This window comes from Neobacillus notoginsengisoli (assembly GCF_003515685.1).
GTDB lineage: Bacteria > Bacillota > Bacilli > Bacillales > Cytobacillaceae > Bacillus_D > Bacillus_D notoginsengisoli.
Genome location: NZ_QWEG01000003.1, coordinates 340,993 through 396,631 on the forward strand (window position 1 = coordinate 340,993; position 55,639 = coordinate 396,631).

Sequence of the window (55,639 nt, forward strand, 5' to 3'; positions counted from 1 at the left end):
CCAATCAAGCTGTTGATCAAGACGAACAAACAGGCAGAAAAGAGAAAGATCAGGCTCGAATTTAAGTATGCTTTGGCCGCCTCAAAATAGAAGTCTGATATTTTCATGATTGCTCCTTAATGCTTTTTTTACTATTGTATTCCTGCTTGTCCAATTCATGATTGTTGTTTCACCAAGCCTATTTCGGGACAGCTTCAACCAGTATGAACAAATAATATAAAGAGGGGTCGAGATGGAAACTATTTTATTGAAAAATGCCAGAGTCGTTCCTGTTACATCCAATCCAATTGACCATTGCGATATTCTCATAAAAAAAGGGAAAATCAGCAGAATAGGCCGGATTATACATGAAGAAGAATGCGCGGTAATCGAATGTGCCAACCTGCACCTTCTCCCTGGTTTCATTGATGTCCACACTCATTTAGGCCTTTATGATGAGGGAACCGGGTGGGCAGGTAATGACGCCAATGAGACTGTCGAGCCGATGACTCCGCATATTAGGGCGATAGATGGCGTCTATCCTTTGGATTCCTCCTTTACTGATGCGATCAGGTATGGGATTACAACAGTCCATGTCATGCCAGGGAGTTCAAATGTGATTGGCGGAACGACTGCCGTCATAAAAACTGCCGGCAAAAACATCACCGATATGATTATCAACCCTCTTGCAGGCTTGAAAATTGCCCTTGGAGAGAATCCGAAAAGAATTCATAGCAGCGGGAGCAATCAGTCTCTTACGAGGATGGGAATTATGGGGATGCTGAGGGAAGAATTTTATAAGGCGGGGGAACGGAATGATTCGTCTAATTTACGGATAGCGCCGATTCTTAAAGCTTTAAAAAAAGAAATTCCTGTGCGTATTCACGCACATCGGGCGGATGACATTTTGACTGCAGTAAGATTTGCTGAAGAATTCAATCTTGATTTGCGTATCGAGCATTGTACAGAAGGCCACCTGATTGCCTCAGAACTTGCCGGCAAAGTGATGAAAGTATCCGTCGGCCCTACATTGACACGCAGGTCCAAGGTTGAACTGAAAAATAAAAGCTGGGCAACCTATCACGAACTGACAACCAAAGGCATTGAAGTCTCCATCACGACCGATCATCCCTATACGCCTATCCATTATTTAAATATTTGTGCCGCGATTGCGATGAGAGAAGGACTCGATGGTCAAAAGGCTCTTGAAGGCATTACAATTTTGCCTGCCAGAAATTTAGGCGTTGATAGTCGCGTAGGCAGTATTGAAGCAGGGAAGGATGCAGACCTTGTCCTTTGGAGCCACCATCCCTTTCATTTTTTGGCAAAACCACTCTGGACGATGGTCGATGGGAAGGTTTATTGGCCAAAATGAGGAAAATGTAGAAATATATCGGAAAATCAATATTATTTTCTCAAAAAAACCTATTTATTTTTTGGCAAATTTCTTGTATGATACTTTAAGTAAATATACTTATTCCTATGTTTATGTGATTTGCCATCAAGTTTAAAACAACAAACTAATATTGTGCAATGGGAAGGCAAATGGTGCGCCACCAGTCAAACTGGTCCTAGTGGGTTCGATTCCCACCCCGAAATTTTTTTCGCAACTCAAAAAAATTTCGAGGGTGGATTGTTCCTTGCTACGGGACCGGACTGCCCTGACTGGAGGCTTTTCTTATGCTTAAAAAGCGTGAGCTTGGCGATTGCCATGCATTATACGATCTTATTACTCATCCTGATGTGTTCCCTTTTGTCCGCCATAAAGCCAACTCGTATGAGGAATTTCTTTTCCTTACAAAGCAAGTGATTGAGGCTGAGGAACGGGGAGAAGTCATCTCCCGGACGATTCTCGATGAATGGGGAACGCCAATCGGCACAATTTCTTTATTTGATATAGAATCCAATGCCGGATTCCTTGGAACCTGGCTTGGTAAACCATTCCACGGCCGCGGCTACAATAACGCTGCCAAAGAAGCTTTTTTCCAAGAAGCCTTTTATGAGCTTGGAATTGAAACGGTATTTATGCGCATTCGAAAGGCCAACATCCGTTCAATAAAGGCTGCTGAAAAGCTTCTATATACGGCAAAAGCCAATGAAACACGTCCTTCACTGTACAGCCAGCTGAACGCAAAAGGTGAAATATTTGATTTGTATGAAATTTCAAAAGACAGATATACATTCCATCTTGTACGGAATACACCTGCACAGGAAGAAAGCGAGCTTATGGAAGCTTAAAAAACGAAACCGCAGCGGCGGTTTCGCTTTTTTGCTTATGTTTACATAATATTATTATGGATCACTTATTTTAGTGGTAAGTTTCTCCAAGTATAGGTTTCTTACTACCCACGTCTTGTATAACTCCAATTTTTTAAGGCCGACAGGATGCTTTTTTATTCCCATTTCCTTTAACCGCATTATATACCAGCCCTTCGAACCGATATGCGCCATACCTCCAACCCCCTTTTCTTGTCCATACAATGTATGCGAAAAGTTTGGCTGGCATGCTGAACGCTTTATTACCTATATAGGTTGAACTAGAGGTTTTCTTTTCTAGGTGAATCTTGGTTGATTTGCGCTTCACAAAGGAAAGCTCCTGTGAATAATCATCGCAGAGACAGGCGGTTTTTGCCTGTCTCGAGGCACTTCGCTTTCCGCGGGGCGTCAGTGGAGCCTCCTCGGCGCTTTGGCGCCTGCGGGGTCTCCACCTTGCCGCCGCATCCCGCAGGACATACAGCTTCCCCGAATAGGCTTTGCACGAAGAAAATGCGATAGCACAAGGAGAGCTTCCGTGAATCTTCTTCGCACGAAATTATGCGTTAGCATAATGAGGATTTTCGAGGAGTCTTCGTGCCTTCCGCTTCAATCAACCTGCTTCCTTGGCTAATTTGTGTAAAAATTAAGTTCAACCTATATAGAAGAAAAAAACACCCTCAAGGTGTTTTTTACAGTCTATGGAATTTCCCTAAAACATCCAACCCTCCAGTTACAGGTATGACGCTCCCCGTAATAAAACCGGACTGCTCCTCGGCTAAAAAGCCTATTACACGTGCAATGTCTTCGCCTGTTCCATGCCTGCCAACTGGAGCATTCCCATCTTCTATTAAGATGGCATCCGCAATCTCTTTTTCCTTCCACTCCGGCACAATATCCCCCGGTGCAACCATATTCGCCGTAATCCCATTTTCTGCTTCCTCCATGGCAATCGTCCTTGTAAGTGAAACAAGTCCGGTTTTTGCTGCTGCAAAGGCGGAGCGATAAATCCACCCAGGTGCTGTTTCTGCCCTGTCATAACCAATGGTGATGATCCTGCCCCACCCATTTTTCCTCATTCCTGGCAACAGTAATTTGGACAGGTAAAAAACAGATGTAAGATTTCCTGAAAAAATATCATTCCATTCTTCATATGTGTAATCCGTCATTCGTTTCCGTTCGTGAATATATGGACCAGCATTATGAATGAGGATATCGATTGAAGGAAATCTTTGCACAGCTAAAGAAGCAATTTTCTCACAATCCTCTTTTTTGCAGATGTCACCTTGTACGAGAAGACAGTTGATTTCATAAGATTCAATCAACTTGTCTGCTAAAGATTCAGCAGCTTCTTTGCTGGAACGGTAGTTAATCACTAAATCGCATCCATTTTCTGCAAAATGGATGGCCGTCATTTTCCCGATCCCTGTTGCTCCCCCTGTAATGAATACTGTTTTTTTCCTCACCGGCAACCCTCTCTTCCTTTGGATTCTGCTATTGCTTTTTCCTATATTATCCTGCGTACGAATGGCCTTTCAGCACATTTAACATATGATAGTATTACATCAAGTATGCTACAAAAAAGTTTTGAAACGAAAGGATGATTGTATGTTTCCATGGGGATCATTTCCGTTTAATAAAAACATGCCTTCCGACCTTCAGAATATGAAGCCGGAAACAATCGAAAAATATGTAAAGGATGCCATGGAAGCTTATTTTCCGGGAAACTCCTTTCAACCCTTTCAAACTGAGGGGAATGATGACAGGGCAACTTCAGTCGAGGAAGAACCATACCAGGCGGCAATTTTTAATACACATGACTTTGTTTTTGTCAGACTTGAAGTTGCAGAGGAACATCTTGAAAATATTAGGCTTTTTCATACATCCAGTCAATTAATTCTAGAAAACCTGCCTGAAACAGGCAAAAAACAAGTCTACAATCTTCCTTCCGTTGTTAGAAAAAAGGGAGCATCAGCCAGTGTGAGGGATGGAATTCTAGAGGTCAGGCTGCAAAGAGCCATTGATGTCCAACTGTCGGAAATCGTGCTTCCATAGCCAAAGGGAATTTGCCAAGATCGCTCGGAAACAATTGAATGTCAGATGAGCTGTTCCATCTTCTCTGTGTGCAGATTGATTAACTGCACTTTAGCTTCGGAGCTTATTTCTGATTCGGCAATTCTCTTAACAGCCTGATAAAATTTCGTAAACACGTCTTTTCTCGTCCGGGGATGGGAATTTTCGTCGAGAAGTTCCCTCCTGATTGCTTCTTTTAAAGCGAACTCGCTTGATTTCCCTTTAGGAACGGCCAATAGCCGGTGGTTCCATATTTTACGGTACTCATCAAGCAAGTTTCTGTAATATTTATCCTGCAAATCGTTCATCTCCCAGGTAAGCTTAATTCACATGCATTTTACATATTAACGGATTACATTGCAAAAAATAGGACTATAGAAGAGATAGCAGGAGGATAACATGTCACAGCCTTATCGTTGCCCAAATTGCAAAACAAATCGAAGCCGCTTTAATATAATTGAACAGGTGCCCCATTCCGTTAAAATGGATTCTGAAACCGGTGAAGTGATGAAGGAATACTCACCAGAGATGCTTGAACCATTCCATATGCCATATAAGGGCCCAGCCCAGCGTGTACAATGTGGAGTGTGCGGCCTGATTGAAGATGAACGTACGTTTATAAAGTTTGGCGAGCTTTCCTAACGAACAGCCCGTTGGTGTTTGAAAATGAAAGGGAAAAATTCCGCTTAAGTTGGGAAATACCGATATTTCCCTAAAAATAAGGGGAGTTTTTCCCTTTATCTTATCCAAATCATTCAATTTTGGCTTACTTAGAGACGTTAAGGGGATAAACTACCCTTATATCCGCCTTTTGAGCCCCCATTTTTGCAATAGAGGGAAATTCTTCCCTTAATAAAGCTCGCCAAATTCCTTTACAGATTACCTAAGTTTCCGATTAGCCGACTGGCTGTTCTTTCGGTGGTAAGGATGAAAAAACGCCTCGCAAACCCCTAACTCAGCCGGCGGCCTTTCCAATTTGCCGAATCCAGCCGTATCTGCATTACTGCACCAATTCATTTTTCTCAATAAAGTCCAGTGAATCAACTTTCCAGGAGGAAAAAGGGGCTGCCCTGAAAAGGTTGATCTCTGATTCCGTTATTCTTTTGCCTTCTCCCTTCAAGTGCCATTCGATATCGATTGGAATTGACACCATTAGCTCGTCATCCATATCTTCGGCAGGCAGAAGCGGCAATCTCGCTATTTTGACTGCTTCTACTTTCGAGAAAATATTCTTCCAATCCGCTTTTCTTAACGATAACCGCTGGACAATCCCCTTGTCATGCTCCTTGATTCCTGTGACAAAATAGGTCACGGTTTCATAAGGGTCGGCTTTTCCAATTAATTCATCTAACTTTCCAGCGGATTTAAAAACCATCAGCATATGGGCTAAATCCATTTCCCGCTTCCGATGTGTGGAACTCTTATAAAAATGAATGCAAAAATGACCTCGAAAATTATTTTTCAGCGCGCCTGCTCCATGCGGCATTCCATTCATCGACGCCGCAATCTTATTTTTGCCTTTCTGCACATAAATGGCTCGCCTCTTCCAGCTCCACTTCTGATTGTATATTTTCTTCATGATTGCTGTGTCTTTAGGAGTCAATGGCTGAACATCCGCATGTCTGCTGCCTGCCCTCCGCTGAACGTGGAATTTCATCCCTGTTTCCATGTCAACCACGGTAAACTTGGAGAAATTCGGAAACAGCTTGTCTACTTCTTCCCAAGTTGCCATTTTCACTGGAACCGTGGCAGCCTCGACTGGATAGGAAGAAGCAAAAATGATCATGATGATAATAAAAACCGGAATTTTAGTCTTCGCTGCCAATTGGCCCACCCCTGTTTTGCTTCAATAAAACAAGTTTTCCACTGCACCTATCCAATCATACAATCAAAAAAGAAAATACCCCCATCTTTATTAAGACGGGGGTATTTTCTATTCTTCTCCATGTTTAGCAACATATTCCCTTGCCTTATCAATTCCGATTGCAATTGCTTTTCCTTCATCATTTTCTTCCTCAAGAATGGCATTGGCAATTTCAATTGCCTTTTCCCTAACATCTGGATCAAGGTTTTTCATTGAGGCAGGATAATTATTTTTTGACCAAGGCATTTCCACCAACTCCTTAAAAGAGGTAATAATCGTAAATTACCCCCTCACACCGGAGTAAAACCAACTACTTAATCGCCTTCAAGCTTTTCCAATTCGGATTTTATTTCGTTCCAGTTCATATTTTCCCCAATAAACACCATGTTTAATGGAATATTCATCTCCTCTTTTAGGAAAGAGGGCATACCGTACGAGTATTGAAACAGCTCGGGATAAGCCGTTCCTTGAAATTTAATATAACCTTTAATCCGGTAAATGGCATCGGGAAGGTGGTTACGAAGAAACTGGTCAAACTTCTCTCTGCTCACTGAAGTATGAAAAGTGTGTACATAAGTTCCCAGGCCAAGCGCCTTTGTATTTACATTTCCGCTTTTACCTTTTCCACTTGATAAGGAGAGGTTCCTTAGTTCATTTAATGGAACCTTTGAATAATCCGTAAGCACGCACTTCGCCTTAGGATTCATTGCCTGGAGGCTGATGACGATATCTGCCTTTTCCTTTTCGGTTAAATCGCTCGACTTGTTAACAATAAGGTAATCGGCATGACGGACCTGTTCAAGGAGTAATTGTTGAAGCTGCGGGCCCATCAGATTTCTGTCCAGCCAACGTTGGCCATCAACGGTGGACACAATCCCTTTCAGTTGAATTTTATCGGCAAACAACGGCGATAGCAAAGCATCCAAGACCTCGACTGGATGGGCCGCCCCTGTTGTCTCGACATAGATGGCATCAGGATTTTCGAGCATTAGCAGCCCCTGTAGTTGGGCTTCAACCTGACCGCTCATCGTACAGCATATACATCCCCCAAGCAGTTCCTTCAAGGCGACGTCTTCCCCAACCTCACCCGAGTCGATTGAAACGTTGCCCAGTTCGTTCATCATGACAGCAACTTTTCTACCATTTGTCCGTTCTTCCTCTAGCAGCCGTTTTAATAAGGTTGTTTTCCCGCTCCCAAGAAAGCCAGATAAAATATATACTTCTGCCTGCTTCATTTCCCTATTCCCCTTCTAATTGGGCACTCTCCTGATCCTCCAGGATTTCTATTACCATCGCCTCAATCATTCTGCCAATTTCAATCAGATTTTTATCCGTTAAATAGCCTGTTTTCTGAAACCATTCTTCCTTGCATTTCCACAAAGGGATATACCCATTTGGATAATAGTCATCTTCTTGCTCCACACCTATTTCAATAACTGATTCATAATCATCCTCGAAACACGCACCGGGTGGAAGTCTTTTTCCTTTTTTCGATCGAATAAGTTCAAGTATTAATTTTATCCCGTGTAAATCGAAATTCGGCTGGAATTTTTCCTGGAGTGTTTTGCATAAATTTTCACAAGCAAATTCCATTTCCAAAACCCTCTCCTTGAGCTGATCATCAAAATGGATTATTTGTTCCAATCATTTTCACCCCATTTATCCTCTGTCGATTCATCCAGCCCCATCACTATGCGCTAGTGGTAGCCATCTAAGGACACATTTTATAGTATTTACTCTGTTCTGACAAACCTTATGGTTTACACTTCCTATTTTTGCAAAACAAATCCCCCGGTATAAAAATACCGAGGGGAATAAAGAAAATTATATTTATTTCATTTCTTTTTTCAAAACTTCGACCGCCTTTTCAAGCTGGGGGTCGTCCTTGATGATTTTTTCCTGAAGTTTTTCGATTATTTTCTGAGTTGTATCCCCTGTAATGGCGCCCGTTTCCGGCAATTTATTAGCAGCCTGGAATTCCTTCACTTTTTTAACCGTCTGCTCATCATAGAACCCATCTGTCCTGCCTGGGTTAAACCCTAGGGCGGCAAGCATTTGCTGCGCCGTTTTTACCTCATTGGATGAACTGCCAAGTTTTAATTCAAGCTTGGGGTCCAGATATGGAAGATTGACATAATCAGGGAGATCAACCTTATAGTCCGGCTGAATTCCTTTTTTATGAATCCAATTACCTTTTGGGGTCAGCCATTTCGCCGTTGTAAATTTTACGTTCGATCCATCAGGGAAATCCTGCGCGGTTTGGACTGTGCCTTTACCGAAAGATTTTTGCCCGACAAGAGGGACGTTAGCCGATTCTTTAACGGCCCCGGCCAATATCTCTGATGCACTCGCACTGCCGCTGTCAATAAGAACAACGAGCGGGAATTCCGGATTGCCTTCATTTTCCGATTTATATTCTTTCACATTTCCATTTCGGTCCTCAACCTTGAATAGGATTTTTCCTTCAGGCACGAACATGCTTGAGATGGCCACAGCCTGTTCAAGCAGACCGCCCGGATTTTGGCGCAAATCGAGAACAAGCCCCTTCATCCCTTTTTTCTGTAAGCCATTTAAAGTCTCGACCAGCTCTTTGGATGTATTGGTCGAAAAAGTGGTGATCTGAACTTTCGCGATACCGTCCTCTAACATTTCCCCATGAACGGTTTCAATTGGAATTTCATCCCTAATGATCGGAACCTTAATTGTTCCCTCCACGCCAGGCCTTTGGATTGTCAGTTCAACCTTGGTCCCTTTTTCTCCTCTGATCAGCATGACTGCCTCAGTGGATGACATCCCCTGAATGCTTTTCCCATCGACCATAAGTACAAGGTCCTTTGGTTTCAGGCCTGCCTTTTCAGCGGGCGAACCTTTAAGAGGTGAAACAATGACGATATGTCCATCCTTTTCCTGTATTTCGGCCCCGATTCCTTCAAAGGAGGAGGAGACACTGTGATGGAATTGCTTTGCCGCTTCTTCATCCATATAAGCGGAATAAGGGTCATCCAGTGATTGGATCATGCCGTTGATGGCCCCATTAATCACTTTTCCTTCATCGAGGTCCTCAAAGTATCCTTCTTTCAAAATATCGTAAGCTTTGTAAAGCTTGTTGAATTCTTCCCGTTCGGATTTTCCTCCTATCACGACCGGATGGGGCTCCTTGCCGAAAGATAGAGCAAAAGCTGTAATTCCAACTGATAAAAAAACGAGGACGACAAGAAGAATAATAAAATTAAATCTTTTCATCCTAATTTGCGGAGGCTGTTTTACTTGCTCTTCGTTCTGTTCTTGTTCCTGTACTTGATTCTGTTCATCCACAGCTTTCACCACTTCCACGTTCTGTCTATTCATGCTATTTTTACCCTTATAATCTAGGATACCATCTTTTTAATTGGATGGAAAAAGAAATATTCGTGACCCTCTCTAAAAAATAAAAGGAACCTATGCCGGTTCCTTTTTTAGATTTTCTCTACTTCATTGAAGAATTCTTCAAGTGTCCAGTCATTTTCGTAGATGGTTTTTGCGGCTTCCCGCCCCACGTACCGAAAATGCCATGGTTCATACTGGTAACCTGTTATGCTTTCTTTTCCTTTCGGATAACGGAGTATGAATCCGAATTTATGAGCATTTTCCGCAAGCCACTTTCCTTCGACAGTTTCGCCAAATTCTTCTGTCAAATTCAAATTTGTGGACCTGCTGGTAATATCCATTGTCAGCCCTGTCTGATGTTCGCTTTGTCCGGGAAGAGCTACAAGCTGAGTGGCTTTTGCAGAGCCGGATTTTTTGACCTCGGCATCAAACAGTGCTTTCTGCCTTGTGTAAGAACGGTAGCCGGAAACTGCAAATATCTCGATATTCTGTTCGGCAGCCTTCATGAACATTTCTTCCAAGGCAAGGCCTGCTTCCTCCCTGATGAGGCTTTTTTCAACATCCTGGTCGCCAAAGGAAAAGGGAATATCAGGCTTCATTAAATCCTTTGGTTTGTAATCGCTCGAAAGGAAAAACTCTTTATTTACGAGCGAAAGCATATTTTCAGGATTGAGAATGACTTTTTTTCCATTTGCCTCTGCCACCTGATTGAAATAGACCGCTTCGAGAACAGGCTTGTTTCCATCCGGATTCCGCGGAGAAGACCCTTCATTCGATTGTCCATTTTCTCCATAACGATTTTCTGACTCACTTTGAGAATTAAATTTATCTTTTAAAAAGGATACTTTTTTCATAAGGGAATCCATCTCGCTGCAGCCTGCAAGCAGAAAACTGAAGCTAATGATCATAATTGTTTTTTTCACGTAAACCACCCATGTCGATTTTTAAGATATTTTGGTATCTGATAGTAGTATAAAGCTCCTTTTTGGTAAGGGCAAGGATGGACTCCGATTTTTAAAGCGGAAAACAAGAGATGATATCTGGTAAAGTGATGAATCGTTGGAATGAGAAAGGCTCCTCCTAATGGAGAGAGCCTGATTTACCAAGTTGTGTGTTATTCCTTTATTGCCGCTTCCAAAGCCACTTCTATCATATCATTAAATGTCATCTGGCGCTCTTCTGAAGTTGTGACTTCGCCAGTAATGATATGGTCACTTACAGTCAATACGGAAAGTGCTTTTCTTCCGTATTTTGCTGCGAGTGTGTAAAGGGCAGTCGTTTCCATTTCAAGAGCAAGGATTTGATATTGGGCAAGCTTTTCGTGATCCGCATTGTCATTGTAGAACAAATCGGCAGTAAATACGTTCCCCACCTTTAAATTCAAGCCCTTTTCAAGACCCGCATCATAGGCGTTTTTCAATAATTCGAAGTTAGCTGTCGGTGCGTAATCAATTCCGCCGAAATTCAAGCGATTGACTTGGGAATCGGTGGATGCAGTCATAGCAAGAATGACATCGCGTACTTTAACATCTTTTTGGATCGCGCCGCATGTTCCTACTCTAATAAGTGTTTTCACATCGTAGCTCTCGATGAGCTCATTCACATAAATAGAAATAGACGGGATGCCCATTCCAGTTCCCTGAACAGAAATCCTTTTTCCTTTATAGGTTCCCGTATAGCCGAACATGTTCCGGACTTCGTTATAGCATTTTGCATCTTCCAGGAAAGTTTCTGCAATATATTTTGCGCGGAGTGGATCTCCAGGCAATAGGACGATGTCAGCAATTTCATTTTCTTTTGCACCAATATGTATACTCATATTTTTGCCTCCTAATTCAATTGTAAGATGTCTAACCACTTAACAATCATATCATAAACGCGAATAATATTAAAACGTTTCCTAGAGAAGACTATGAAAGAAGTGGGATAAAATCATTCTGCTTTTCTTGCAAAAATTTCTATCAGTTAAGGAGGAATGAAAATGGGGAAAAAGGACCGGAACCGCATTAACGCACCGAAGAAAAACAATCACATTCCGCCAGAGCAAATTGTTGCCGAGCATGAAGCCCACGCGAAAGAGTTTTCAGCGAAAAAACGAAAAAACACCTAAAAAAGGAGCAGGAATGCTCCTTTTTTAGATTATGAGTAACGCTCGATCACGGTCTGCAGTTGCTGCCTCACAGTGGCTGCGTCCGTTGAAGTCACAACGACCCTTACATTCGATTCATCCGTCGCCAGTGCCTCTGATAACAGTCCGCCAATCCCCCTGGCACGCCTGTCAACCTGCATAAGCACTTCGATTTCCCCGTTTCCAACAGGAAACATCACCACTTCCAGCTCATCAAGACGCCCTTTGAAGCTTCCGGAAACAGGGATGTATTCGAACTCTTGCACAAATGGCAGTCTACGGCGCATCCTGTAAGGCGCATGTTCACAATCCGCTTCTCTAAGGCGGAAGCCCATCTCTTCAACAGCTGAAAGGATGGATGCCATTCCGGAAGTTGGTACAACCCTTATATAATCCGTATCAGTCGGATCCATGGCATTTTTTATATCCAGCCCCGTTGACACCCATATCCTTGTCCTACCTATTGAAACAGGCGTATCCAAGGGAAGTCTGAACGAAAAGGAAATTTGTTTCCGCTCACCCGCCCCAATATGAAAAGGTTCGGAGATTTTAAACCGGTCAATTGCTGCATTTACATAATGTTTTTTGTCATCAGACTCTTTAAGGTAGGCTGTATTGAGGATAAGATAAATTGAATCCACACTTTGCGCAATGCTGCCACCCGTTACTTCCACGATCCCTTTAACAGGATCTCCTGGGGCAAAAGTGTCCCTTTCAAGTTTCGTATCCACTTTTGTACTGCCAATTCCTACACTTGCCAATACTTTGTTAAAAAACGACATTCTCTTTCCTCCTCCTTTATTTTGAACATTATGTACTGTGAAATATCCCTGGCGTTGTAATTGGTATGTATACGTTTGGGCCAGGTAAATGTTTCAGAGGCGATTCATTTTTTCAAAAAAATACGGCCCATGCCAGCAGGCCGCTTGTTTCTCTTTATCCATTTTCCTCATCAATTATGCATTTATCCAGGAGGTAATCAAAAGTAATATCAGCTAGTTCCTCAAGCTCCGTTTCTGTTGGGACGTATCCTCTTTTTGTAAGCTCATGAAAGAAAAATTCTGCAATTTCCTCAGTGTCTATAATGACTTCAATTTCTCTCATTCGCGTCGCCTCCTTTTTACAGAATGTATGAACCTCAATTGTTTTTCATGCGTGATGCCAAAATAAAACGTTTTTCATATGGGTGAGACTAAAAGAATGGTGGTGGTGGAAAAACGGGGAAATGGTGAATAATCCATTCAGACGTGTTTTTTTTCATCGTTTTTGTGGATTTCCTGAAGCTTTTTTACGATTACCTCCATGACCTGGGCGTATTCCCGGTCCCCAAAAAGCTGATGTAAAATCCTGTAATCATTATAGATGTCCAATAGACTGTCAACTAGCTCCCTTTTTTGCCTTCTTTTTTCTAGCTCCTGGGCTTCTTCCGATTTCGTATTTTTACTCTCTGTCCTGGACTGGGCCGTTTTTTCTTGCTTGCCGATGATGGATAAAAACCCCAGCTTCTTAATAAAGGTGTCAGCATGCTCAGCATCCGCAAGTAAAGTGAGTTCCTCTTCCCCGGCTTCGAGCCATTCTCCGTCTTTTACCCTGGCAAGCTCGTAAATAATATCCTCCCATGCATCTTCTTTATAGCGCCAAATCTCTGTCCTGACCCCCACAACCCTAAAAAGGTCATTCCCATATCCCTTTACCTGGACGAGATCGCCAAAGAAAAATTTGTACTCTATATCAAGATGTTCCTGCTCCAACGGGGTGCCATCGTACTCCGAAAGCAATTGGAGCGAGGATTCAACGTAAAGCCCTTCACTATTGTTAATTTCATATGCATACTTGCTGCCCATCCACTTGATATCCGTCACCTTTCCGACTGTGCCGTACATCAGGATGACAACCGTATCACCCTTTGCGTACTTCGGTTTCTTCCTCTTCTCCATCTGATTCACCCCCTGACTCCTGATTGAAATGATTACAATAGTATATGCTTGTGGTGTTTAAGCGCACACGAGGCAAAAAAGAAAAACCTTTCCAAGTTTAGGAAAGGGTTTTAGCGTTGCTCAGTTTGTACATATTCCTGCCAGGCTTCATCGAAAACCGCCATTGATTTTAAATAATCCGCGTTCAATTCGAGGTAAAGGGTGATTTCTTCATAATCCTCCGAGTTTTTTGGGAATCCATGGTCCCGAAAAGCCGCATTCGCAAACTCGCTAATGTCATCCGGCGGCTTCGGATGCCTGTATTTCATTAAAAAGTGATAGAATGATTTCCTCATATGAATCCTCTCCTAGGTTTACGTCTACTTTTATTGCGATAATGGATTTTTGTGGAGCCTTGTTTGGTCGATTTCGATTTTAACTTCGCCATCAACAGCCTTCATACTAGCATAAGCACCAACTGGAATCGTCGCCAGTGGCTGAGTGTGGCCGAAGTTTACATTCGCGATCACCGGGATGCCCTTCAACTCCGCCTTTGAATGGATGATTGATTTCAATGCATCCTCCGTGACTTGGGAATCCTTCTGGAATCTTCCAATTAACACGCCTTTTATCCCGTCTGCACCGGGTTGATGAAGCAAGGATTGCAAGTTCCGTTCAAAAGTCAATGAATGGGATTCCAGATCATCTTCGATAAAAAGAATCGAATTTTTAAGTGAAGGCATGAATTCTGTTCCGTGCAGCAAGTTCATCGTACATAAGTTTCCACCAATTAATGTCCCTTCAGCCTGTCCTTCCTGGATAACAGTAAAGCCATTTTGCCTGATAAAATTCCTGTCTTCCTGGTCAAGATACCAAGCATCATCGCTCCAAACGCCAGATGGCTCGATTTCATATGGCGCGTCATTCGTCACCGCTTCCAGAAAGGAGCTGAGTGTATAGTCAAGTCCGTGCTTGATCCCGAAAGTGGAAAAATGCGGACCAGAATATGTAATTAGTCCGGTTTTCCGATAAATAGCCAGCGATAAGGCTGTGATGTCACTGTATCCGCAAAAGACTTTCGGGTTTCTTCTTATAAGATCCCAGTCAATATACTTCAGGAGCTGATTAGAATTATACCCGCCAATGACAGTCAGCATGCCTTTAACATTCGAGTCGGAAAACGCCTCATGTAAATCGTCAATCCTGTTGCCTATAGAAGAGCTGAAAAACTCATCATGGCCATGGACATTCTTCCCGAATGTCACGTTGAATCCAAGGCCCTCAAGCCTGCTAATAGCAAGTTTCACTTGGTCGCTTTTGATTAAATCCATGCTTCTTGATGGGGCGATCACCCTGATTTCGTCACCCGGCGAAAGTCCGTTTGGCAGCATATCCAATCCCTCCGCAGTCATTGTTAAAACAACATTATCATACCAAACCATCCCGAAGCGTGAATACCCAAAAAAATAGGTATTTCAACTGATTTTATTTCAAAAAGATTACGTTAAAATAACAATATGATGACATTGTTAGGAGTTTGAAAATGAAGAGTCGTTTATTTAAAGTGTTTGTGCCGGCTGTCCTTGGGTTTATCTGCTTATTTTTAGCGATAAGCGAGTTTACATCCGCCAAAGGAACAGAGGCGTCTGAACAAGGATTTTTTCACAAAATCAAAGCGGGAAAAGACTACAATTATCTTATCATTGGGGACAGCATTGGCAGAGGATCTGGTGCGGAATCAAAAAATGCCACCTGGTTCGCCCGGTTTGAAAAAGGAATAAAGGATGCCTATGATTTACGGGGCAGGCGCTTTTCACTTGTTCAGAGCGGCGCAACGGCTTTCGAAGGAATCATAAAGTATGCCACTGAAAAACCGGAACTGGGCGTAGATCTTGTCTTTCTCGTTTTCGGGGAAAATGACAGAAAGTATATGGATGCTGCGCAATTTTCTTTCTATTATGAAAAACTGATCCGACAGGTCAAGCTCGATTATCCGGCTGCAGACATTTTTACGTTTACAGAAAGCTGCCTGACGAATGCAGAATTTGCTAAAGTGATTGAAGACATTTCAGACCGGTACGGCGCGGCCCATATCGATATGAGAATTCCTTTTGCAAAATCCGGCCTTGATTCGGAAAAGCTGACGAAAGATGGGGTTCATCCGAATGGACAAGGCTACGCCCTATATGCTGAGGAAATATTGAAAAAAGTGGAGGAATTGGCTTCTGGGGATGAACCTGGAACGTTTCCTTTGCCTGCTCCAATGCATAAAACGCTTGGCCGGGAGTACGTCCCGATAGCAAAACCTTCGGCCATGGAAGGATTTACGAAAGACGGAAATGGCTACTTTGCGAATGAAAAAGAAAGTTTTCTTGAGTATGAATTCACCGGCACTATGGTTGGCTATACGCTCGACCGGATGCCGAACGGTGGAATGGTCGATGTGTTCATTGATGGAAAACACGCAGCAATTCTTACAACCTGGTGGCCTTTTAAAAGGGAGCGGTCGATTTATATCGCTTCAACATTGAGTGTAGGTTCGCATAAAATCCGTTTCGTTCATACCGGGGAATCGTCTCATCCTGACGGAAGCGGAACTTCGCCTTCTGTTTTCATAAAAGGGATCATCGTCGAAAAGCCTGATTAATCGTTTCAAAAACAAGCTCCTAAGGCTATAATAGAGAAAAATGTTTTTGGAGATGAAGAATGAAGTCACTGCTGAGAAATTTCATTAACGGGATTATCACGATTGTCCCAATCATTATCGTCATTTATGTTATTTATAAAACGTTTGTCTTTTTGGACAGTCTCCTTGGCAATGTCCTAAAACCTTTTATGAAGAATGATTATATTCCAGGGATCGGCCTGCTGCTGACAATTGTCCTGATTACGTTCCTCGGTTTTCTATCAACAAAATACCTTACAGGGAAACTGATTACATTGATTGACCGGCTTCTCGAGCGGATCCCGGTTGTCAAAACCGTCTATTCGGTCATAAAGGATACTGTCCAGTCGTTCCTGGGCGAGAAAAAGTCGTTTTCAAAAGTGGCCCTCGTTACAATCCCGGGGACAGAGATGAAAAGCCTCGGATTTATCACTTCGGATGACATTGAAAGTTTTTACAGCCCTTTAAAGGATAGTGTCGCCGTTTATGTTCCGCAAACCTTCCAGGTTGCTGGCTTCACCTTTCTCATTCCGAAAGACCAGGTAGAAATCATTGACGTAAAGCCGGAAGAAGCGATGAAATTCATCCTGTCCGGCGGAATGGCGAATAAAGGGAAGCAGAGTTTACATTCAAAATAAAAACCGCCAAAATGGCGGCTTTTATTTTGCAGTTACTTTCAAAAATGGCGTTGTGCCTCTTTCGACATTGCCGGAAGCAAGCGGTTCAACGTCCATTGCGTCACTGTTCGTGATAATGAGCGGTGTAACCGTGCTTTTCGCTTTTTCAGTGACCAACGCCATATCAAATGTTACAAGTTTATCCCCTTTCCTGACCTTGTCCCCTTCCATCACATGCGTAGTAAAACCTTCGCCCTTCATCCCGACTGTTTCAATGCCAATATGAATAAGGATTTCCGCTCCGTTTTCCGCTTTGATTCCGATTGCATGTTTCGTCGGGAAGACTTGAATGATATCGCCATCCACCGGAGAAACAACGACTCCTTCAGAAGGCTCAATCGCAAGGCCGTCCCCCATCATTTTCTGGGCAAAAACTGGATCATCTACATTTTCTAGCTGTGTCGCAAAACCTGTCATTGGAGCAACGAGCTCAACCTCTTTTACTTCCTCTTTCTTACCGCCGAAGAGATTTTTAAAAATACCCAATTCGATCATCCTTTCCGCTAATACTGAACATGTGCCTACTAATCATGTTCCTCATTCCTATTCCCTATAACCCATCGGTTATAACTAATGAAATTATACTGAACTCTCATTGGTTTTCAAAACAAGTTGTCTTATCCTTGCCAGAATAGGAAGAAATATTGAATTTTTGCAACTAGGCTCTCCAGCAGCCAGAATAACCTGTTAATGCAAAAAAGAGCCTGAAAACAGGCTCCTTTCATCACTTTTTAACATTTCTCATCTGTTTGTGGATTGCTTTCCAATGCTTTTTCTCTTCCAATTGGGCGCGCTTATCGGCTTTTCGTTCAATATAGGCAAGCTCCCGCTGAAGCTTGTTATAGCTTGCCAGCCTGTCTTCAGGCAAATCTCCACGCAAAATCGCTGCCTGGACCGCACAGCCCGGCTCATCTGTGTGCCTGCAATCCCTGAACTTGCACAGTTCCGCCAGTTCTTCAATATCTCCGAACGCACCGGACAGCCCATCCTGGCTATCCCAAAGCTGCAGCTCACGCATTCCTGGAGTGTCAATTAACACTGCCCCGTTTGGCAAAAGAATCAGTTCGCGGTGTGTTGTTGTATGGCGACCCTTGTCATCATCTTCCCTTATTTCCTTCACTGCCTGCCTCTTCTCACCGAGAAGCGAATTCGTCAGCGTCGACTTCCCTACGCCGGACGAACCTAGAAGGGCAACGGTTTTCCCTGGTTTCAAAAATGGTGCCAGACGGTCAAGGCCTTCATTCATTTCCGCACTGACTGGTATAATTGGCACGCCAATTGCAACTGCCTCAACTTCGGCCACTTTGGCGCCAACATCTTCACAAAGATCCGCTTTACTTAAAATAACAACCGGATTCGCGCCGCTTTCCCACGCAAGCAATAAATAGCGCTCAATCCGGCGCAAATTCAAGTCATCATTCAGGCTGTTCACGAGGAAAACAGTGTCAATATTGGCGGCGACAATTTGTTCTTCCGCGGTCTGCCCCGCAGCCTTCCTAGAGAACTTACTGAACCTCGGTAAAATCCCATGAATCGTGCCTTTTCCTTCTTCAATTCTCGAAGAAAGAATGACCCAATCACCGACAGCAGGGAAGTCTTCCCTGCCGCCTGCGGAAAATGCAAGCTTCCCCGATACTTCACAAAGCAGCTCCCCTTCTTCCGTCCACACCCGGTACAAATGTTTATGCTCAAGCGCCACTCTTCCGAGGACAACATCCTTCCCCGGAAACGCCGCCAGTTCCGCTCTCATTTCTTCTTTCAGACCAATCATGTTTAAATTCAAGTCGTTTCCTCCCCAAAAATAAAATAAACCACGGGCGTGCACACCCGCGGTTCATCCTTTTGGAAATGGACAGACTGGTTCCTGTTTCCTAAATGGCCGAACGGGTGGTGCAAGAGACAGCAACATTACCGACAATGATCATTTTTCTCATTACACTTCACCCGCCTTTTCTTATCGTTAGCTTTAGTATATTCATTCCAGATGAAAAAGTAAACGGAATTTTTCTATTATTTTTGCATAACAGAAAGAGTAAGTCATACATATACAACAAAACAGCCAGAAGGAGGGCTTGTATGGCAACGCAACCGACAGCTATGAATTTATTTTACGACGAAGGTCCGTTACCTAGGGGAACTGGCCGAGTGTTTCACTGCAACCCCAATCTTGGCAAAATTGATGTCTTTATAAATGGGCTGTTAATCATTAAAGATCTTTCCTTTAAACAAGTCAGCAGCCTGGCAGCCTTTCCGCCCGGAAGATGCCAAATTGACGTTTACGTGAACAGAAAGCTACTCGTGTCAAACGTTTTCACGATTCAGGAAGAGGAGAAAATCTTTGCAGTGATCACCGGGGATGAAACTGGAGTTGATATCGCTAAATTCAGTGCCGACCATCTTGTACCACCAGGTGAGTCCGCGGCTTGTTTTTTGCATTTGGCATCACGCCTTGGCAAGGTTGATTGGTCTGTCCATAAGGGGGATGTTGTTTTTCCGTCCGCAGCCTATCTATCAGCTACTCCCTGGCTTCCCCTTTCACCCGTCAGCTTTCACCTCGAGGCAAGGAAAGCCGGAACGAAAATGATCCTCCTTCCGATGCCAAACTGCTCTTTTGAAGCGAACGAGGCCTATTTAATTTGCATCATTCACAATGGAAACCAATTGGAAAAACTCCCAATCAAACTAAAATGAGTGCCCTCTGACAGGGGCACTCATTTTATTTCACCGGTACGAGCAAAGTAAACGAAATATCATCCTTTTCCAAATCAAAGGCATTGGCTTTTAGTTTCGCATCACTTTTCAGTTTTAATTTTTGCATATGAATATAGATTTGCCGTTCGTTTGGGAGAATTTCTACTCCCCTGGGAATCTCATAGCTCTTCCGGATGAAATCCAGCACATACGGTACCGGAAGATGCAGTTGGCCGACTGAAATAGACTTTTGCCTCAACAATAGGTCGCCGTTTTTCTGCGCTTCTGGAACGAACGTCAATTTCATGTTTAGTTGCTGGCTGAAGAACGGGACAGTCCCATAAAGCTCTACCTCATCCTTGACTTCGACCCGGTAGTTGACCGGTGTTTCGGACACTTCCTTCTCCAAATAATAATTGACCAGTTTATTGACATCCTCTTTATTCGTTCGGATGTTAAACTCAACCCGGTCGCCTTCCTTTATGCCGACCCGCTCCTGCTTAGAGCCCTCAGGAGGGATGGCCACAAGAATCATGAGTGTCACAATGGCTGCCACCACGATCCCCAATAAAATAAAAAATGCTGTTTTCCAACGATTATTCATTCACGACTCTCCTCATCACCCGCCGCACCAGAATTCCCGGCAATTGCCGGCAAGGCCTCTTCTTCAAGCGTTTCAAAAACTCGTTCTGCAATTAACTGATACCCTTTATCATTCGGATGAAACTGGTCGTCAAAGAGCAGATTCACCTGCAAATCAGTAAAAATATCATCGATTCCCACGAAAAAAGCATTCGGGTATGAGGCGATGACATTTTTCCCTGCTTCATTCCAATCGGAAACAATTTGGTCAAGCTCCTCAACTTCGGGGAACCACTGTAAAAATGGATTATAAGTGCCAATTAGGACTAAGGCGGCCCCCGGATTTTCTTTCCTAATTAAATCCATAATTTTTTCAAGTCTGGCAATATAGGAATCTTTTTCTTTGGCAAAACTATCATACTGCATATTAAGAATATTCCTTCTTGCGACCTTCATGATGTCATTACCGCCGATTGTGATGATGACCATATCTGAATCCTTTATTGCCGAAGCTACTTCCTGCTTCCGCAGCCGTTTCAGTAACTGGTCGCTTCTCGTGCCTTTTACCCCATAGTTTTGGACGACAGCATTTTCAATGCCTTTTTCCTGTTCGAGTTTCGCTTCTAAGTATGGCAAATAGCCCCCGGAATCCGTACTGTCACCAATTCCTTCTGTCAGGGAGTCGCCCACTGCCGTCACAGTGAGATCACGCGGAATGAAGTCTTCGGGGATAACCTTCTCAACTTCCACCTTCGTCTCTCTGACCGGCTGACTCACAGGTTTCTTTGGCTGACAAGAAGCAAGCAGCATAGTGGCCATGATGACCCAGGTTATCTTTTTCCACATCCGTTTCACTCCCTTTCTATACAATTATAATATAGTTTAATAGCATCCGTCGTGAATGATACCATATAAAAAAGCCCTTTAAAAGGGCTTACTGAAGTGTTTTTATATCTTTAATAATGTCATCGTACGGAACATTGCTTACCCCTGAATAGAATGTCTTGATTTTCCCATCTTTGCCTACAAGGAAGAAGCTCGTCCCGTGAATCACCTGGTCGCCTTCTTTTGGCATGACGACAGGCGTTTTAAAATACTTTACCGCGAATTCTTCGATTTCTTCCTGTTCAAAGCCGGTCAGGAAATTCCAGTTTTTCAAGTCAGCATCGAATTTCTCGGCATATTCCTTGAGGGCTTCAGGCGTATCAGTCTCTGGGTCGACACTGAAGGAAACGAATTCGATGTTTTTAATCCCTTCTTCAGCCGCCATTTCCTGAATTTCAGCCATATTTGCTGTCATCGGAGGGCAAACTGTATCACAATTTGTAAAGATGAAATCAGCCATCCAGACTTTGCCTTCCAAATCCTTTAAGCCAAAAGCTTTTTTGTCCTGGTTCGTATAGTTAAAATCCTCGACAGGCCAGTTTTTCGCACCCTTTATATCCTTGTCGCCACAGGCCGACAGAACCAGTACTGCTGTAGCCATGGCCAAAAATAACGTTCTAATTTTCAATGAATTCACCGTCTCTTTATAACATATAATCGTGAATAGTTTAACAAACAAGCGGTCAAGAAGAAAGAGTTTTGCTTGCTTCTAAAAAGCAAGTTGATCTCTAGTCAAAATAATACATAAGAGCAATCGCACCTGGCCCTGTATGTGTGCTGATAATTGAGGTTGTATAATCCGTTTCAATTCCTTCATAGCCTGTCAGATCATAAATGCTCTCTTTCACTTTTTCGGCGAGTTCAATCGCTCCGGCGTGGGCAATGCCAACACCCTTGACGGTTTTTCCTTTCACGTCCTCGGCGAATTGTTTTGCAAGGAATTTAACGACCTGGGTATGGCTCCGCACCTTCGTGACAGGATTATACTCGGCTCCTTCAAGGGAAGCGATTGGCTTGATGTTCAATAAAGAACCAAGGAACGCCCTGCCTTTCCCAATCCGTCCTCCTTTTACCAAGTTCTCGAGCGTATCAACCATAATATACAATTTTGTATTTTCACTTATTTCCTCAAGCCGGGCAAGGATCTCATCCATCGATTTTCCTTCCCTTGCCATGTTGGCGGCTTCTTTCACCTGAAAGCCAAGTGCCTTCGAAATGAATTTCGAGTCCACGACCGTTACCTTCGTTTTTGTCATTTGAGCAGCGCTCTCGGCTGAACGGACGGTGCCGCTCATTTTACCGGTCATATGGATGGAAAGGACTTCGTACCCTTCTTCCCCAAGCCTGTCATACACCTCAAGAAAAGCACCCGCGGATGGCTGGGAGCTTTTCGGCAGCTCTGCCGCATGCTTCATTTTTTCCAAAAACTGCACCGGACTGATATCGACCCCATCGGTATAATTTTGCCCGCCGACAGTGATCGTCAAAGGGACGATTTCAATCCCATATTGGTCAATCATTTCTTTCGGCATGTCCAAAGTTGAATCAGTCACAATTTTAATTTTCCCCAAAATAATCACTTCCCTGCTAATCACTTGCTTTCTATTATACAGATTCGCCGCGGTGGATGATATAAAAAGAGTACCGGTTTCCCGGTACCCACATCATTAAGCATTGTTTTTTAGTTCTGTCGTATGAAAAATCTGTTCATAGTCAGGCCATCTCAAGGCTCTCTTCAAATAATCCCGAAAGGAATAGCAGTTTTTCGGCTGCTTTTCCCCATAAATTGATGTAACGAATGCTTGCAAACGGAATCGAATCAGGAAACTATAAGGGTTTCCTTCCTCCAATACAGGAATCTCAACAACTTTAACCTTCTGTCCAACAGCATTTTTGAACTCCAGGCTTTTCACTAACAAAATATCAATCCTCTTTTTCACCCGTTTGACTATATTATACCTTATGTACCGCCCGAAATGTCTCTGATTATGATCAGATTTCTAAAATATTTCCATTTCATTCAAAATGGCATGCATACTCTTGCCGGTGGTCTATTTCAATTGGCTGCTCACCAAATTTGACAGCCATCAACTCCACATGCTTTGGCCTTGATTCAGGAGCCTGCAATTTCACACTGGAAATATCCTCCCCGCACACAGAGCAAAGCCATGTGCCTGTGTCACAGCTGCTGAATGACGGTTTTCGGCACTCAGTACACACTTTCATAAACATTCCAAAAAATCCCCCTTTTATCACTTTATCTAATCAAATTAACTATATGTATAATTAAATAAAAACAGACCCCGATATTCTATTACCACATCAGGGCCTGGTTAAACTCTTTTTATAAAACTTCTTTTTTTAATCACCATTCTTAATCCAATCCCAGCAATAACCAAGATTCCTCCAATCGCGATTAAGTTAAACATCTCTGTGGCTGTATTGGATAGAGGTGATAAACCAGGATTTTCAGGCTTTATCGGATTTCCAGGTCCTCCAGGTACTTCACCAGGTGGTATTTCATCTGTTTCAGCACTTTCGGCATAAAACGTAAATTCAACCTCACATTCTAATCCCTAAACTCATTTCCCAACTCCTCGGGAAGTTTTACCGTGAAGAAGAGTTCTTCTGATTTTCCTTTTTTCAAAAATCGTTCTTCGAGATTATTAAAATCTTTTAATTTACCTTCAAATAGCACTTCTTTATGATCCGATACTTTTAACCAAAGCTTGTGATAAAACTTTTTTGACCCCTTTTTCAACTTACTTGAGGTAATATAAGTATAGTCCTCTTCACCGTTATTCTTAATTAAAAGAGTCCTATTAGCCCAGTCTCCAGGTACCAAATTTGTTAATTGAAACAAAAAGGCATCAGGAGATGTGGTTAAATCAACTTTTAACTTTTCGGCGGCTATTCCGGTTTTTGGAAAGATTACAAAAATGGTTAACCCCCTTACGTTGATCAAAAGCCTCTCTGCTTTTCCATTTCCTAACCAAGACCTTCAGCTGGCTACAATTCCGTATTCCCAACTCCTCGCCAATACTTTATAACTTTTTGAACCGTTCACATATTTCATCACGGCATTGAGCTTGAATTCTTCTGAGTAGCTCTTAAATGTCTGTCCTTTTTTGGCCATAGAAAATCCCCTCCAAGTCACATTCTTTCCTCCATGGTATACGGAGTTTTATTTGAATGTCTACTTATAGGGGACAATATCAGTGCAACGTGGTAAATTTATTTAACAGATTTTCGGAAACATTTGTCCCGTTCAACCGGTTCAGAATCCGTTTAAAGCCAAAAGGCGTTTCCAGAAGCAGGTGCCCCCGTTCCCAGCCCGATGAATGATATCCTATAACCGTCGCATCCCCGACCATTCAGGAGACAACCACGATGTCATAAAACAAAAAGCCGCTCCCAAAACAGCCGCGGTTAACGACTTTTCAGGAACAGCTTTAAACATCATTCAGCGGCAATTTCCGTTTCATCATCAGCAAGTTTTTTCATCCGTTTTTTATAGACAAATTTTGATAAATTCACTGAAATTTCATACAGGAGCAGCAGCGGAATGCTGACCAGGAAATCAGAAACAGGATCTGGAGGCGTGATGATAACTGCAATGATAATTAATATAAAGTAAGCATATTTGCGTATTTTCGTCAGAACGTAAGGATTTAATATGCCAAGCGAAGTAAGGAACATAACCACCGGCGGAAGTTCGAACAGGACACCGAAAGGAAGCGTCATATTTAGAATGAACCGGAAATACTTTTCAGCCGTAAAATTGGTGACAAGCATGTCTCCGCCCAGATTGACAAGGAACTTCATGACATTCGGAAAAATAACAAAATAGCCAAAGGCCATTCCCAAAATAAACAAAATGAATAAGGCCGGGATATACGAAAGCGAAATCCTTCTTTCAATCGGCTTCAGCGCTGGTTTTACGAAGAGCCAGATCTGGATAGCCAATATAGGAATCGTTCCTGCTATGGCAATCAGGGATGCCAGTGTAAAATAAACCCAGACGATATCACTTGGCCCAAGGACAATTAATTTCACATCGAGATCACGTACAAACCAGTGGTAGATGTCCTCAACATAATAAAAACCTGCGATAAAAAAGGCGACAAATGCCACTGCAGAGATGATGATTCTTTTGCGAAGTTCATCAAGATGGTCAACTACATTTAATTCTTTATCTTCCATAATGTTCTCCCTGCCAATGCGTTGTAGATTGCTGCAGCCCGGATTTTTTTTACGCGGGCAGCATACGGATATGTGTATAAGAAAAGGGGCCCTACCCAAGCTTCGCTTTCAAGCTGCAAGGCCGTGAACCCCCGGTTAAAACGAATTAAACTTTAAGAAAAAAGGTGCAAGACCGGAATCTTACACCTTATTTTGTTGCTTTTTTCTTTTCTTCTTCAAAATCTTCCATAACATCGCTTGTCAATTCACGAGTCGATTTCTTGAATTCACGAAGTGTCTGGCCGAAAGCGCGGCCGATTTCTGGAAGCTTTTTAGGTCCAAAAATGATGAGGGCAAGAACTAGTATCAAAATTAAGCCGGGAACGCCAATATTATTTAGCATACGTTAACATCCCTTTCTATAAGTGAATCTACTATGATTATAGTACTTTATAAACACCTTGGGTCAAAAACAAGCGAAAATACATATAACTTTCACAAATAAGCCTAGGAATGGAAACCTCTTCCCTGCATGTCCAATTTAACAATTACAGGGGTGTTAGTCAATGTTTAAAAGGTTTTTACCAACGTTCACAATATTTTGAAATTTCTATACTTTTTTTGTTGATTTCATTTGTCAGAATAACATATACTAAGAAAAAGCACCCTGAGCAAGCAAAAAAATCAATTATAGAAGGGAGTGGACAGCTTGGAATTTTCACTCGATAACTTTGAGTGTGTCCTGCCGGTGGAAATCACAATCGATGACGATAACGGCCGTTATATGGTCCGGAAAAGCGATACAAGCGGAGTCTTTTTTAACAGCCCTTCTGAACTAATTTCCTGGATCAAGGCCCATCTGAAGGAAGAAGAGTTTCTCAAGCCGGATGCTTTCCGGCAAATGCTTGGCAAGCTAGACGAGTATGAACAAAGCAATCAATGAATAACCGCAAAAACATCAGCCCTTTGCTGATGTTTTTGCATGTTAATGGCTATTTACGCTCATAGATCCGAAATTCGTACCCATAAGGATTTTTCTCATTCCGTATCCCTTTTTCTGAACAAAGCAATTCCCACTCACTCAGATCAAATTCAGGAAAAAACGTATCCCCCTCAAATTCTTCGTTAATATAGGTTATGTAGAGCTTGTCCGCAAACGGGAACATCTCACGGAAAATTTCCGCCCCGCCAATCACGAAAACTTCCTCGTCTTTCTTTTTGCAAAAATCAACGAAATCCTCAGTTGAATAAAACACTGTACAGCCTTCACATGTATAATCCTTGTTCCGGGTAATGATAATATTCTCCCTGCCCGGCAGGATGCGGCCAATCGAGTCGTGGGTTTTCCTGCCCATTGCGATCGGATGTCCCATTGTCGATGTTTTGAAAAATTTAAGGTCTTCGGGAAGATGCCACGGCAGCTGGTTTTCCTTGCCGATGACCCTGTTTTTATCCATCGCCCAAATGAACGAAATCATACACTCACACCTCCTTTCATATACTGATGCCTCTTTGTTAAGTTCCTATGCTGTTTCTTATACCGCCACTGGCGCCTTGATAGCCGGATGAGGATTATATCCTTCCAACTTGATATCCTCCACATCAAAATCGAAAACGGAAGGCTTGTCAGGATTCAAATGCAAGGTTGGAAACGGTCTAGGTTCCCTTCCCATTTGGGTATTTACCTGCTCCACATGGTTGGAATAAATATGTGCATCTCCGATAGTATGAACGAACTCCCCGACATCAAGTCCGCATTCTTGTGCGATAATATGGGTTAATAGAGCATACGATGCCACATTGAACGGGACTCCTAAAAAGTGGTCACCGCTCCGTTGGTAAAGCTGACAGCTTAGTTTGCCTTCCGCCACATAAAATTGGAAGAGGGTGTGGCATGGCGGCAAGGCCATCGATGGGATATCTTCCGGGTTCCAGGCCGACACGATCAATCTCCTAGAGTCTGGATTCGTTTTAATCATTTGAATGACATCCTTGATTTGGTCGATGGTCTCCCCAGTGGAAGTCTTCCATGCCCGCCATTGTTTCCCGTACACGTCGCCAAGTTCCCCGTACTTGGCGGCAAACTCATCATCCTCGAGGATGCGTTTCTTGAATTTGTCCATTTCTTCCACGTACAACTTGTTAAAGTCCTCGTCTTGCTGTGAACGGATTCCGAAATCTGTCATATCGGGACCTTTGTATTCTGGGTTCTCCACCCACCGTTTGAACGCCCACTCGTTCCAAATATTGTTGTTGTGCCGGAGAAGGTACCGGATGTTGGTGTCTCCCTTTAAAAACCATAGCAATTCAGACACAATGAGCCTGAAAGGAATTCGTTTTGTGGTGAGCAACGGAAAACCCTTCTGAAGATCAAAACGCATCTGCTGCCCGAAGATGGAATATGTACCCGTACCTGTGCGGTCCTCTTTTTTGGCTCCAGTTTCTAATATTTTTTTGCATAAATCCAGATATTGATTCTCCTCATGCTGCAAATCCATCTCTCCCTTTTCCTTAATAAAAACTACTCAACCTTGATAGTATATGAACCCATGTATGGAAGCATCATTTTTGCATTGTTCTTAGCATCAGCGAGTTACACCATTTATGATCCCTGTAACCTAATCTAACATTATTGGCGAAATTTTGCATATGGACTATTTAAGAGTGGGCATTTCTTAGATGAGGAAATGAATATCGTATCAAATAAAGGACGCTGGAAGAATAAATTAGTCCAGGTCCTTAATCATTTCGTATGTTAAAGGTGCTTTTTCTTTAAGAAGCGCGTTCGTTTCACCGTCTAAATAATAAAGTGCAAATGCTTCTGCAAAATATTCCTCGGGATAGAGAAGAAAATAATCCCTGCCTGGAAAAAGGCTGTCACGTTCCTGTTCCCATACCTTTTTAAATGATTCCTTTTGTGTGAGATGCCCGTAAACTTTATTGTCAATTGAGTGGGCCAGCTCGTGAAGTTCGAGATTGACTGATCCATGGCCTTTTCCTATTTCACTAGCGCCGATTTTCACAAGGACAACGTTCGAGCCGCCTATACCGGGAACATCGTCCCAAGTTGCTCCACCCTTATAGCCGCGCGGAGTAACGCCCTTTAGGTGCTTTACACTTGGGTTGTCTGTCAGCTTCCCTTCAAAAAGCCGGACGGAAATTCCAGCTTTGTCAATTTTGCTAAGCAGGGGTGCGGGCAGCGTTGCCAGCCTGTTGACAATCTGGGATGCTTCAGCAATATGGAACGGCTCTTCCGGCAAAAAGATGATTTTCTCTAAACTTGATATGTTTACAGATTGATTATATGCATAGTGCATGAATGCCTGTTTATCTTTGTAATCGTTCAATGCAACCCCACCAGGAGCCGCTTTGGAAGTGGTGAGAAAGGTAAGAAGCAAAATGATGGGACCCAGAATATATATTAATTTTTTCAATTCTCTTTTCCCCTGTAAATATATTGTTAGTCTAACAGAATTATAGCATGGCAATGGTGTGGGAGCTTGAGGATATTTTTGGTAAACCCTTCAATCTCAATGTTTGCATGAACGAACCGATATTCCTAAGATTCCAAAAAGAGGGTTTACATAATAATTTTACAGTGAATTAAAAAACCCGGCATTTGCCGGGTTGGAAAGTCCTATTTAGGCCATCCACTTCGGAGGCGTATTTTTATCCCAATAAATGCTGCCGAGGTCATGATGATCGACAAAGTTATCGTGGAAGGTATGATAATGGAAGTTAAACCAATAGCCTGATTGCGGCGGGTTATCGCGTCTCACGTGGAAACGGATGATATGGTCTCCGGTCCGGCTATGTTTAACATTGAAGATTTTTTCGGAATGTCCTCCTCCTGGCTGTTCAGAAATGGCAAGCGCAGCAAGGTCTTCATCAGGAAACAGGATCGCTGTTTCGGCAATCGCCTTTTCAATATTAGGAAGAATGATTTCTTTAAACTCATTTTCGATGACTGGCCTGATTTTCGTTCCGAACTTTTCATAGGAACGCGCTTCTGCAAGCTTGACCATATTTTCAATCATCGTGTCCCTGTCAGCCGGGCTTTGTCTTTCAAAGTTAGCACTATGAACAGCATCACTATTTACCGATTCACGTTCCGAGGAGTCGTTGTCAGATTTTATTCGATCCAGGAAACCCGGCTGGTGAGGCGTGACCAATCCAAAGGTCAGTAAAGAAACCATGACAACAAACGATTTCCTCAGCCACTTTTTCATATCCCCAGCCCCTTTTCAAAATAATTTTTATCTTTTTTCTATTATACTCCTTTTTGGGCTAGAGTGGGTAATATTGTTTTAAAGTTTTTTATAGTGGATAATAGATAGTAATAGATAGTATAGTGTAGAAAATAGATGACAGGGGTGTGGATGATGAGTTGGGTAATTGCTGCGGGTTGCCTAATAATGTTGGGCTACTTTATTTATTTGGCAATATGGGATTAAGAATTAGGAAAGCCGGCCTGGGAGCCGGCTTTTAGTTTTTTTCAATATAGCCAAAATGGAATTTAGCTGTTTTTCTGATCGTCCGCTTAAAATCATACAAATCGAATCGCCGACTTTTATAATGGTCTTTAAGAACAACCCTTTTTCTCGCCACTCTGTATGCCTCGGCGAACTCCTCGGCGCCAATACCGCCATGTAGTGCGAACTGCCTAAGCCCCTTGATCCCTTCTGACTCTTCAATGCTTTCTTCAAACATCGGATCGAAATAGACACAATCCCAAGAATTGTCCGGCTGGGTTTTCAAAAAGGCGACCGCCTCACGATGGATGACATTCACCCGCTGCATCGCTTCGTCCAAAGCGCTAAGTCCTGAATCCCATGTCTTCAGGCCATTTTTGACAATAAAAGAGACGTATTGATTCCCTTCAATTCCCGTGACATTCCCACTTTCACCTATCACGCAGCTCGCGACGATCGAATCGGATGCGAGCCCGAGGGTGCAATCAAGGAACGATTCGCCGTCCTTTAAATCAGCGGCTTCAATTAGCGGGTCAGTCCCTCCATCTAGGAGCCGCTTCACCCGGAACATCGCAGAAGACGGGTGGAAATAGAAAGGGTCACTTTCCCCGTACGCAAACAGATTGAACCGTTCATTCCCGGTGACGATACAGCTGCTTTGGGCCTCCGATTGCAATTGTTGGATTGACTTTTTCCTTCGCGGCACATAAGGAATGCCAAGTTGTGTTGAAACACTCTTTGCCGAGTCAATCATCTTTTCATTTACTCTGCCTGCAGTCGTTACAAACATAAACTCTTTCCCTTCGTGAACAAGATGCGCTAGCGCGGTCGTGACAGGCAACCTTAGCCACAAAAAAGGACGCCGAATGGCATCCTTTTAACAATTCGCTGCAAATGCAGATGACAGATTTTCCATGATGCCTTCCAGCGTGTTGCCTTCGATGTCATGCCTTGGAATGAAGTGGACAACTTTCCCGTCCTTTACAAGGGCGACTGATGGCGAGGAAGGCTCTATATCCCCAAAAAACTCGCGCATTTTCGCGGTAGCTTCCTTGTCTTGACCGGCAAAAACCGTTACCAAACGATCCGGTTTCTTGTCACTATTCAAAACAGACTGGGTGACCGCTGGACGGGCAAGGCCGGCCGCACAGCCGCAAACAGAATTGACAACTACAAGCGCAGTCCCTTTCGCTTCCTTCATAAATTCTTCAACTTCTTCTGACGTCTTAAGCTCCGTAAATCCTGCATTGGTCAGCTCATCCCTCATCGGCTGCACCATTTGCCTCATGTATTCTTCATATGCCATTGACATACATATCCCTCCAATTAAAAGTCTTGAATAAAAAGTATTTTAGGTCGGTAATTCAAGGCAAGATCTTAGGCTAGTGAGTTTTCACTAGTTAATCGACGGTTTTTTAATTCATAATACCTAGTTATTCTTTGGTATTTAACTAGTCTTTTTTGCAAAAATCAGCCAAATGACTAGTCAGTCTCTGAGGTTAACTAATTGCTTATAGTCATACCACTACACTAATTCACTACTCAAATTGAATGTATAGTGAGAATCTACTATCTAATGCCTATACGAGTAATCACCTAATATTACTAGCCCTCTTCCGCCCACTTAGCAAAACAAAGCTTTTCAAAAAATGGCCACAAAGTAAATTAGCCTTTTTTACTTTTGAAAAAGTCTAAACGATATTTTGCCAAAAACCCTACAACCCAGCTTTCCTGGCTTCGGTCATTTGTTTCCAAACAGATCCTTTTGCCTCTTCGCCGCCTTCGATCCGCGCGATGGCCATCTGCACTTGCATGGCAACCTCGAATTCCGGATCGTTCGCTGCTTCCTTCAAAGCAGGAAGGGCCGATTCATCCCCTACTTCGAAAAGGAACATCGCCGCGCGCCAGCGGACAAGTTTGTTCGGATCTTTCAGTGCTTCAGCCATTGCTGGGCCTGCCTCAGGGAAACCAAGGTCTGACATGCAGTCTCCGGCTGTCCTTCTGACCGTGACCGTTTTATCCTTCAATGCCTTATAAAGCACTGGCAGCACTGCCTTATCTTCAATCATGCCCAGATAGACAGTTGCGAGCCTCCTGATTGAAGCTTTTTCATCTAGGAGCGCTTTCTCAAGCAGTGGCAAATCTTCCAGCTCAGGGTCTGGCATTTGCTCAAGCTTTTGGTAGCGGATCCGCCAGTCGGGATTTTCCAGGTCTTCCAAGGTAACTTTATGACGCTCGCGCATCTGGCGTACCGGTGCGTTCACTCCGCCTGCCTCAGCGGCTTTGACGAGTTCATCCAGGCGGGACTGCGGATAGGCCGCCGTCAGCTCTTCGACCACTTCTTTCCCGATTTGGTCAAAGTCCCCGTATCGGATGCCGAAATCCTGCCATTTCCTAAGAAGGATATAGTTTTCACCTTCTAATTGGGCTTTCTCCCTGGCAGCAAGGAAGTTTTCCGGCATGCCAAAACGCCTTTCCTCATTCCCGTCCATTAATTTTACCTGGAGCGGGATTTCTTTAAACATTTGCACCTGCACTTGGATTTCGCCAAATCCGGTAACAGCTTCCATTCCGGTGTCCGGGCTTTCGGATTCTTCACCGAAGGCCTCTCTTACTTTTGCTAGCAGGTCCTTCCAGTCATACTTGGCATTTCGTTCAATCGCAATAAAGTCCGCGACATGGTAAACCCCTTTAATCCCCTCAATTTCAAGGATCTTTCGGATTACGGAAGGCGCGCCTTCCTGTTTATCCCTTTTATAATTATGGCTCTTGCCCATTGGCAGCTTCTGATCGAGATTAATTTTCATTGTATTCGGGCTCGGAGTCGGTTCAATAGACACAATTTTCACTATGCTCACCTCACTTTTACTGTATCATAATGCCCATGCCATTTCATACTCAATGGATTGGCTATTTTTGAGAAAATAAACGAGTTGAAATACATCCCGTTAGAATCGCCCGGATAGTCGTCAGCCCTCAGCCAGTTCGGAAAGATACGACCACCGCTCAATGAGCCTTTCAAGTTCTTCATTAAGCTCCGAATCTTCCTTCATCAAGTTGTGGGCAAGCTCGAAATTGCTGCCGGTAGTGGCCATTTCACCGGAGATTTCCTCCAGCCTGCTCTCAACCGAAGCAATTTTGTCATCGATTGTTTCCCAATCCTTCTGCTCCTGGTAGGACATTCTTTTCTTTTTCTCCCGGACCCGTGCCGGCTGGCTTTCTCCCGCAGGTTTTCCAGCCGGTGCGCTTTTTACTGCTTCCTGCTCCATATATTCAGAATAATTCCCGTAAAATGAGCCGGTTTTGCCGCCGCCATGCAAAATCAACAGCTGTTCGGCAACCTTATCAAGAAAATACCGGTCATGGGATACGGTGATGACCACACCAGGAAAGTCTTCAAGATAATCTTCAAGAACTGTCAGCGTTTGTGTATCGAGGTCATTTGTCGGCTCATCCAGCAAGAGGACATTCGGTGCTTCCATCAAAATTTTCAGGAGATACAGCCTTCGCCTTTCCCCTCCGGACAGCTTCCTGATCGGTGTTCCATGGGTAGCTGGCGGGAAGAGGAAGCGCTCAAGCATCTGTGAGACCGAAATTGTTTTCCCATCGGTGGTATCAATTACCTGGGCCGTTTCCTTGATGTATTCAATCATTCGCTGGTTTTCATCCATGTCTTCATTTTCCTGGGTATAGTAACCGATCTTCACTGTCTGGCCCATCTGATATTCTCCGCTGTCTAGCGGAATCTTTTTTGCCAATATGTTCAGCAAGGTTGTTTTACCCGTTCCGTTCCCACCGATAATCCCGATTCGGTCACCCGGTTTTACAAGCAGGTCGAACTTGTCGAGGATAACCGTTCCCCCAAATGTTTTGCTTGCTTCCTTCAGTTCAAAAACCTGTTTACCGAGCCGGCTTCCGCTTAAGGAAATATCGAGTCTTTCGGCTGATCTGGAACCGGATACGTTTTCCTCCAGCTTTTCAAAGCGGTCGATTCGCGCCTTTTGCTTCGTTGAACGGGCTTGTGCTCCCCGGCGGATCCATTCCAATTCACGTCTAAAAAGATTCTTCTGTTTATCAAGTGTCGCTGCCTCATTTTCTTCCCGGATTGCTTTCGCTTCAAGGAAATCGGCATAGTTCCCTTTGTACGTATAAAGGTTTCCGCCATCAAGCTCCATAATCCTGTTCGTTACCCGGTCGAGAAAATAGCGGTCATGGGTAACGAGCATGACAGAACCGTTATATCCCTTCAGGTAATCTTCAAGCCAATTAACTGATGCAAAATCAAGGTGGTTTGTTGGCTCATCGAGAATCAGCAAATCAGGGGCTTCAATCAGGACCCCGGCAAGGGCGACCCTCTTTTTTTGCCCTCCTGACAGCTCGCCAACCTTCCTGCTAAACCCTTCGATGCCAAGCCTGGACAAAATCGTTTTTGCATTCGTGCTCGCATCCCAGCCATTTACAGCATCCATTTCTTTTTGCAGCTGGAATAACTCTTCCTGAATCTGTTGGTTTTCGGGGTCGGCCTCAAGCCTTGCCAGGCAATTTTCATAGTTCCGCATTGTTTTTACAACAGGGGCATCACCATGGAATACTTGGTCAAGGACTGTCAGTTCAGGATCGATCTCGGGATTTTGATCAAGATACGCGATCACGTAATCCTTCGAAGCGCTGATTTCGCCCGAATCCGAATCATCAACTCCTGCGATGATTTTTAATAAAGAAGATTTCCCGGTTCCGTTAATGCCAATCAGGCCGATTTTTTCCTTTTCGCCAACTGTAAAAGATATGTGATTGAACAATTTTTTCTCGCCATATGTTTTCGAGAGGTTTTCAACTGTCAGCATTTTCATTTATCGCATTCCCACTCTCTATAAAACTGTTTGAGAAAGGCTTCCATAAAGCTCTGCCTTTCTTCGGCCATTCGCCTTGCTGTTTCTGTATTCATCAAGTCCTTCAATTTGAGGAGCTTTTCGTAAAAATGATTGATACTGGACGACTTACCACTCCTGTATTCCTCGAGTGTCATATGTTCGCGGACTGTCAGTTCTGGCGCGTAGATAGGCTGTCCTTTTTTTCCGCCAAAAGCAAAAGCCCTCGCGATTCCAATTGCGCCGATTGCGTCAAGCCGGTCGGCATCTTGGACAACTTTTGCCTCAAAGGAAGGAAGCTCCGTGCCTTGACCACCCTTGAAGGAAATGGAATAAACAATTTCGTTGATTTGTTGTTTAACCGCTCCTTCTAAACCAAGCGACGCGAGGAAAGAATCAAGCTTCTCACGGCCAGCTTCGGCCGAAGCATTCAATTTCTCATCAGGAATGTCATGCAATAAAGCAGCCATTTCGATTATGTATTTGTCGCCGGCATTTTCTTTTGCCGCGATTAAAAGAGCGTTATTCCTGACACGTTCGACGTGGTGCCAGTCATGCCCAGTCACATCTTCGCCCATTTGCTCTTTTACAAAACGTTCAATTTTGTTAATCATCCGATCCACTAACCGCACTCCCTTTCACCTAGCTATTTTACCATGAAGGGGCAAGGGGGTGTATTTTTCAAGCTGTAAATGGAAGACTTAGCGACCGAACAGCAGGTGGTAGGCTGTCCTTCGGGCTATAAAGGATAACTTATTAACCGAAGAGCAACGGACAGGCCCTCCTTCGGCTACTAAAGGCTGTCTTATTAACCGAAGAGCAACGGACAGACCCTCCTTCGGCTACTAAAGGCTGTCTTATTAATCGAAGAGCAGCTGCCAGACCCTCCTTCGGCTACTAAAGGAAGACTTATTAATCGAAGAGCAGCGAGCAGACTGTCCTGCGGGCTCTAAAGGCCAACTTAGTGGCCGAACAGCAATAAGCAGCATGTCCTTCGGGCTCTAAAGGCAGACTTAGTGGCTGAACAGCAGTAAGCAGCATGTCCTTCGGGCTCTAAAGGCAGACTTAGTGGCTGAACAGCAGCGAGCAGCCGGGCTTTCGGGCATTAAAAAAGTGCCGAATTGGCACTTTAGTCGATGTGATGATACCAGCTGATTCCAAGCGTGTTTTCACCGGCATGGACACCTATGGTCGCACCAAGCGGACAGCGGCGGAAGGTGAGACCCGGGAACTTTGGCTCCAATTCCTTTTGCCAGTCGAGCGCGGCATCTTCATGGAAGCCATATAGAAGGTAGACTTCTTTAAAGCCATGCTTTTCGTAAGCGGCTCTCATATACCCTTCAATCTTTTCCTTCGCTTTTTTCGTATTTCTCACTTTTTCTTTCGTCTCTAATCCGCCATTTACAATTGAAATGATTGGCGTGATGCTAAGCATGCTGCCGAGAAAAAATTGGACACCGCTCATACGGCCGCTCCTGTGAAGCTGTTCAAGGCTGCCAATAAGGACGTAGGTTTCATTTTCGTCACGCAGCTTTTCCAGCTCCCGAGTTATTTCCTCTACGTTTTTTCCTTCCTTTTCAAGAGCAATCCCTTTCTTTAACAAAGCCGATAAAGGGAATGCTAGTATTTTTGAGTCAATCGTTGTCACAGGTATGCTGACAAGCTGGGCTGCCTGCTGGCTGGACGAGACGGTCCCGCTTAATTTTGAGGACAAAAGAACAGTAATAATCTCATCGTAATTTTTCGCCAGCTTTTCAAATAGTTGTTGGAATGCTCCGACAGACGGCTGGGACGTTTTAGGCGGTGTTTTCAGTACCTTTAACTTTGCGTATAGCTCCTCAGCTGTAAGATCAATCCCATCGGCATATTCCACATCATCAAGGATGACGGAAATTGGAATTGTGTATAAATCTGGATGATTCCTCAGTTCCTCATCCAGATAAGCTGTGCTATCTGTCACCCAAGCTATTTTTTTCAAAAAAACTCCCCCTTTTTACAATAAAGCAGCAACATTTTTATGTATTAGTGTATTCCCATGATTATTATAATATTTATTTTCAGAAAAGTCACAGTATTCAGAGTAAAGTTTTTAGCTCTTTTGCCAACTCTTCGGGTTTCTCTTGAGGTGCGAACCTTTTTACTGGCTTTCCATCCCGGCCAATCAAGAATTTTGTGAAATTCCACTTAATACTTCTGCTTCCCAAAATCCCAGGTACTGCTTCAGTTAGATAAGCGAAAAGCGGATGTGCTTTTTCCCCATTGACATCGACTTTCGAAAATATCGGAAAGGATACTCCGTAGTTTAACGAGCAAAACGATTGGATTTCTTCCTCATCGCCCGGTTCCTGGCCGCCGAATTGATTGCATGGAAACCCAAGTATGGTGAAACCGCTGTCCTTGTAACGCTCATATAGTTCCTGTAAACCCGTATACTGAGGCGTAAAGCCGCATTTGCTCGCTGTATTGACAATTAAAACAACCTGTCCCTCGTACCGGGACATTGGGACTTCTTCACCTTTTATCGATTTCGCTTCGAATTGGTATATTGACATTTGAATCCTCCCCACTTGTTATCTACGTCCTTCCGCTAGCAAAGAATATAAGCCTCCAATGGCATCCACCATGTAGACCGGAATGTCTTTCAAATCCTCTAGCTGACTCTCTGTTACGAGCCTATTGAAATCAACAACAATTTCATTCATGACAGCCGGCTGCCCATCAAGCGGGTTCCTGTATACCGTCTGGAGAATCTTCCGTTCAGATCCCCACGCTGTTTCCATATAGGTCTGAATCTCACGATAAATCAGCGGGGAATCGTCATGGACCGCCCTGAAATACAAGATAAGCTCACAGCCGGCTTTTGGCCCAGCCTGATCTTTTTCCAAAAGCTCCGAAGCAAGGTTTTCGAGACCCGCTATCAGCCTAAATTCCGCCTCGATTCCAGGGAATTCGGGGACATAGAAAAAAAGTGAAAATTGCCTAGAAATGCTGGCAAGGTCCATTAAGTCCTTCCTGTCCATGACCATGATTTTTCCATCTGCATCAAGGTCATAGAATGTTCCTTCAATAATTACTTTCATATTATCAAATGCTGTAGGATCGAACAATTTGACACCTCATTTTTGCAAAAAATCCGTCAAAGAGCAGTTTTATTGTCGCAGAAGTTCTCGCTATGCGACTTGATTCATTCTGAAAGCAGTTTTCATGTCGCATAAGTGCTCGCTATGCGACTTGATTCCTTCTAAGAGCAGCTTTACTGTCGCATAAGTGCTCGCTATGCGACTCGATCCCTTCAAAGAACTGCTTTCATGTCGCATAAACGCTCGCTATGCGACTGGATTCCTTCTAAGAGCAGCTTTCCTGTCGCATAAGTGCTCGCTATGCGACTGAATTCCTTCTAAGAGCAGCTTTACTGTCGCATAAACGCTCGCTATGCGACTCGATCCCTTCAAAGAGCTGCTTTCATGTCGCATAAAAGCTCGCTATGCGACTGGATTCCTCCTAAGAGCAGCTATACTGTCGCATAAACGCTCGCTATGCGACTGAATTCCTTCTAAGAGCTGCATTCATGTCGCACAAACGCTCGCTATGCGACTGAATTCCTTCTAAGAGCAGCTTTACTGTCGCATAAACGCTCGCTATGCGACTCGATCCCTTCAAAGAGCTGCTTTCATGTCGCATAAACGCTCGCTATGCGACTGGATTCCTCCTAAGAGCAGCTATACTGTCGCATAAACGCTCGCTATGCGACTGAATTCCTTCTAAGAGCTGCATTCATGTCGCACAAACGCTCGCTATGCGACTGGATTCCTTCTAAGAGCAGCTTTCCTGTCGCAAAGTGTACGCTTTATACATAACAAAGAGGCCCTTATACAGGAGCCTCCCCGTTCATATATAGTATCATTCTTCCCTAGAATAAACCTACTGCGTGGCCGTTTTCATCGACATCCATGTTCATGGCTGCCGGTTTTTTCGGCAGGCCTGGCATTGTCATAACCTCACCAGTCAAAGCGACGAGGAAACCGGCGCCAATTGACGGCTTGAATTCACGGACGGTAATAATGAACCCAGTTGGTTTTCCAACGAGCGCCGGGTTATCAGACAATGAGTATTGTGTTTTTGCCATGCAGACAGGCAGGTTGGACCAGCCAAGCTTCTCAAAATCTTCAAGCTGTTTCTTGGCTTTTGTAGAAAATTCAACATCAACGCCGCCGTAAACCTTTTGGACAATCGTCCTGACCTTTTCATCGATGGAATCTGACAGATCATAAAGCGGCTGAAAATTGTTTTCGCCTTTTTCAATTGCTTCTAATACCTTATGGGCTAGCTCGATGCCGCCTTCTCCGCCTTTTTCCCAAACCTCAGTTAGCGCGGCCGGTACGTTTTCCTTCTCGCACCAATCCATTAGCGCCCTAACCTCTTCCTCCGAGTCAGTGACAAATCGGTTGATCGCGACTACCGGTGGCAGGCCGAATCTTTTGATTGTTTCGATATGCTTTTTCAGATTCGCAACACCAAGAGTAAGAGCAGCCACATTTTCTTTTCCAAGCTCATTCTTTGGCACTCCGCCATGCATTTTCAGCGCGCGGATTGTTGCAACGATTACAACAGCCTCCGGACGGATGCCGGCACTGCGTGATTTAATGTGCAAAAACTTTTCCGCACCAAGGTCTGCCCCGAATCCAGCTTCTGTGACCACATAGTCAGCCAGCCTTGTTGCCGTTGTTGTGGCGATGACAGAGTTACAGCCATGGGCAATATTTGCAAATGGGCCGCCGTGGACCATTGCTGGTGTATGTTCAATTGTCTGGACGATGTTAGGCCTAATGGCATCCTTCAAAATAAGCGCTAGCGCTCCTTCAACACCAAGGTCCCCCGCGGTGACAGGCTCTTTTTTATCATTATAGGCAACAACCATTCTGGAAAGTCTCTTTTTCAGGTCGGCCATATCTGTCGCTAGGCAAAGCACAGCCATAATTTCAGATGCTACAGTAATATCGAAACCGTCCTCACGCGGAACCCCCTGGATTGGTCCGCCGAGACCGATAATCACCTTTCTCAAAGCACGGTCATTCAAGTCAACCGCTCGCTTCCAGACAATTCGCCGCTGGTCAATCCGCAGTTCATTCCCTTGTTGAAGATGGTTGTCAATTAAAGCTGCAAGTGCATTGTTGGCGGTCGTAATGGCATGCAGGTCCCCTGTAAAATGGAGATTAATGTCTTCCATTGGCAGTACCTGAGCATAGCCACCTCCTGCCGCTCCCCCTTTGATTCCCATCGTCGGGCCAAGTGAAGGCTCGCGCATCGCGATCATTGCTTTTTTGCCAATCCGGTTAAAAGCATCGCCGAGTCCGACTGTTACAGTCGACTTTCCTTCCCCTGCCGGAGTCGGATTGATAGCGGTTACAAGAATGATTTTACCAGGTTGCTTTTCCTTCAGTCTGTTCAATGCCTCTGTCGAAAGTTTTGCCTTGTACTTTCCGTACAACTCAAGATCGTCTTCTGTCAGTCCGACATTTGCAGCAATTTCTGTAATTGGCTGCATTTTCGCTTCCTGTGCAATTTCAATGTCCGACTTGTGCTTGATTTTCTCCAAAAAAAATCCCCCACATTCACTGTTAGAATAATAGCAACTGCCACTCTATTGTAACAAATCTGTCGATAGAAAGGAGTGATTTTTATCCTTCTTGGAAAATTTTATTATTTTGGGCGAAAACCATCGAAATGGCTCTCACCCAAAATGTTACTTTTTTGCTGAATTTCTTCGCGGTTGATTGTCAAAATCCATTTTCCAGGAGTAATAGTCTTTCTCAGGATTTTTTTCATACCGAAGGATTGCGTTGAATTTGGTGCCTTTTTTGCTCGTCAGCCCCCTGACATTGGCAGACCCGTTTTTCAAAAGGCTTTTTACCATCGTTGGCGTCGGTTTCTTTTTCAGTGCAGCCAGGAATTTGTCGTTTTTCCAGATAACAAATTTACAGCCGCTTTTCCAATTGCTGCAGCCAAACCCTTTTTGGCCTTCAATTATGCTTCCTCCGCACGCCGGACATTTTCCGAGTACTTCAGCTGTCTTTCTTGTCCTGGATACCTCTTGAAGGATTTCTGATTTTGCAGCCTTTATCCTTTCGACTGAGGAAGACGTGAAACCAAAAATCATTGGCAAAAACTCTTCCTTTTGAACTTTTCTCTTTTCAATATCGTTCAGAGTCTTTTCAAGCCTGCCGGTGAATTCGAGATCAAAAAGCTCCGTTATTGGAAAGGTTTCAACTAAATTCCGGCCAAGGCTTGTACAATTCAGGTTTTTGTTTTGTGCTTCGATATAGCCGATATCCTTTAGTTTTTTAATTGTTTCCGCTCTGGTTGCCGGCGTGCCGATACTGTAGCCTGAAAGAATCGCCGCCATCATTTCCTCGCTGTCCTCTTTTTCCTGACCTTTTCCGCACGTCTCCATGACGCGTAGGAGCGTCTTTTCGGTATGATGCTTAGGAGGTTTTGTTACATGTGACGTGAGGTCCGTTTTGCAAAGTTCAACTTGTTCGTTTAGCTGGACATTTGGCAAAAGAGTATCCTTGGATTCAATCCTTTCAACCTTTTTCCATCCCTCGACTAGCTGGACTTTTCCTTTTGAAACGAATGCGCCCTTAAGACCCGAACTTGGAATAGAAGTGGTAATTCTTGTTTCTTCATATTCGGCCGCTGGCATAAACTGCATGATAAAGCGGTTCTTTATCGCATGATAGACGGTTGATTCATCGGGTGTCAGCGTTTTAGGGATGAGGTAAGTCGGGATAATGGCACTGTGGCTTTCGACTTTCGAGGAATCAAATACTCGCTTTGATATTGAGAATTTGATTTCGTTTTTATATGGCAGATTCTCAGACAGAAGTTCAAGGACTTTCGCAGCCTTTCCGGCAAGCGATTCTTCTAGTACTGAGCTTGCAGTTCTTGGATACGTTATAAATTTTTTTTCATATAAAGACTGAGCCGTTTTCAAAACTTTATCGGAAGTCCAGCCTTTGTATTTACTTGTGATATAGCCTTGAAGATTGGAAAGATTGAATAAAAATGGGGGCTGTTCCCGTTTTTTCTCGGTCTTTTTATCTGTAACCAGCCCATTATGGCCTTGAATCGCCGCCTGGACCTCTTCAAGATCATTCTTTTCTTTGAAGTTTTCCTGTTCATTCGCCTGGTATGCGCCTTCATATCCCTCATTGCTTTCAGTTCTAAACAATGCTGTCAGCTTAAAATAATTTTCAGGAACAAAGTTTTCAATTTCTTTGTCTCTGTCATAAATGATTTTCAAAGTTGGCAGCAGCACCCGGCCGATATTGAGCGCTTTTCCTGAACCTTTTTGGTACTTTAAGGTTGCGGCGGAGGTCAGATTGATGCCAATCGTCCAATCGGCCCATTGCCGGCTCATACCCGCATCAAGCAGCGGCCTCAATTCGGAGTTCGATTTCAGCGCACCGAGCCCTTTTAACACTTCTGTGGGCGTCCATTCATTGAGAAGAAGCCTATAAACCAGCTTGTTCGTTTTGCTGTTATAAATAATACTGTCGCCAATCAGCTGCCCTTCACGGTCATAGTCGCAGGCTGACACAATCCCGTCGACGTCTTTCCTATTTATCAGGCTGTAAATGGTCTTGAGCTGTTTTTTGGCACCCAAATCATCTTTTTCCCGGTTTTTCGGATCACTCTTTACTTTGTATTTAAATTGATCAGGGATGAATGGAAAGTTGTCCATTTTCCACTTCGACATTTTCGGGTCATAATCCTTAGCGTCATAGAGTTGGAGCAAATGGCCGAATGCCCATGTGATAATATACTCTTCCCCTTCATAATATCCATCCTGTTTACCTCTGATTTTCAAGGCATCCGCGATGTTTTTCGCAACAGATGGCTTTTCAGCAATAATGACTTTTTTCATATATTTAACCACCATTCCTTTTGTGGACACGTCCTTATTTTACCTCAGGAATGGAATTCGCTCAATTTAAGACAGTTGAAGAATTGATTTACAGGTAAAAAAAAACACCACATAAATGAGGTGGAGTACCTAAAGGGATTTTATGGTTAGCCAACGTTCGTTTGGTATGACGGCTGTAACGTTGAGGACGAGCGAGGGATGCCGGTCTACTTGTACAACGATTGCACCAAGCTTGTTATGGAGAAGAATCAGACTATCCATAGCTGCTATTTTTTCAAAATTTATATCTTTGCCCATCAATAGCCTGCAGATTTCCGCCTGTTCCTCCAACCCTTGTTTTGTTCCACTCGAAAAACGCAAAAGTAATTCCTGCTTTCCTTTCGCCAGCCGGTACATACCCTCACCCTTTTTTTTGTTTTTAATATAAGAATATTGCCGCCGGCCGGCATTTATGAATGGTTTAAAAAGACTATTTTCCCAACCTCGTCTTTGCTAAATTTTCCAGTAAAAACGCTTTCATTCCTTGACCGCCCTCCTTTTTTCGTGTATAGTTAAACCATCATGGTGCAGACTATTCAGGGAACACCTGCTTTAGGCTCTTTCATGATAATATTCAACTGGGGCACAAACCGTGCCTGCAAGGTTTTAGGAGGAAATGGTATAATGCAAAACGGCAAAGTTAAATGGTTCAACAACGAAAAAGGTTATGGTTTTATCGAAGTTGAAGGCGGAGAAGACGTATTCGTCCATTTTTCTGCGATCCAGGGCGACGGCTTCAAGTCCCTTGAAGAAGGCCAGGAAGTTTCTTTCGAAATCGTTGAAGGAAACCGCGGACCACAGGCTGCAAACGTTGTAAAACTTTAATCATTAAACCTACACGTGATTTTTCAGGCTGGCATTGCGCCAGCCTTTTTATTTTTTCCCTTTCTTTTTTCCGGTCAACTTGCTTCCGAGTTCTCTTATCTCTCCTCCAACCGTGCATTTACTGATGCAGAATTTATGGGATTTTCGTTTCCCCCCTTCATCTGAGTTGACTTTTTGCAAAAAACAGCCTTCACAATACTCGGAAAAAAGGCAGTTTATTTTATGTAATAGCTGTTTTCTGTCGATTGTCTCTTTTTCCATCCCACTGCCCCTTTCCTAAAGTAATTGAGTTTTCGCCATAATTTTTTTCCCATCTAGCGCCTGGCTTGCAAGCTTATCCGCTTCCTTGTTTTCGTTCCTCGGGACGGCCTTGCAGATAGCTTTAATTCCGTTGCTTTCCAATTTCTTTTCAATCCTGTCAAGCCACTTATTCAACACTTCTTCATAACAGGGCCATTCACCCTCCAACTGCTTTAGCACCCCCTGGGAGTCGCCCCTGATTTCACAAGGCATATTGGCAATCCCATACTCTTCAAGCAACGTCGCGGCAAAATAAAGTGCCGCATATTCCGCTTCATTGTTTGTATCCATTTCGGCAATCCGTTCATTCGCCCTGACTCTGTATTTTTTCTTTCCTTGCTTAAAAAACAAGACAACTCCGAGGCCGGCCTCTTTTGAATCTTTTTTGAATGCCCCATCAAAATACAAGACGACGTCACTCGGTTCCTCTTCCGTTTCTTCTAGCAGGCGCTTCATTTCTTTCAACGTCCATTCTGTCCCGATTTCATCCTCAAAGGAAAAATCGGTTGCCTTGCCTGTTTTTTCAAGCTCCTGTGCAGTCAAAAGAGCGTGGTCCCCTTCAAGCCAACCTGAAGAAAAGCGGACATTTTCATTGCCCTTCACCTTAAAAATCCATTCAAGTTTATATTTCATCAACACTGCCCTCCAGTATCAGGTAACATTGTTAAAATTTTTTCACGAATGCATGAAGATTAATCTATATAGGTTCTACTTATTTTTTCCTCTATATAAAACGAATTGAATTTTTGAACGTTGTCGTTGATTTGCGCTTCACAAAGGAAAGCTTCTGAGAATTATCATCGCAGGGACAGGCGGTTTTTGCCTGTCACGAGGCACTTCGCTTTCCGCGGGGCGTCAGTGGAGCCTCCTCGGCGCTATGGCGCCTGTGGGGTCTCCACCTTGCCGCTTCATCCCGCAGGAGTCTTCGTGCCTTCCGCTCCAATCAACTATATAAAAGTCTCAAGTTCAGTTTATATAGCTAGACACAAAGTTAGTCAAAAAAAGCCCCATTCTTTTCATGATACACATTTGACTGTTATATAAACACTATTTCCATTCTTTTTTAGTCTGTTGGCAATGTGGATTTATGGTAAAATCAGCTTATTACATTGGTGGAGGTTTGAAGATGATCGAAGTTTACATTGATGGGGCAAGTGCGGGAAATCCAGGACCGAGCGGAGCAGGCATTTTTATTAAAGGCCATGGTTCCGGCGAGAAGTATTCCATTCCGCTAGGCTGCATGTCAAACCATGAAGCGGAATACCACGCACTCATTAAGGCTCTTGAAATCTGTATTGAAAAGGGGTATAAAACGGTCTCCTTCAGGACCGACTCAGAGCTTGTAAATAAAGCAATAGAAAAAGAATTCGCAAAAAACAAATCGTACGTCCCCCTGCTTGAGAGGGCGCTTGAGCTTTCATCTCAACTGGATTTGTTTTTCATAAAGTGGATTCCTAGCCATGAAAATAAAGTGGCGGATGAATGCTCGCGATTGGCAATCAGAATGAATACTCCGGAGGAAACTGTCGATGAGTAAAAGAATGATTGCAGATATTATATTACTTTCCGTCTCATTCGTATGGGGAATCACCTTTGTCATGGTTCAAAATGCCATCAGCTTTCTCGAGCCTTTTTCATTTAACGGGATCAGATTTCTGACTGCCGCGTTTTTCCTCGGCATATGGCTATTAATTTTTGAACGCAGGCAGCTTCAGAAACTGAATGCGCGCATATTGTTTTCAGGGGCATTCATCGGCTTGTTCCTTTTTGTCGGCTATGCGGCCCAAACAGCTGGCTTGTTGTATACAACTTCGTCAAAAGCAGGATTCATTACCGGCTTAAGCGTTGTCCTCGTCCCGCTTTTTTCTTTTATGCTTTTGAAACAAAGGCCAGGAAGAAATGCCGTCATTGGCGTCCTAGTCGCGACAATCGGGCTGTTTCTCCTTACTATGACGGGCGTGTCACCTTTAAATAAAGGGGATGGCCTTATTTTTATCTGTGCGATCGGATTTGCTTTTCATATTATTTTCACCGGAAAATACAGCAGCCAATTCCCTTCCCTGCTGTTGACAATCATACAAATTGCGACGGTTGGAGTCCTTTCATCGCTCTTTGCATTTGTATTTGATGATTGGCAAAAAGCCTTTACTCCCTCTGTCATTTTTTCAGGTGAAGTACTCTTTGCATTGGCTGTCACAGCCATTCTGGCAACTGCCCTTGCGTTCCTTGCGCAAACGGCCTTCCAGAAGTATACGTCCGCCACAAGGGTTGCGCTCATTTTTGCAATGGAGCCGGTATTTGCAGCAGCGGCAGGCTTTATGTGGGCAAATGAAGTGCTGACCGCCTCGGCGCTGGCTGGCTGCCTGCTGATCTTTGCAGGGATGATTTTCTCGGAACTGCCGCGGAAGAATCGCAGTATTCTGCACACTCCTGTTGCCGGAAACGATTTGAATGCCGAAAAGCCGGGTGCATAAACACGCCCGGCTTGAATTTTGGCATTATTATAGTGATAGGAGTTCATTCTCCTTAACAAACTTGAAAGCGGCTTTCTTAGTCTCGACGTTATTAGAAACAAGTGTCTCCAATAACGACACGTAAAAACTGCCCTCAAAACCCATTTGGGCTTTTAAGGTAAGCTCGATTGCGGCGATTGCCACCTCATCGGAAGCATTCGTATAATGCTTGCCAAAATAAATGAACCCGATGGCGTCCTCCTGCAATAGAAAGCCTTTTGCCTGCAAATGCTGCAGATAAGAATCTACCGTCTGCACCTGTATGACCAACCTTCCTGATTTTACAAGTTACACCTTTATTTATAGTGTAATGTAAAATCAGACATTTTACTATCGTTTTTTGTCAAAAGGTGTCCGGCATACCCGATCAATAGTCCCAGAACGGCTCCTCCAAGCACTTCTTCAGGCTTATGGCCAAGCATCTCTTTCAATTTTGTTGGTGCTTTTTCCTCAAATTCCACTGTAGAATCTTCATGGTGGATTTTTTCAACTAACTCATTAATGGAGTTGACCTTCAACGTAAGTTCTCCTGTCTGCCTCCTGATCCCTTGGGCGTCATACATAACAATTAGTCCATAAACTAGCGAAAGGGCAAAATCAACTGTTGGCACCCCTCTTTTTAACGCGATGAATGTTGTCAATGACGATACACCTGCGGAATGGGAGCTTGGCATGCCGCCAGTTTGAAAAAACAACTCCGGCCTCCATTCCTTCTTCTTCGCATAATGGATTGGTATTTTCAGACCCTGTGCAAGCCCAATACTCAATAATGAAACAATGACACCTTTGTTCAACTCCAATCACCTCTACGCCTTATATTTTCTGTCGTTATTTTATTATTCCCTATGGAGATACTAAGAAAACAGGAGGTGGCCAAAGTGAGTAAAAATGATGGGAATCGCGGGACAAAAGCCTCAGGTGTGAATCCGCAGGGGTTCGGTCAGGATGCGACACGCACACCGGACCCAAAGAGCGAGCTCGAGAACAGGGCGAAGAAAAGCAACACGAAAAGATAACAACGCGAAGTGAATAAAAATGCCCGCTTCCTATTGGAAACGGGCTTCTATTATTCAAAAACAGGCTCTGACTGGTAAGGGATCAGTCGTGAAATACCGCGCAGGCCGGTATCGTTCAGCATCGCCTCGACCTTTTGCCGATTAGGAGAAAACAAGGCTGATGGTAGTTCGCATCCGACTGGGACTTCGCAGTGAATTTCCGCAAGCCGTCTTGAAAGGTGGAGCATATCAAGATCCTGCTCGATTTTTGTTTTATGGGACTTTGAAAGGCTATCGAGATTCGCCAGGATTCCTTCAATATGGCCGTGCTCAAGCAAGAGCTTCATGGCAGTTTTTTCGCCAATTCCTTTCACGCCGGGATAATTATCGCTCGGGTCGCCCATAAGCGCTTTTAAATCAATCATTTGACGGGGAATCAGCCCACATTCCTCATAAAATGTTTCCGGTGTGTGAACCTGGTAATTGCCGTACCCTTTCTTCAGCAAAATAACAGATACTCGTTCATCAAGAAGCTGCAGGATATCACGGTCACCCGTCAGAATCGAAACATGGATAGAGCCGCTCGCCTGTCTGGCGAGCGTCCCTATGCAATCATCGGCTTCATACCCTGCCAGGCCAATGTTCGGAATATCGAAAGCGGCGGTCACTTCTTTTGCCAAATCAAACTGTGGGATCAGTTCAACAGGCGCTTCCCCCCTGTTCGCCTTGTAGCCGTCGAACAGTTCGGTGCGGAAGGTCTTGCTTCCCATATCCCAGCAGACGGCAACATGGGTAGGGGAAAATTCGGAAACAGCAGTCAGCATATGCCTAAGGAATCCATGGACGCCGTTCGTTGGCATTCCTTTTGAATTCAACATATATTGGCCACTCACCGCCGTTGCGAAAAAGGCCCTGAACAATAAGGCCATTCCATCGATCAACAGAAGAGATTCATTATTTTTCGTTTGCATGTGCACTTTTCCTCCATAAAAAAAGGCGCTGTTATGCGCCTTTACCTATCATTATCTTAGTCTATTATAACATAAAAACAGGTGAGATAGTGGTTTATTTTAGGAGTAGAGTCATCTCATTCAATGAATCTTGCAGCTGCTGTACATCCAGTCCGCCGCCGAAAAGTTCTTGCAAGCTGGAAATGAAGTCCTCTGCCTGTTCCAATGCATCTTCAATTATCGTAGTAAACGCCTCTTCAGCAAGTCGGCTTCCGTACGCTGCCAACCTTTCCGATTGCTCGTTAAGATAACTATCCGCCTCTGTACTGAGAACAGCTTGAAGCTGCTCCTGCATTGCTCTCTTTCCATTTTTCTCAAAAAAGTCCTTTGGGTTTTTGAACAAGGAAAGCTGTTTCGAGAAGATGGACCTGTCCGTATTGGCAAAGGCAGCCGAAAACCCAAGGCCTTCGGGTTCAGGAAGTTTTGTTTCAGAGAAAGAAAGACCTTCACACATGGTGGCTAAATCCTTTTCAAGCCCATCCTTTTGTTCGTTCATTGAAATGGAGACAAACCTTTCAATCCTTAAAGCTGTCGCCCTCATTTCCTGTGCCAAATCATGGCCAAGGCTGTCCAATAAGTCCTCCAGCGCCGAGTGAAGAGCCTTTTTCACGGTCCCGCCTCTGCCATTTAAGACCGCGGGATTAAACGACTCCCTGAAAAAGTCGTTAAATCTCAGGAATACCCTCTGTTTGCAATAATGGACAAGTTCTTCGGCTTCCTGGACCACCCGCTTTTTAAGTTGGGCGGACGACTGTGACTGAAGAAAATCCTTCATCCTTCCCTGTTGGTCCTTAAGGCGGCTGATGTTTTCAGCAGCCTTGGATCGATCCTCGCTTGCCGATTGGAGAAGACTGTCAATTCGTTTAGAAACACGAATCAGTTCCTCTTCTGCAGAAGCAAAGGCCATTTTTGCGAGCCCTTCCGAAATGAACCGATAAAACGTATCTTCGAACAAGGGAATTCCTGTATCTGTACCGGCATCGGCGCCTTCTTTTTCCTTTAATCCAAGTAAGCTTGATACAGTATGCAATGCCGGATTCCGTATGCCATACTGCTCAAGCTGTCCTTTCACGTAAGAGACAACTAAGTCTTTCTCACTTTCATCTTTGGCAAGGTCAATGGCATTGATCATAAAAAACATTTTATCAAGCTCAAAGACCTCTTTCACACGGCCTAATTGGATGAGAAACTCCCGGTCCGCCCTGGAGAATGCGTGGTTGTAGTAGGTTACAAACAGGATGGCGTCAGCGTTTTTAATATAATTGAATGCAACCTCAGTATGCCTCGCATTAATCGAGTCCGCCCCGGGTGTATCGACAAGCGTAATCCCTTTTCTTGTGAATGGGCAATCGTAATATAAATCAATCCACTCCGCAAAACAAGATTTCTCTTCTTTCGAGACAAACTCACTGAACTGTTCATATTCAGCTTCTATCAGCTTCCCAATATTCGTCCGCTCATTTTCAAAGCCCCTCTTGAAAGCATGTAAAAAAGATAAGTTTGCCTTTTCGACTGTATCGCCTTGGAAAGAGTGATGTTCAAGGTCACGAATTGTATCCAGCGCTTCATCAAAGCTGCTAACTTCCCGAGCAAAGCCCTTTAGTGCCTGATTGACATCTGCTAGCAGGCTTGTTTGATCTTTCATTTTCACAACGACAGTCCCATGTGGATGCGTATCATCCACGGGCTTGATCCCGCAAATCGCGGCCGTTGTCGGGTTCGGGGATACGGGAAGGACCTTTTTGCCCATGAGCGCATTGGCGAAGGAAGATTTCCCCGCACTGAAAGCGCCAAAGAGTGCGGCAGTATACTTCCTGTTTTCAAGCTTGCCCGCCCGCTCGCGAAGTTCCGCGGCAAGGTGATTAAAACCCGGCAGTCCAGAAACAATTTCGGCGGCCTGCCTGAGACGGTCCGGAAGATCAGCTTTTATCGTCCCCATTTTCTCCGGACTGGTACTTTTGGCAGGCAACTTCTTGTGAACATCTTCAACTTCTACAGGTTTATTTTCTGGAGTAAGACCGTCCCTGATGATTTTCAGATTTTCCTCTCCCTGATGAAAAAGCCACTCTGGAGAACTTCCATCCAAAGCCCCTTCCCCCTGCAAAATTTCATCCAATCGCTGTTTCGTATTTGAGATAGCTTTGTTGAGGGCGGAAAGCCTCCGCTCCGCATCCTGCCATTGTGCTAACCGGTCAAGCTCCTGTTGAACTTTTACTCGCTCTTCTTCTGCTATTTCCCCAAGGTAATCCAAATACGTCCGTTTGAATCCACTCAGTTGATTTCTGGCCGTTTTCTTGATTTCGGCCATCAATTCATCTGTATAAGTAAGGACATAATCACCCGAAAGGAGAGCGCCCTTTTTCACAGGCTTCTCAATAAGTGATTCGTTGATAGGAATTCTATAGCTGCCCGCTAAATCAAGAAGCTCACTGTTCCTGATTCCTTTTTCCTTTAACGTATGCAAGAAAAGCTCCCGCAAATGCCATTCCGCCTGCTGCTTCGTTTTCTCACTGACATCGTTCAGGAATGCTTCCTTCCTTGACTTCTTTTCCGCGTTCGTTTTTCCTGCCGAAAAAATAAAGCCCACCTTGAATCCAGGCTGTACCGATTCCAGGTAGTCTTTTGCAAGCTCCCTCGTTTCAAAAGGCATCAAATAAGCGTTCTGAAGAATTCGTGAAACTTCCTTATCCAGTTCTGACCGTGCTGTATCCATTCGCTTGGCATTTTCGTTCAAAGCTTGTTCAAGCCGCGCAATTTTTTCTGAAACTGACTCTTCCCCTGAATGTGCCCGATCGGAAATCAGGTTCAATAATATGTCTCTTTCGTCCGATTGGGACTCTTTTTCTTTTTGCAAAAAATCTTCTGCAAGCTGTGCTGCGGCAGCGATCATTGAGGTTTCCAGACCGCTCTTTTCTGCGGCCTTCGAGCGGATGAACGTCTCAAGTTCCCTGTACTGGTTTTCAGGGTGCTCCGGATTTTTAAGGGACGTATAAAAAACCCCCGCAGGTTCCACTCCCCACGACCGGAAGGAGGATAAAACACTTTCCTTGAAGCTCGTGAAGCTCAGCTCGGTTTCCTGATGTTTGTCTATCTGGTTTACGACTAAATAGACTTTTTTTCCAGCGTCCTGCAAATCTTTTGTAAACAGAAAATTAACGCCGGATTGGACATGGTTATAATCCATGACATAAAAAACAAGATCAGCGAGATGGATGGCGGACTCCGTTGCAATTCTATGTGCGTCATCCACTGAATCAATTCCCGGCGTATCTAGAATGACAGTCTCCTCGGGAAGAATTGTGCTTTGCCTGCTAATTTCTATTTCGGTTATTTCGTCCCCATCAAGACAGTGGCTCTTTACAGTATTGTAATCATAGGGAGGCAAATACAGCCAAGGGGTATCTTTTTTGAAATAAACCTTGGCATATTCGTCACCGGATTTAACCCTGACAAGATTGGCGCTTGTCGGAATAGGGCTCGATGGAAGAATTTCTTCTCCGGCCAACTGATTGATTAACGACGATTTCCCGGCAGAGAAATGGCCGCAGAAGGCTATGACCTGCTCACCTGAGCCGTACTTTTGGCCAAGCTGTTTTACTTTATGTGTGTAAGCCACTTCATTTTTCGTTTCAAAAAAGTGATGCAGCCCTGATAAAACCCCTTTTACTATTTTTGTTGCGTCATGCTGCCCCTTTGCCTGAATCATGAATGAGAGTCCCCTTATCATAAATAATCTCCCTATATTTTAAACGAAAATTCACTCAATTCCTATTGAAATGTATGCGATTTCAATGAACGAAAAATTTTCTAGGCAAAAGAAAAAACCAGGGAAGCCCTGGTTTAGCAGTAGTTGATTATTTTATTTACCTAGTAGGCCTCGCTACTTGGCCTAAAACATGTTTCATGACCGCTCCATAAACTAAAACCGTTCCGCCTACAAATAACAGTGCCATATGTAACACCTTCCTGAGTTGAGAATGATTTTCATCGTTAAAGAAAGTGTATCACGACTGAGAACGGTTTTCAATATCTCGGATTTAATTGTCAAATTTCTTTAACATTTTCGGCGAAAGTTTGCCACTTTTGCCAAAAGTATGTTCATACTCAGTCAGTTTTTTCAAAGCAGCTTCTTCGGCGGGAATCCGGATTGACAACATGATCGCGTTTAATAGAGCAAAAACGGCCGCGGTCATATATGCATTGAATAAAAGCGGAATGACGAACATTTCAAGGGTGACAATCACATAATTTGGGTGCCTGACCAGACGGTACGGCCCTTTCCTTACAACATTCGCACCGGGTAGCACAATAATCTTCGTGTTCCAATATTTGCCCAGCGAAGTGAGGGCCCAAATCCGGCCTGCCTGTGCCAGCAGAAAAACTGGCAGGAGGATTAGCCAAAATGGGGACAGGCTTTTTTGCCAAAAAGCAACTTCACCGATAAGGCATAGAAAGAATCCAACATGCATCGAGACCATCCATGGATAATGCTCTTGGCCAAATTCAATGGCCCCCTCCGCTTTCATCCGCTGCTCATTTCTTCTTGCAATAAAGAGCTCTATAAGCCTTTGTAAAATGACAAAACAGAGGAAAACCGCGAACAACGTCATTCCTCCCACCTCATTAAAAGAAGTTCTGAGCTGAAGCCCGGCCCAAGTGCGGCTGCGAGTCCGTAAGCCCCTTCTTCAGGGTTCAATTCCATATGCCTGTTCAATACGTAAAGAATAGTGGAAGAAGACATATTCCCAAATTCCTGAAGCACTTCTGAAGAAATATTCATAAGTGAATGGTTAATACCAAGAGAGTTTGCATAAGCATCTAGTACCTTTTTTCCCCCTGGATGGGCGATAAAGTAGCGGAGATCTTCCATCGCAAGTCCCTGCTTTTCTAGAAACTCCATCACATTCGGCTGAAGCCATTCTTCAATGATAGAAGGAATATCCCTTGAAAAGATTACATAAAGCCCCTCGTTTTTTATGTCCCATCCCATTACATCCATCGAGTCCGGCATCAGCGTTGACTGCGTTGAAAGGATTGACGGAACTCTTCCCTTCTGAAGTTTCTCCTTCTTGTCGCCTGAAATGAGGGCGCAGCTGGCTCCATCCGCGAAAAGCGATGTCCCGACTAAATTACTTTTTGAGCGGTCGTTTTTTTGGAAGGTTAGGCTGCAAAGCTCCACACTGAGTACAAGGACGAGTGAATCGGGAAAGGCGAGACAGTATTCGTAAGCTCTCGAGAGTCCCGCGGCTCCGCCTGCACAGCCAAGTCCCCATATCGGGATTCTTTTTGTATGAGGGGAAAAAGAAAGCTTATTCATAATCCTCGCTTCAATGCTTGGCGTTGCCAGTCCAGTGGTTGAAATGAAAAAAATTGCGTCAATTTCTTCGGGTCCCACCTCTCTCTTAAGGTAACCGGAATTAGCCAAGCACTTGGCAATCGCTTCCGTACCAAGCTCGACGGCCGCTTCGATAAAAGCATCATTCCGTTCCTTAAAGGACCTTTCCTCCTTGAACCATTCTATATCTTTAACAAAACGCCGGCTCTTGATTTGACCGTTTTGAAAAATGGTCAGGAGCCTTTCTATATCCTTAAAGGATTCCGAGAATAGCTCCCTGGCAAATTCGACAGCCCTTTCCTGCTCTACCTTATAAGGAGGGAGCGCTTCGGCGATTGAAATAACTGCTGGCATCGTACATTCTCCTTCGACTCTATTGAGGGTATTTTTACCTAATACACCGGATTTATACAGGCTCGGTTACTGACCTATTCCCCAATGAGCGCGAAACTATACAACTAACGATGACAATGCACGAAAAAAAGCTTCCCCCGGGATGGGAGAAGCCACGTTTTGAAGGGTTGTTGCTGTGCACCTATATTATACAAAAATGTTTAGGTCAATTCATTGAAAAACTTTTCCAAAGTTAATACCGTGTATGGTTCTGTACATCAATCTTGATTTTATTGGACGCGGTCATACCGCATACGCGGCATTTTGTAACCGAATTATACAACAGCCGGCATTTTTCGCAATAATATTTTTCCATTTCCTTTCTTCTCCTTTTTTTAGTCCGGATTGTGTTTAATATAGTTTATCTGCCAACCTCCATTTGGTGCAAAAAAATGGTTCAAAAGCCTGCAGTTTTATTATCTCAGTTACTTTTGTCACTCGATTAAGCCGGAGTTCACAACCCTGTAAAACGATGTTCACATTCTTGACACATTCTATGCGCGGATCAAGTGATTTAAATCACTGATTTAATAAGTTATCACTATTATCATAGTGAATTATTAGATATGTACACTTTGTGAACATTAAAAAACCAACTTTTTCTTTTCTCATAGTTTTGTATGATGAAATAGTACTTATTGATATTTCTCACTATTTTGAAGGGAGTGCAGGGGATGGCAAAAACAGAGCTGGCTAAAACGCAGTCTAATGTAAAACAAAAAGTCAAGGATGATGAGCCGGTTCTTAAGGGGACACTCATTTCTGTTTTACTGCTTGGCGCATTTTTAATTCTTTCGTGGGCAGGTGTTTATTTCTTATTCCTAGACCGCTTCTAAAAGAAAGAAAGGAGAACATGTATGCATATCCATAAATTTGAGAAGATTTGGCTTGTTTTTGGAATAGCGACTTTAGTGTTTTTTCTGACTGTCGTTGGCGTCAGCGCATTTTATCTCGGTAACCAGCCGCCAAGCTGCCTGGCGACGGTTGATGTGGAAAAAGTCGATACTCAGGAGCCATTCAACAAGCCTGGACTGACAAAAGTCGAAGGCAAGGAATGGGACTATCAGCTTGTGTATGTCGCATCCGCATTTTCCTATAATCCTATGAAAGTTGAAGTGCCGCTTGGCGCAAAAGTAAAAGTCATCGCAACAACAAAGGATGTCATCCATGGCTTTGAAGTTGCTGGAACGAATATTAATATGATGCTTGAGCCCGGGTACGTAAGTGAATTCACGACCACTTTTGACAAGCCTGGGGAATTCCTTGTCGTCTGCAACGAATATTGCGGGACAGGGCACCATTTAATGTATTCAACAATTGAGGTGATCGAATAATGCCGTCTTCTTCCACTCATGTAAAAGTTGATCCACGTGACGCAAAACTTTCAATGGCTCATTTATATGTCGCGTTCATCGCGCTCGCGCTTGGCGGGCTGATGGGACTATTGCAGGTTCTAGTCCGCTCAGGAGAATTTCAGCTTCCATTTGGAATTGATTATTACCAGGTTCTAACTGTCCATGGCGTTCTACTTGGATTAGTGTTAACAACCTTCTTTATTCTCGGCTTCCAGGCGGCTGCTGTCAGCAGAACGGCCGGCCCGATGACTGACAAGGCTAGAAAGACTGGATGGATCGGATTCTGGCTTATGACCGCCGGTACAGCAATGGCGGCTACGATGATTCTTTTGAAAAAAGCTTCTGT

68 protein-coding genes (2 of these 68 running past the window's edge) are annotated in these 55,639 nt (G+C 43.9%); 16 read left to right on the forward strand and 52 right to left on the reverse strand.

All coding sequences use genetic code 11. The annotated features are described in order from the left end of the window. A protein-coding gene (locus tag D1B31_RS06335) for a hypothetical protein (protein ID WP_118919898.1) crosses the window boundary here: on the reverse strand, positions 1-107 show its beginning. The gene continues 637 nt to the left of window position 1, outside the view; 107 of the gene's 744 nt are visible here — the first part of the coding sequence; the start codon lies at positions 105-107; its stop codon lies beyond the left edge, outside the window. Between the two features lie 125 nt (positions 108-232). On the opposite strand from D1B31_RS06335, the gene D1B31_RS06340 reads away from it, so the two are divergent. Then, positions 233-1,354 carry an amidohydrolase gene (locus D1B31_RS06340; RefSeq protein WP_118919899.1) on the forward strand — a complete coding sequence of 374 codons (1,122 nt, stop codon included), beginning with the start codon at positions 233-235 and terminating at the stop codon, positions 1,352-1,354. A gap of 305 nt (positions 1,355-1,659) precedes the next feature. Continuing rightward, positions 1,660-2,217, forward strand: coding sequence for a GNAT family N-acetyltransferase (locus tag D1B31_RS06345; protein WP_118919900.1), 558 nt, complete (start codon positions 1,660-1,662; stop codon positions 2,215-2,217). Positions 2,218-2,271: 54 nt separating this feature from the next. Here the strand turns inward: D1B31_RS06345 and D1B31_RS06350 are convergent, their stop codons facing one another. Together D1B31_RS06350 and D1B31_RS06355 are read right to left on the reverse strand one after the other, a co-directional pair. Continuing rightward, complete coding sequence (locus D1B31_RS06350) at positions 2,272-2,430, reverse strand: DUF2639 domain-containing protein (protein ID WP_118919901.1); 159 nt, start codon at positions 2,428-2,430, stop codon at positions 2,272-2,274. Between the two features lie 494 nt (positions 2,431-2,924). Continuing rightward, complete coding sequence (locus tag D1B31_RS06355) at positions 2,925-3,698, reverse strand: SDR family oxidoreductase (protein WP_118919991.1); 774 nt, start codon at positions 3,696-3,698, stop codon at positions 2,925-2,927. A 142-nt stretch (positions 3,699-3,840) separates the two neighbouring features. Here D1B31_RS06355 and D1B31_RS06360 point away from each other — a divergent pair, with 142 nt between their 5' ends. Next, positions 3,841-4,287 carry an Hsp20/alpha crystallin family protein gene (locus D1B31_RS06360; protein ID WP_118919902.1) on the forward strand — a complete coding sequence of 149 codons (447 nt, stop codon included), beginning with the start codon at positions 3,841-3,843 and terminating at the stop codon, positions 4,285-4,287. A gap of 41 nt (positions 4,288-4,328) precedes the next feature. On the opposite strand, the gene D1B31_RS06365 is transcribed toward D1B31_RS06360, so the two are convergent. Next, positions 4,329-4,613 (reverse strand): hypothetical protein, encoded by a 285-nt coding sequence (locus tag D1B31_RS06365; protein ID WP_118919903.1) that lies wholly within the window; start codon positions 4,611-4,613, stop codon positions 4,329-4,331. 91 nt (positions 4,614-4,704) lie between these two features. Here D1B31_RS06365 and D1B31_RS06370 point away from each other — a divergent pair, with 91 nt between their 5' ends. Next, complete coding sequence (locus D1B31_RS06370; RefSeq protein ID WP_118919904.1) at positions 4,705-4,947, forward strand: DNA alkylation repair protein; 243 nt, start codon at positions 4,705-4,707, stop codon at positions 4,945-4,947. Between the two features lie 358 nt (positions 4,948-5,305). Here D1B31_RS06370 and D1B31_RS06375 read toward each other — a convergent pair whose 3' ends face one another. From D1B31_RS06375 to deoD, 7 genes are all read right to left on the reverse strand, one after another. Then, positions 5,306-6,130, reverse strand: coding sequence for a hypothetical protein (locus tag D1B31_RS06375; protein WP_240035189.1), 825 nt, complete (start codon positions 6,128-6,130; stop codon positions 5,306-5,308). A gap of 108 nt (positions 6,131-6,238) precedes the next feature. Further along, on the reverse strand, positions 6,239-6,415 hold the full coding sequence (locus D1B31_RS24600; RefSeq protein ID WP_192894739.1) for a DUF2188 domain-containing protein: 177 nt from the start codon (positions 6,413-6,415) through the stop codon (positions 6,239-6,241). A 68-nt stretch (positions 6,416-6,483) separates the two neighbouring features. Further along, complete coding sequence (locus D1B31_RS06380) at positions 6,484-7,404, reverse strand: CobW family GTP-binding protein (RefSeq protein ID WP_118919905.1); 921 nt, start codon at positions 7,402-7,404, stop codon at positions 6,484-6,486. Positions 7,405-7,408: 4 nt separating this feature from the next. Next, on the reverse strand, positions 7,409-7,813 hold the full coding sequence (locus D1B31_RS06385; RefSeq protein ID WP_118919906.1) for a hypothetical protein: 405 nt from the start codon (positions 7,811-7,813) through the stop codon (positions 7,409-7,411). Positions 7,814-7,999: 186 nt separating this feature from the next. After that, on the reverse strand, positions 8,000-9,517 hold the full coding sequence (locus tag D1B31_RS06390) for a lmo1851 family serine protease (protein WP_118919907.1): 1,518 nt from the start codon (positions 9,515-9,517) through the stop codon (positions 8,000-8,002). Between the two features lie 107 nt (positions 9,518-9,624). Further along, positions 9,625-10,458: a M15 family metallopeptidase gene (locus D1B31_RS06395; protein ID WP_118919908.1), complete on the reverse strand. Its 834-nt coding sequence runs from the start codon at positions 10,456-10,458 to the stop codon at positions 9,625-9,627. A gap of 191 nt (positions 10,459-10,649) precedes the next feature. Further along, positions 10,650-11,354, reverse strand: a complete 705-nt coding sequence (gene deoD / locus D1B31_RS06400) for a purine-nucleoside phosphorylase (RefSeq protein ID WP_118919909.1) — start codon at positions 11,352-11,354, stop codon at positions 10,650-10,652. A 162-nt stretch (positions 11,355-11,516) separates the two neighbouring features. Here deoD and D1B31_RS25010 point away from each other — a divergent pair, with 162 nt between their 5' ends. Then, positions 11,517-11,645: a hypothetical protein gene (locus D1B31_RS25010; protein ID WP_275670700.1), complete on the forward strand. Its 129-nt coding sequence runs from the start codon at positions 11,517-11,519 to the stop codon at positions 11,643-11,645. Between the two features lie 29 nt (positions 11,646-11,674). On the opposite strand, the gene D1B31_RS06405 is transcribed toward D1B31_RS25010, so the two are convergent. The 5 genes from D1B31_RS06405 to D1B31_RS06425 form a co-directional block, all read right to left on the reverse strand. After that, entirely contained in the window at positions 11,675-12,445 is a 771-nt protein-coding gene (locus D1B31_RS06405; RefSeq protein WP_118919910.1) for a sporulation protein, read from the reverse strand. 154 nt (positions 12,446-12,599) lie between these two features. Next, positions 12,600-12,767 carry a YozD family protein gene (locus tag D1B31_RS06410; protein ID WP_118919911.1) on the reverse strand — a complete coding sequence of 56 codons (168 nt, stop codon included), beginning with the start codon at positions 12,765-12,767 and terminating at the stop codon, positions 12,600-12,602. Between the two features lie 137 nt (positions 12,768-12,904). Next, positions 12,905-13,600: a hypothetical protein gene (locus D1B31_RS06415; protein WP_118919912.1), complete on the reverse strand. Its 696-nt coding sequence runs from the start codon at positions 13,598-13,600 to the stop codon at positions 12,905-12,907. A 110-nt stretch (positions 13,601-13,710) separates the two neighbouring features. Continuing rightward, positions 13,711-13,935: a YozE family protein gene (locus tag D1B31_RS06420; RefSeq protein WP_118919913.1), complete on the reverse strand. Its 225-nt coding sequence runs from the start codon at positions 13,933-13,935 to the stop codon at positions 13,711-13,713. 30 nt (positions 13,936-13,965) lie between these two features. Further along, entirely contained in the window at positions 13,966-14,970 is a 1,005-nt protein-coding gene (locus tag D1B31_RS06425) for a S66 family peptidase (RefSeq protein ID WP_118919914.1), read from the reverse strand. Between the two features lie 152 nt (positions 14,971-15,122). Between D1B31_RS06425 and D1B31_RS06430 the strand changes: the two genes are divergently transcribed. Together D1B31_RS06430 and D1B31_RS06435 are read left to right on the forward strand one after the other, a co-directional pair. After that, positions 15,123-16,226, forward strand: a complete 1,104-nt coding sequence (locus tag D1B31_RS06430) for an SGNH/GDSL hydrolase family protein (protein WP_118919915.1) — start codon at positions 15,123-15,125, stop codon at positions 16,224-16,226. A gap of 59 nt (positions 16,227-16,285) precedes the next feature. Further along, positions 16,286-16,882 (forward strand): DUF502 domain-containing protein, encoded by a 597-nt coding sequence (locus D1B31_RS06435; RefSeq protein WP_118919916.1) that lies wholly within the window; start codon positions 16,286-16,288, stop codon positions 16,880-16,882. A 21-nt stretch (positions 16,883-16,903) separates the two neighbouring features. Here D1B31_RS06435 and D1B31_RS06440 read toward each other — a convergent pair whose 3' ends face one another. Both D1B31_RS06440 and rsgA read right to left on the reverse strand, forming a co-directional pair. Further along, on the reverse strand, positions 16,904-17,401 hold the full coding sequence (locus tag D1B31_RS06440; RefSeq protein ID WP_118919993.1) for a PTS sugar transporter subunit IIA: 498 nt from the start codon (positions 17,399-17,401) through the stop codon (positions 16,904-16,906). 244 nt (positions 17,402-17,645) lie between these two features. Further along, on the reverse strand, positions 17,646-18,704 hold the full coding sequence (gene rsgA, locus D1B31_RS06445; RefSeq protein ID WP_420846073.1) for a ribosome small subunit-dependent GTPase A: 1,059 nt from the start codon (positions 18,702-18,704) through the stop codon (positions 17,646-17,648). A gap of 293 nt (positions 18,705-18,997) precedes the next feature. Here rsgA and D1B31_RS06450 point away from each other — a divergent pair, with 293 nt between their 5' ends. Next, positions 18,998-19,612, forward strand: a complete 615-nt coding sequence (locus tag D1B31_RS06450; protein WP_158587480.1) for a DUF4397 domain-containing protein — start codon at positions 18,998-19,000, stop codon at positions 19,610-19,612. A 25-nt stretch (positions 19,613-19,637) separates the two neighbouring features. On the opposite strand, the gene D1B31_RS06455 is transcribed toward D1B31_RS06450, so the two are convergent. From D1B31_RS06455 to tatA, 10 genes are all read right to left on the reverse strand, one after another. Next, the gene (locus D1B31_RS06455; RefSeq protein ID WP_118919918.1) at positions 19,638-20,216 is read right to left on the reverse strand and encodes a YpmS family protein; all 579 of its coding nucleotides are present in this window, start codon (positions 20,214-20,216) and stop codon (positions 19,638-19,640) included. Then, positions 20,213-21,040, reverse strand: a complete 828-nt coding sequence (locus tag D1B31_RS06460) for an SGNH/GDSL hydrolase family protein (RefSeq protein WP_240035190.1) — start codon at positions 21,038-21,040, stop codon at positions 20,213-20,215. The genes D1B31_RS06455 and D1B31_RS06460 overlap by 4 nt, the downstream gene beginning before the upstream one ends. 88 nt (positions 21,041-21,128) lie before the next feature. Then, positions 21,129-21,680: an SCO family protein gene (locus D1B31_RS06465; RefSeq protein WP_118919996.1), complete on the reverse strand. Its 552-nt coding sequence runs from the start codon at positions 21,678-21,680 to the stop codon at positions 21,129-21,131. Between the two features lie 127 nt (positions 21,681-21,807). Beyond that, positions 21,808-22,650: a DegV family protein gene (locus D1B31_RS06470; protein ID WP_118919919.1), complete on the reverse strand. Its 843-nt coding sequence runs from the start codon at positions 22,648-22,650 to the stop codon at positions 21,808-21,810. 96 nt (positions 22,651-22,746) lie between these two features. Continuing rightward, positions 22,747-22,998 carry a DUF2535 family protein gene (locus tag D1B31_RS06475; RefSeq protein ID WP_118919920.1) on the reverse strand — a complete coding sequence of 84 codons (252 nt, stop codon included), beginning with the start codon at positions 22,996-22,998 and terminating at the stop codon, positions 22,747-22,749. A gap of 97 nt (positions 22,999-23,095) precedes the next feature. Continuing rightward, on the reverse strand, positions 23,096-23,311 hold the full coding sequence (locus D1B31_RS06480; protein WP_118919921.1) for a hypothetical protein: 216 nt from the start codon (positions 23,309-23,311) through the stop codon (positions 23,096-23,098). Between the two features lie 337 nt (positions 23,312-23,648). Continuing rightward, the gene (locus D1B31_RS06485) at positions 23,649-24,044 is read right to left on the reverse strand and encodes a hypothetical protein (protein WP_118919922.1); all 396 of its coding nucleotides are present in this window, start codon (positions 24,042-24,044) and stop codon (positions 23,649-23,651) included. Between the two features lie 36 nt (positions 24,045-24,080). After that, positions 24,081-24,215: a transposase gene (locus D1B31_RS24605; RefSeq protein ID WP_118919923.1), complete on the reverse strand. Its 135-nt coding sequence runs from the start codon at positions 24,213-24,215 to the stop codon at positions 24,081-24,083. A gap of 323 nt (positions 24,216-24,538) precedes the next feature. Then, positions 24,539-25,282, reverse strand: coding sequence for a twin-arginine translocase subunit TatC (gene tatC / locus D1B31_RS06495; protein WP_118919924.1), 744 nt, complete (start codon positions 25,280-25,282; stop codon positions 24,539-24,541). A gap of 187 nt (positions 25,283-25,469) precedes the next feature. Next, positions 25,470-25,664 (reverse strand): twin-arginine translocase TatA/TatE family subunit, encoded by a 195-nt coding sequence (gene tatA, locus D1B31_RS06500; protein WP_118919925.1) that lies wholly within the window; start codon positions 25,662-25,664, stop codon positions 25,470-25,472. 306 nt (positions 25,665-25,970) lie between these two features. On the opposite strand from tatA, the gene D1B31_RS06505 reads away from it, so the two are divergent. After that, positions 25,971-26,204, forward strand: coding sequence for a hypothetical protein (locus D1B31_RS06505; RefSeq protein WP_118919926.1), 234 nt, complete (start codon positions 25,971-25,973; stop codon positions 26,202-26,204). Positions 26,205-26,253: 49 nt separating this feature from the next. Here the strand turns inward: D1B31_RS06505 and D1B31_RS06510 are convergent, their stop codons facing one another. The 15 genes from D1B31_RS06510 to D1B31_RS06580 form a co-directional block, all read right to left on the reverse strand. Next, on the reverse strand, positions 26,254-26,739 hold the full coding sequence (locus D1B31_RS06510; RefSeq protein WP_118919927.1) for a dihydrofolate reductase: 486 nt from the start codon (positions 26,737-26,739) through the stop codon (positions 26,254-26,256). A 57-nt stretch (positions 26,740-26,796) separates the two neighbouring features. Next, the gene (locus D1B31_RS06515) at positions 26,797-27,759 is read right to left on the reverse strand and encodes a thymidylate synthase (protein ID WP_420846074.1); all 963 of its coding nucleotides are present in this window, start codon (positions 27,757-27,759) and stop codon (positions 26,797-26,799) included. A 228-nt stretch (positions 27,760-27,987) separates the two neighbouring features. Then, complete coding sequence (locus tag D1B31_RS06520; protein WP_118919928.1) at positions 27,988-28,695, reverse strand: anthrax toxin lethal factor-related metalloendopeptidase; 708 nt, start codon at positions 28,693-28,695, stop codon at positions 27,988-27,990. Positions 28,696-28,902: 207 nt separating this feature from the next. Then, positions 28,903-29,490: a YpjP family protein gene (locus D1B31_RS06525; RefSeq protein ID WP_118919929.1), complete on the reverse strand. Its 588-nt coding sequence runs from the start codon at positions 29,488-29,490 to the stop codon at positions 28,903-28,905. A gap of 256 nt (positions 29,491-29,746) precedes the next feature. Further along, positions 29,747-30,523, reverse strand: a complete 777-nt coding sequence (locus D1B31_RS06530; RefSeq protein ID WP_118919930.1) for a class I SAM-dependent methyltransferase — start codon at positions 30,521-30,523, stop codon at positions 29,747-29,749. A gap of 87 nt (positions 30,524-30,610) precedes the next feature. Beyond that, positions 30,611-31,045 (reverse strand): BrxA/BrxB family bacilliredoxin, encoded by a 435-nt coding sequence (locus D1B31_RS06535; protein ID WP_118919931.1) that lies wholly within the window; start codon positions 31,043-31,045, stop codon positions 30,611-30,613. Between the two features lie 403 nt (positions 31,046-31,448). Beyond that, positions 31,449-32,582, reverse strand: coding sequence for a conserved virulence factor C family protein (locus D1B31_RS06540; RefSeq protein ID WP_118919932.1), 1,134 nt, complete (start codon positions 32,580-32,582; stop codon positions 31,449-31,451). A 120-nt stretch (positions 32,583-32,702) separates the two neighbouring features. After that, on the reverse strand, positions 32,703-34,583 hold the full coding sequence (locus D1B31_RS06545) for an ABC-F family ATP-binding cassette domain-containing protein (protein WP_118919933.1): 1,881 nt from the start codon (positions 34,581-34,583) through the stop codon (positions 32,703-32,705). Then, a complete protein-coding gene (locus tag D1B31_RS06550; protein WP_118919998.1) occupies positions 34,580-35,215 on the reverse strand; it encodes an HD domain-containing protein in 636 nt (211 codons plus the stop codon). Before D1B31_RS06550 ends, D1B31_RS06545 begins: the two co-directional genes overlap by 4 nt. Before the next feature lie 515 nt (positions 35,216-35,730). Next, positions 35,731-36,579, reverse strand: coding sequence for a DegV family protein (locus D1B31_RS06555; protein WP_118919934.1), 849 nt, complete (start codon positions 36,577-36,579; stop codon positions 35,731-35,733). Between the two features lie 97 nt (positions 36,580-36,676). Further along, a complete protein-coding gene (locus D1B31_RS06560) occupies positions 36,677-37,153 on the reverse strand; it encodes a glutathione peroxidase (RefSeq protein ID WP_118919935.1) in 477 nt (158 codons plus the stop codon). Positions 37,154-37,171: 18 nt separating this feature from the next. Next, positions 37,172-37,708 (reverse strand): hypothetical protein, encoded by a 537-nt coding sequence (locus tag D1B31_RS06565; protein ID WP_118919936.1) that lies wholly within the window; start codon positions 37,706-37,708, stop codon positions 37,172-37,174. 803 nt (positions 37,709-38,511) lie between these two features. Then, a complete protein-coding gene (locus D1B31_RS06570) occupies positions 38,512-40,188 on the reverse strand; it encodes a formate--tetrahydrofolate ligase (protein WP_420846077.1) in 1,677 nt (558 codons plus the stop codon). Between the two features lie 156 nt (positions 40,189-40,344). After that, a complete protein-coding gene (locus tag D1B31_RS06575; protein WP_118919938.1) occupies positions 40,345-42,528 on the reverse strand; it encodes a type IA DNA topoisomerase in 2,184 nt (727 codons plus the stop codon). A gap of 129 nt (positions 42,529-42,657) precedes the next feature. Continuing rightward, a complete protein-coding gene (locus D1B31_RS06580; protein ID WP_118919939.1) occupies positions 42,658-42,924 on the reverse strand; it encodes a hypothetical protein in 267 nt (88 codons plus the stop codon). A gap of 267 nt (positions 42,925-43,191) precedes the next feature. On the opposite strand from D1B31_RS06580, the gene cspD reads away from it, so the two are divergent. After that, complete coding sequence (gene cspD, locus D1B31_RS06585) at positions 43,192-43,392, forward strand: cold-shock protein CspD (protein WP_043933662.1); 201 nt, start codon at positions 43,192-43,194, stop codon at positions 43,390-43,392. Positions 43,393-43,440: 48 nt separating this feature from the next. Here cspD and D1B31_RS06590 read toward each other — a convergent pair whose 3' ends face one another. After that, complete coding sequence (locus D1B31_RS06590) at positions 43,441-43,653, reverse strand: zinc-finger domain-containing protein (protein WP_118919940.1); 213 nt, start codon at positions 43,651-43,653, stop codon at positions 43,441-43,443. 15 nt (positions 43,654-43,668) lie between these two features. Continuing rightward, complete coding sequence (locus tag D1B31_RS06595) at positions 43,669-44,325, reverse strand: reverse transcriptase-like protein (RefSeq protein WP_118919941.1); 657 nt, start codon at positions 44,323-44,325, stop codon at positions 43,669-43,671. 493 nt (positions 44,326-44,818) lie between these two features. Here D1B31_RS06595 and D1B31_RS06600 point away from each other — a divergent pair, with 493 nt between their 5' ends. After that, positions 44,819-45,229 (forward strand): reverse transcriptase-like protein, encoded by a 411-nt coding sequence (locus D1B31_RS06600; protein ID WP_118919942.1) that lies wholly within the window; start codon positions 44,819-44,821, stop codon positions 45,227-45,229. Continuing rightward, positions 45,222-46,166, forward strand: a complete 945-nt coding sequence (locus tag D1B31_RS06605) for a DMT family transporter (RefSeq protein ID WP_118919943.1) — start codon at positions 45,222-45,224, stop codon at positions 46,164-46,166. Before D1B31_RS06600 ends, D1B31_RS06605 begins: the two co-directional genes overlap by 8 nt. Positions 46,167-46,193: 27 nt before the next feature. Here D1B31_RS06605 and D1B31_RS06610 read toward each other — a convergent pair whose 3' ends face one another. After that, positions 46,194-46,463: a DUF6123 family protein gene (locus D1B31_RS06610; RefSeq protein ID WP_118919944.1), complete on the reverse strand. Its 270-nt coding sequence runs from the start codon at positions 46,461-46,463 to the stop codon at positions 46,194-46,196. Positions 46,464-46,501: 38 nt separating this feature from the next. After that, positions 46,502-46,999 (reverse strand): divergent PAP2 family protein, encoded by a 498-nt coding sequence (locus tag D1B31_RS06615; RefSeq protein ID WP_118919945.1) that lies wholly within the window; start codon positions 46,997-46,999, stop codon positions 46,502-46,504. An 84-nt stretch (positions 47,000-47,083) separates the two neighbouring features. Between D1B31_RS06615 and sspL the strand changes: the two genes are divergently transcribed. Continuing rightward, positions 47,084-47,221 (forward strand): small, acid-soluble spore protein L, encoded by a 138-nt coding sequence (gene sspL / locus D1B31_RS06620; RefSeq protein ID WP_118919946.1) that lies wholly within the window; start codon positions 47,084-47,086, stop codon positions 47,219-47,221. Between the two features lie 50 nt (positions 47,222-47,271). Here the strand turns inward: sspL and D1B31_RS06625 are convergent, their stop codons facing one another. From D1B31_RS06625 to D1B31_RS25015, 5 genes are all read right to left on the reverse strand, one after another. After that, complete coding sequence (locus D1B31_RS06625) at positions 47,272-48,171, reverse strand: 5'-3' exonuclease (protein ID WP_118919947.1); 900 nt, start codon at positions 48,169-48,171, stop codon at positions 47,272-47,274. A gap of 94 nt (positions 48,172-48,265) precedes the next feature. Then, positions 48,266-51,916: a dynamin family protein gene (locus D1B31_RS06630; protein WP_158587481.1), complete on the reverse strand. Its 3,651-nt coding sequence runs from the start codon at positions 51,914-51,916 to the stop codon at positions 48,266-48,268. Positions 51,917-52,247: 331 nt separating this feature from the next. Continuing rightward, the gene (locus tag D1B31_RS06635; RefSeq protein WP_118919949.1) at positions 52,248-52,820 is read right to left on the reverse strand and encodes an isoprenylcysteine carboxyl methyltransferase family protein; all 573 of its coding nucleotides are present in this window, start codon (positions 52,818-52,820) and stop codon (positions 52,248-52,250) included. Further along, complete coding sequence (locus tag D1B31_RS06640; RefSeq protein WP_118919950.1) at positions 52,817-53,899, reverse strand: type III polyketide synthase; 1,083 nt, start codon at positions 53,897-53,899, stop codon at positions 52,817-52,819. The genes D1B31_RS06635 and D1B31_RS06640 overlap by 4 nt, the downstream gene beginning before the upstream one ends. A 232-nt stretch (positions 53,900-54,131) precedes the next feature. Next, complete coding sequence (locus D1B31_RS25015) at positions 54,132-54,254, reverse strand: hypothetical protein (RefSeq protein ID WP_275670701.1); 123 nt, start codon at positions 54,252-54,254, stop codon at positions 54,132-54,134. Between the two features lie 358 nt (positions 54,255-54,612). Here D1B31_RS25015 and D1B31_RS06645 point away from each other — a divergent pair, with 358 nt between their 5' ends. The 3 genes in view from D1B31_RS06645 to D1B31_RS06655 are tightly spaced (at most 21 nt apart) and all read left to right on the forward strand, a layout consistent with a single transcriptional unit that may run on beyond the window. After that, positions 54,613-54,774, forward strand: a complete 162-nt coding sequence (locus tag D1B31_RS06645) for a cytochrome c oxidase subunit 2A (protein ID WP_118919951.1) — start codon at positions 54,613-54,615, stop codon at positions 54,772-54,774. Positions 54,775-54,795: 21 nt separating this feature from the next. Then, positions 54,796-55,272, forward strand: coding sequence for a cytochrome c oxidase subunit II (locus D1B31_RS06650; RefSeq protein ID WP_118919952.1), 477 nt, complete (start codon positions 54,796-54,798; stop codon positions 55,270-55,272). Beyond that, on the forward strand, positions 55,272-55,639 hold the start of the coding sequence (locus tag D1B31_RS06655) for a b(o/a)3-type cytochrome-c oxidase subunit 1 (RefSeq protein ID WP_118919953.1). It continues 1,288 nt past the right edge of the window; 368 of the gene's 1,656 nt are visible here — the first part of the coding sequence; its start codon is at positions 55,272-55,274; its stop codon lies off the right edge, out of view. Before D1B31_RS06650 ends, D1B31_RS06655 begins: the two co-directional genes overlap by 1 nt.

Coding starts and splice junctions, on each gene's coding strand:
- D1B31_RS06455 (WP_118919918.1), bottom strand. CDS start 20,216: ATGAATAATCGTTGGAAAACAGCATTTTTTATTTTATTGGGGATCGTG.
- tatA (WP_118919925.1), bottom strand. CDS start 25,664: ATGCTAAATAATATTGGCGTTCCCGGCTTAATTTTGATACTAGTTCTT.
- D1B31_RS06350 (WP_118919901.1), bottom strand. CDS start 2,430: ATGGCGCATATCGGTTCGAAGGGCTGGTATATAATGCGGTTAAAGGAA.
- D1B31_RS06425 (WP_118919914.1), bottom strand. CDS start 14,970: ATGCTGCCAAACGGACTTTCGCCGGGTGACGAAATCAGGGTGATCGCC.
- D1B31_RS06430 (WP_118919915.1), top strand. CDS start 15,123: ATGAAGAGTCGTTTATTTAAAGTGTTTGTGCCGGCTGTCCTTGGGTTT.
- D1B31_RS06510 (WP_118919927.1), bottom strand. CDS start 26,739: ATGATTTCGTTCATTTGGGCGATGGATAAAAACAGGGTCATCGGCAAG.
- D1B31_RS06535 (WP_118919931.1), bottom strand. CDS start 31,045: ATGTCAATGGCATATGAAGAATACATGAGGCAAATGGTGCAGCCGATG.
- D1B31_RS06600 (WP_118919942.1), top strand. CDS start 44,819: ATGATCGAAGTTTACATTGATGGGGCAAGTGCGGGAAATCCAGGACCG.
- D1B31_RS06575 (WP_118919938.1), bottom strand. CDS start 42,528: ATGAAAAAAGTCATTATTGCTGAAAAGCCATCTGTTGCGAAAAACATC.
- D1B31_RS06605 (WP_118919943.1), top strand. CDS start 45,222: ATGAGTAAAAGAATGATTGCAGATATTATATTACTTTCCGTCTCATTC.
- D1B31_RS06365 (WP_118919903.1), bottom strand. CDS start 4,613: ATGAACGATTTGCAGGATAAATATTACAGAAACTTGCTTGATGAGTAC.
- D1B31_RS06595 (WP_118919941.1), bottom strand. CDS start 44,325: ATGAAATATAAACTTGAATGGATTTTTAAGGTGAAGGGCAATGAAAAT.
- D1B31_RS06380 (WP_118919905.1), bottom strand. CDS start 7,404: ATGAAGCAGGCAGAAGTATATATTTTATCTGGCTTTCTTGGGAGCGGG.
- D1B31_RS06370 (WP_118919904.1), top strand. CDS start 4,705: ATGTCACAGCCTTATCGTTGCCCAAATTGCAAAACAAATCGAAGCCGC.
- D1B31_RS06515 (WP_420846074.1), bottom strand. CDS start 27,759: ATGGATTTGCAGCATGAGGAGAATCAATATCTGGATTTATGCAAAAAA.
- D1B31_RS06360 (WP_118919902.1), top strand. CDS start 3,841: ATGTTTCCATGGGGATCATTTCCGTTTAATAAAAACATGCCTTCCGAC.
- D1B31_RS06650 (WP_118919952.1), top strand. CDS start 54,796: ATGCATATCCATAAATTTGAGAAGATTTGGCTTGTTTTTGGAATAGCG.
- D1B31_RS06390 (WP_118919907.1), bottom strand. CDS start 9,517: ATGAATAGACAGAACGTGGAAGTGGTGAAAGCTGTGGATGAACAGAAT.
- D1B31_RS06630 (WP_158587481.1), bottom strand. CDS start 51,916: ATGATTCAGGCAAAGGGGCAGCATGACGCAACAAAAATAGTAAAAGGG.
- D1B31_RS06460 (WP_240035190.1), bottom strand. CDS start 21,040: ATGTGGAAAAAGATAACCTGGGTCATCATGGCCACTATGCTGCTTGCT.
- D1B31_RS06635 (WP_118919949.1), bottom strand. CDS start 52,820: ATGACGTTGTTCGCGGTTTTCCTCTGTTTTGTCATTTTACAAAGGCTT.
- D1B31_RS06545 (WP_118919933.1), bottom strand. CDS start 34,583: ATGAAAATGCTGACAGTTGAAAACCTCTCGAAAACATATGGCGAGAAA.
- D1B31_RS06415 (WP_118919912.1), bottom strand. CDS start 13,600: ATGGAGAAGAGGAAGAAACCGAAGTACGCAAAGGGTGATACGGTTGTC.
- D1B31_RS24600 (WP_192894739.1), bottom strand. CDS start 6,415: ATGCCTTGGTCAAAAAATAATTATCCTGCCTCAATGAAAAACCTTGAT.
- tatC (WP_118919924.1), bottom strand. CDS start 25,282: ATGGAAGATAAAGAATTAAATGTAGTTGACCATCTTGATGAACTTCGC.
- D1B31_RS06550 (WP_118919998.1), bottom strand. CDS start 35,215: ATGATTAACAAAATTGAACGTTTTGTAAAAGAGCAAATGGGCGAAGAT.
- D1B31_RS06530 (WP_118919930.1), bottom strand. CDS start 30,523: ATGTTTGTAACGACTGCAGGCAGAGTAAATGAAAAGATGATTGACTCG.
- D1B31_RS06450 (WP_158587480.1), top strand. CDS start 18,998: ATGGCAACGCAACCGACAGCTATGAATTTATTTTACGACGAAGGTCCG.
- cspD (WP_043933662.1), top strand. CDS start 43,192: ATGCAAAACGGCAAAGTTAAATGGTTCAACAACGAAAAAGGTTATGGT.
- D1B31_RS06590 (WP_118919940.1), bottom strand. CDS start 43,653: ATGGAAAAAGAGACAATCGACAGAAAACAGCTATTACATAAAATAAAC.
- D1B31_RS25010 (WP_275670700.1), top strand. CDS start 11,517: ATGGGGAAAAAGGACCGGAACCGCATTAACGCACCGAAGAAAAACAAT.
- D1B31_RS06480 (WP_118919921.1), bottom strand. CDS start 23,311: ATGTTTATGAAAGTGTGTACTGAGTGCCGAAAACCGTCATTCAGCAGC.
- deoD (WP_118919909.1), bottom strand. CDS start 11,354: ATGAGTATACATATTGGTGCAAAAGAAAATGAAATTGCTGACATCGTC.
- D1B31_RS25015 (WP_275670701.1), bottom strand. CDS start 54,254: ATGGAAAAATATTATTGCGAAAAATGCCGGCTGTTGTATAATTCGGTT.
- D1B31_RS06560 (WP_118919935.1), bottom strand. CDS start 37,153: ATGTCAATATACCAATTCGAAGCGAAATCGATAAAAGGTGAAGAAGTC.
- D1B31_RS06580 (WP_118919939.1), bottom strand. CDS start 42,924: ATGTACCGGCTGGCGAAAGGAAAGCAGGAATTACTTTTGCGTTTTTCG.
- D1B31_RS06420 (WP_118919913.1), bottom strand. CDS start 13,935: ATGAGGAAATCATTCTATCACTTTTTAATGAAATACAGGCATCCGAAG.
- D1B31_RS06340 (WP_118919899.1), top strand. CDS start 233: ATGGAAACTATTTTATTGAAAAATGCCAGAGTCGTTCCTGTTACATCC.
- D1B31_RS06435 (WP_118919916.1), top strand. CDS start 16,286: ATGAAGTCACTGCTGAGAAATTTCATTAACGGGATTATCACGATTGTC.
- D1B31_RS06645 (WP_118919951.1), top strand. CDS start 54,613: ATGGCAAAAACAGAGCTGGCTAAAACGCAGTCTAATGTAAAACAAAAA.
- D1B31_RS06410 (WP_118919911.1), bottom strand. CDS start 12,767: ATGAGAGAAATTGAAGTCATTATAGACACTGAGGAAATTGCAGAATTT.
- D1B31_RS06345 (WP_118919900.1), top strand. CDS start 1,660: ATGCTTAAAAAGCGTGAGCTTGGCGATTGCCATGCATTATACGATCTT.
- D1B31_RS06465 (WP_118919996.1), bottom strand. CDS start 21,680: ATGGCTACAGCAGTACTGGTTCTGTCGGCCTGTGGCGACAAGGATATA.
- D1B31_RS24605 (WP_118919923.1), bottom strand. CDS start 24,215: ATGGCCAAAAAAGGACAGACATTTAAGAGCTACTCAGAAGAATTCAAG.
- D1B31_RS06525 (WP_118919929.1), bottom strand. CDS start 29,490: ATGAAAAAGTGGCTGAGGAAATCGTTTGTTGTCATGGTTTCTTTACTG.
- D1B31_RS06625 (WP_118919947.1), bottom strand. CDS start 48,171: ATGCAAACGAAAAATAATGAATCTCTTCTGTTGATCGATGGAATGGCC.
- D1B31_RS06405 (WP_118919910.1), bottom strand. CDS start 12,445: ATGTCGTTTTTTAACAAAGTATTGGCAAGTGTAGGAATTGGCAGTACA.
- D1B31_RS06640 (WP_118919950.1), bottom strand. CDS start 53,899: ATGCCAGCAGTTATTTCAATCGCCGAAGCGCTCCCTCCTTATAAGGTA.